This window comes from Rhizobium aureum, assembly GCF_030182495.1.
Taxonomy (GTDB): Bacteria; Pseudomonadota; Alphaproteobacteria; order Rhizobiales; family Rhizobiaceae; genus Rhizobium; species Rhizobium tropici_C.
In genome coordinates this window covers 168,841-225,763 of record NZ_JAQJCI010000009.1, presented here as the reverse complement: position 1 = coordinate 225,763, position 56,923 = coordinate 168,841, and the positions used below count along the sequence as shown (strand labels likewise).

55 protein-coding genes (2 of these 55 running past the window's edge) are annotated in these 56,923 nt (G+C 60.7%); 14 read left to right on the top strand and 41 right to left on the bottom strand.

All coding sequences use genetic code 11. The features are described 5' to 3' along the window. Positions 1-239: the start of a flagellin N-terminal helical domain-containing protein gene (locus PH552_RS21380; RefSeq protein WP_112344298.1), read on the bottom strand. 739 nt of this gene lie to the left of the window's left edge; 239 of the gene's 978 nt are visible here — the first part of the coding sequence; it begins with the start codon at positions 237-239; its stop codon lies beyond the left edge, outside the window. A gap of 257 nt (positions 240-496) precedes the next feature. Beyond that, complete coding sequence (locus tag PH552_RS21375) at positions 497-1,414, bottom strand: flagellin N-terminal helical domain-containing protein (RefSeq protein ID WP_112344297.1); 918 nt, start codon at positions 1,412-1,414, stop codon at positions 497-499. 340 nt (positions 1,415-1,754) lie between these two features. Between PH552_RS21375 and PH552_RS21370 the strand changes: the two genes are divergently transcribed. Both PH552_RS21370 and PH552_RS21365 read left to right on the top strand, forming a co-directional pair. Continuing rightward, positions 1,755-3,242, top strand: a complete 1,488-nt coding sequence (locus tag PH552_RS21370) for a pyridoxal phosphate-dependent decarboxylase family protein (RefSeq protein WP_183762712.1) — start codon at positions 1,755-1,757, stop codon at positions 3,240-3,242. After that, positions 3,236-4,498 carry a tetratricopeptide repeat-containing protein gene (locus PH552_RS21365; RefSeq protein WP_183762710.1) on the top strand — a complete coding sequence of 421 codons (1,263 nt, stop codon included), beginning with the start codon at positions 3,236-3,238 and terminating at the stop codon, positions 4,496-4,498. Before PH552_RS21370 ends, PH552_RS21365 begins: the two co-directional genes overlap by 7 nt. Before the next feature lie 110 nt (positions 4,499-4,608). Here the strand turns inward: PH552_RS21365 and PH552_RS21360 are convergent, their stop codons facing one another. Both PH552_RS21360 and PH552_RS21355 read right to left on the bottom strand, forming a co-directional pair. Continuing rightward, the gene (locus PH552_RS21360; RefSeq protein WP_145644331.1) at positions 4,609-5,520 is read right to left on the bottom strand and encodes a flagellin N-terminal helical domain-containing protein; all 912 of its coding nucleotides are present in this window, start codon (positions 5,518-5,520) and stop codon (positions 4,609-4,611) included. Positions 5,521-5,775: 255 nt separating this feature from the next. After that, entirely contained in the window at positions 5,776-6,687 is a 912-nt protein-coding gene (locus PH552_RS21355; protein WP_145644332.1) for a flagellin N-terminal helical domain-containing protein, read from the bottom strand. 334 nt (positions 6,688-7,021) lie between these two features. Between PH552_RS21355 and PH552_RS21350 the strand changes: the two genes are divergently transcribed. Next, entirely contained in the window at positions 7,022-8,965 is a 1,944-nt protein-coding gene (locus PH552_RS21350; protein WP_183762707.1) for an O-linked N-acetylglucosamine transferase, SPINDLY family protein, read from the top strand. 55 nt (positions 8,966-9,020) lie between these two features. Here PH552_RS21350 and fliP read toward each other — a convergent pair whose 3' ends face one another. The 13 genes from fliP to flgF all read right to left on the bottom strand — a co-directional run bounded on the left by fliP (position 9,021) and on the right by flgF (position 18,238). Further along, positions 9,021-9,779, bottom strand: a complete 759-nt coding sequence (gene fliP, locus PH552_RS21345) for a flagellar type III secretion system pore protein FliP (RefSeq protein WP_112343820.1) — start codon at positions 9,777-9,779, stop codon at positions 9,021-9,023. Next, positions 9,776-10,267: a flagellar basal body-associated FliL family protein gene (locus tag PH552_RS21340; protein WP_113249441.1), complete on the bottom strand. Its 492-nt coding sequence runs from the start codon at positions 10,265-10,267 to the stop codon at positions 9,776-9,778. Before PH552_RS21340 ends, fliP begins: the two co-directional genes overlap by 4 nt. Before the next feature lie 151 nt (positions 10,268-10,418). After that, on the bottom strand, positions 10,419-11,132 hold the full coding sequence (gene flgH, locus PH552_RS21335; RefSeq protein ID WP_112343818.1) for a flagellar basal body L-ring protein FlgH: 714 nt from the start codon (positions 11,130-11,132) through the stop codon (positions 10,419-10,421). Further along, positions 11,129-11,617 carry a MotE family protein gene (locus tag PH552_RS21330; protein ID WP_432422018.1) on the bottom strand — a complete coding sequence of 163 codons (489 nt, stop codon included), beginning with the start codon at positions 11,615-11,617 and terminating at the stop codon, positions 11,129-11,131. The genes flgH and PH552_RS21330 overlap by 4 nt, the downstream gene beginning before the upstream one ends. Before the next feature lie 47 nt (positions 11,618-11,664). Continuing rightward, positions 11,665-12,783 carry a flagellar basal body P-ring protein FlgI gene (locus tag PH552_RS21325; RefSeq protein ID WP_183762704.1) on the bottom strand — a complete coding sequence of 373 codons (1,119 nt, stop codon included), beginning with the start codon at positions 12,781-12,783 and terminating at the stop codon, positions 11,665-11,667. Beyond that, positions 12,780-13,265 carry a flagellar basal body P-ring formation chaperone FlgA gene (gene flgA / locus PH552_RS21320; protein ID WP_432422014.1) on the bottom strand — a complete coding sequence of 162 codons (486 nt, stop codon included), beginning with the start codon at positions 13,263-13,265 and terminating at the stop codon, positions 12,780-12,782. Before flgA ends, PH552_RS21325 begins: the two co-directional genes overlap by 4 nt. 34 nt (positions 13,266-13,299) lie before the next feature. Further along, positions 13,300-14,088, bottom strand: coding sequence for a flagellar basal-body rod protein FlgG (flgG, locus tag PH552_RS21315; RefSeq protein WP_112343814.1), 789 nt, complete (start codon positions 14,086-14,088; stop codon positions 13,300-13,302). A 97-nt stretch (positions 14,089-14,185) separates the two neighbouring features. Then, positions 14,186-14,536: a flagellar hook-basal body complex protein FliE gene (gene fliE / locus PH552_RS21310; RefSeq protein WP_112343813.1), complete on the bottom strand. Its 351-nt coding sequence runs from the start codon at positions 14,534-14,536 to the stop codon at positions 14,186-14,188. Further along, on the bottom strand, positions 14,533-14,949 hold the full coding sequence (flgC, locus tag PH552_RS21305; protein WP_112343812.1) for a flagellar basal body rod protein FlgC: 417 nt from the start codon (positions 14,947-14,949) through the stop codon (positions 14,533-14,535). Before flgC ends, fliE begins: the two co-directional genes overlap by 4 nt. Positions 14,950-14,965: 16 nt before the next feature. Continuing rightward, positions 14,966-15,358 carry a flagellar basal body rod protein FlgB gene (flgB, locus tag PH552_RS21300; RefSeq protein WP_112343811.1) on the bottom strand — a complete coding sequence of 131 codons (393 nt, stop codon included), beginning with the start codon at positions 15,356-15,358 and terminating at the stop codon, positions 14,966-14,968. Between the two features lie 117 nt (positions 15,359-15,475). Continuing rightward, complete coding sequence (locus PH552_RS21295) at positions 15,476-16,018, bottom strand: flagellar protein (RefSeq protein ID WP_210278844.1); 543 nt, start codon at positions 16,016-16,018, stop codon at positions 15,476-15,478. 88 nt (positions 16,019-16,106) lie between these two features. Further along, the gene (fliI, locus tag PH552_RS21290; RefSeq protein ID WP_112343853.1) at positions 16,107-17,492 is read right to left on the bottom strand and encodes a flagellar protein export ATPase FliI; all 1,386 of its coding nucleotides are present in this window, start codon (positions 17,490-17,492) and stop codon (positions 16,107-16,109) included. 11 nt (positions 17,493-17,503) lie between these two features. Then, positions 17,504-18,238 carry a flagellar basal-body rod protein FlgF gene (gene flgF / locus PH552_RS21285; RefSeq protein ID WP_112343809.1) on the bottom strand — a complete coding sequence of 245 codons (735 nt, stop codon included), beginning with the start codon at positions 18,236-18,238 and terminating at the stop codon, positions 17,504-17,506. Between the two features lie 223 nt (positions 18,239-18,461). Here flgF and motA point away from each other — a divergent pair, with 223 nt between their 5' ends. The 6 genes from motA (at position 18,462) to PH552_RS21255 (ending at position 23,597) form a co-directional block, all read left to right on the top strand. Beyond that, on the top strand, positions 18,462-19,334 hold the full coding sequence (motA, locus tag PH552_RS21280; RefSeq protein ID WP_112343808.1) for a flagellar motor stator protein MotA: 873 nt from the start codon (positions 18,462-18,464) through the stop codon (positions 19,332-19,334). Between the two features lie 5 nt (positions 19,335-19,339). Then, positions 19,340-20,287 carry a FliM/FliN family flagellar motor switch protein gene (locus PH552_RS21275; protein ID WP_246698530.1) on the top strand — a complete coding sequence of 316 codons (948 nt, stop codon included), beginning with the start codon at positions 19,340-19,342 and terminating at the stop codon, positions 20,285-20,287. A gap of 68 nt (positions 20,288-20,355) precedes the next feature. Beyond that, positions 20,356-20,886 (top strand): flagellar motor switch protein FliN, encoded by a 531-nt coding sequence (fliN, locus tag PH552_RS21270; RefSeq protein WP_183762698.1) that lies wholly within the window; start codon positions 20,356-20,358, stop codon positions 20,884-20,886. Between the two features lie 49 nt (positions 20,887-20,935). Next, positions 20,936-21,979: a flagellar motor switch protein FliG gene (gene fliG, locus PH552_RS21265; protein ID WP_112343852.1), complete on the top strand. Its 1,044-nt coding sequence runs from the start codon at positions 20,936-20,938 to the stop codon at positions 21,977-21,979. A gap of 92 nt (positions 21,980-22,071) precedes the next feature. Beyond that, complete coding sequence (gene flhB, locus PH552_RS21260; protein WP_183762695.1) at positions 22,072-23,151, top strand: flagellar biosynthesis protein FlhB; 1,080 nt, start codon at positions 22,072-22,074, stop codon at positions 23,149-23,151. A gap of 5 nt (positions 23,152-23,156) precedes the next feature. After that, positions 23,157-23,597: a hypothetical protein gene (locus tag PH552_RS21255; protein WP_112343804.1), complete on the top strand. Its 441-nt coding sequence runs from the start codon at positions 23,157-23,159 to the stop codon at positions 23,595-23,597. Positions 23,598-23,762: 165 nt separating this feature from the next. Here PH552_RS21255 and visR read toward each other — a convergent pair whose 3' ends face one another. The 13 genes from visR to PH552_RS21190 all read right to left on the bottom strand — a co-directional run bounded on the left by visR (position 23,763) and on the right by PH552_RS21190 (position 36,060). Continuing rightward, complete coding sequence (visR, locus tag PH552_RS21250; protein WP_112343803.1) at positions 23,763-24,509, bottom strand: transcriptional regulator VisR; 747 nt, start codon at positions 24,507-24,509, stop codon at positions 23,763-23,765. An 11-nt stretch (positions 24,510-24,520) separates the two neighbouring features. Continuing rightward, entirely contained in the window at positions 24,521-25,258 is a 738-nt protein-coding gene (visN, locus tag PH552_RS21245; protein WP_112343802.1) for a transcriptional regulator VisN, read from the bottom strand. Positions 25,259-25,781: 523 nt separating this feature from the next. After that, positions 25,782-27,458 carry a flagellar basal-body MS-ring/collar protein FliF gene (gene fliF, locus PH552_RS21240; protein WP_183762692.1) on the bottom strand — a complete coding sequence of 559 codons (1,677 nt, stop codon included), beginning with the start codon at positions 27,456-27,458 and terminating at the stop codon, positions 25,782-25,784. Positions 27,459-27,624: 166 nt separating this feature from the next. Beyond that, positions 27,625-28,014, bottom strand: coding sequence for a chemotaxis protein CheT (gene cheT, locus PH552_RS21235; protein ID WP_112343800.1), 390 nt, complete (start codon positions 28,012-28,014; stop codon positions 27,625-27,627). A gap of 16 nt (positions 28,015-28,030) precedes the next feature. Then, entirely contained in the window at positions 28,031-28,585 is a 555-nt protein-coding gene (gene cheD, locus PH552_RS21230; RefSeq protein ID WP_112343799.1) for a chemoreceptor glutamine deamidase CheD, read from the bottom strand. After that, a complete protein-coding gene (locus PH552_RS21225; RefSeq protein WP_004128537.1) occupies positions 28,582-28,971 on the bottom strand; it encodes a response regulator in 390 nt (129 codons plus the stop codon). Before PH552_RS21225 ends, cheD begins: the two co-directional genes overlap by 4 nt. Continuing rightward, a complete protein-coding gene (gene cheB / locus PH552_RS21220) occupies positions 28,971-30,014 on the bottom strand; it encodes a protein-glutamate O-methylesterase CheB (RefSeq protein WP_183762689.1) in 1,044 nt (347 codons plus the stop codon). The genes PH552_RS21225 and cheB overlap by 1 nt, the downstream gene beginning before the upstream one ends. Further along, entirely contained in the window at positions 30,011-30,919 is a 909-nt protein-coding gene (cheR, locus tag PH552_RS21215) for a protein-glutamate O-methyltransferase CheR (protein WP_183762687.1), read from the bottom strand. The genes cheB and cheR overlap by 4 nt, the downstream gene beginning before the upstream one ends. Continuing rightward, positions 30,916-31,383, bottom strand: coding sequence for a chemotaxis protein CheW (locus tag PH552_RS21210; RefSeq protein WP_112343796.1), 468 nt, complete (start codon positions 31,381-31,383; stop codon positions 30,916-30,918). Before PH552_RS21210 ends, cheR begins: the two co-directional genes overlap by 4 nt. Positions 31,384-31,387: 4 nt before the next feature. Continuing rightward, entirely contained in the window at positions 31,388-33,676 is a 2,289-nt protein-coding gene (locus PH552_RS21205; protein WP_183762684.1) for a chemotaxis protein CheA, read from the bottom strand. 16 nt (positions 33,677-33,692) lie between these two features. After that, positions 33,693-34,058: a chemotaxis response regulator CheY1 gene (gene cheY1 / locus PH552_RS21200; protein ID WP_004128526.1), complete on the bottom strand. Its 366-nt coding sequence runs from the start codon at positions 34,056-34,058 to the stop codon at positions 33,693-33,695. Next, positions 34,055-34,351 carry an STAS domain-containing protein gene (locus PH552_RS21195; RefSeq protein ID WP_112343794.1) on the bottom strand — a complete coding sequence of 99 codons (297 nt, stop codon included), beginning with the start codon at positions 34,349-34,351 and terminating at the stop codon, positions 34,055-34,057. Before PH552_RS21195 ends, cheY1 begins: the two co-directional genes overlap by 4 nt. A gap of 62 nt (positions 34,352-34,413) precedes the next feature. Continuing rightward, positions 34,414-36,060, bottom strand: a complete 1,647-nt coding sequence (locus tag PH552_RS21190; RefSeq protein WP_183762769.1) for a globin-coupled sensor protein — start codon at positions 36,058-36,060, stop codon at positions 34,414-34,416. A gap of 717 nt (positions 36,061-36,777) precedes the next feature. Between PH552_RS21190 and PH552_RS21185 the strand changes: the two genes are divergently transcribed. The 3 genes from PH552_RS21185 to secD all read left to right on the top strand — a co-directional run bounded on the left by PH552_RS21185 (position 36,778) and on the right by secD (position 41,615). Then, positions 36,778-38,307, top strand: a complete 1,530-nt coding sequence (locus tag PH552_RS21185; RefSeq protein WP_183762681.1) for an ArnT family glycosyltransferase — start codon at positions 36,778-36,780, stop codon at positions 38,305-38,307. A gap of 237 nt (positions 38,308-38,544) precedes the next feature. After that, complete coding sequence (locus tag PH552_RS21180) at positions 38,545-38,964, top strand: hypothetical protein (RefSeq protein ID WP_183762678.1); 420 nt, start codon at positions 38,545-38,547, stop codon at positions 38,962-38,964. 92 nt (positions 38,965-39,056) lie between these two features. Beyond that, positions 39,057-41,615, top strand: a complete 2,559-nt coding sequence (gene secD / locus PH552_RS21175; RefSeq protein WP_183762675.1) for a protein translocase subunit SecD — start codon at positions 39,057-39,059, stop codon at positions 41,613-41,615. 113 nt (positions 41,616-41,728) lie between these two features. Here secD and PH552_RS21170 read toward each other — a convergent pair whose 3' ends face one another. After that, the gene (locus PH552_RS21170; protein WP_183762672.1) at positions 41,729-42,604 is read right to left on the bottom strand and encodes an SMP-30/gluconolactonase/LRE family protein; all 876 of its coding nucleotides are present in this window, start codon (positions 42,602-42,604) and stop codon (positions 41,729-41,731) included. Between the two features lie 264 nt (positions 42,605-42,868). Between PH552_RS21170 and PH552_RS21165 the strand changes: the two genes are divergently transcribed. Continuing rightward, on the top strand, positions 42,869-44,938 hold the full coding sequence (locus PH552_RS21165) for an ATP-dependent helicase (RefSeq protein ID WP_285166274.1): 2,070 nt from the start codon (positions 42,869-42,871) through the stop codon (positions 44,936-44,938). 62 nt (positions 44,939-45,000) lie between these two features. Here the strand turns inward: PH552_RS21165 and mmsB are convergent, their stop codons facing one another. The 8 genes from mmsB to PH552_RS21125 form a co-directional block, all read right to left on the bottom strand. Continuing rightward, complete coding sequence (gene mmsB, locus PH552_RS21160; protein WP_183762666.1) at positions 45,001-45,882, bottom strand: 3-hydroxyisobutyrate dehydrogenase; 882 nt, start codon at positions 45,880-45,882, stop codon at positions 45,001-45,003. A gap of 22 nt (positions 45,883-45,904) precedes the next feature. Then, entirely contained in the window at positions 45,905-46,963 is a 1,059-nt protein-coding gene (locus tag PH552_RS21155; protein WP_183762663.1) for an enoyl-CoA hydratase/isomerase family protein, read from the bottom strand. Positions 46,964-47,002: 39 nt separating this feature from the next. Further along, positions 47,003-48,598, bottom strand: a complete 1,596-nt coding sequence (locus PH552_RS21150; protein ID WP_183762766.1) for a GMC family oxidoreductase — start codon at positions 48,596-48,598, stop codon at positions 47,003-47,005. A gap of 162 nt (positions 48,599-48,760) precedes the next feature. Next, positions 48,761-49,744 carry a branched-chain amino acid ABC transporter permease gene (locus PH552_RS21145; protein WP_183762660.1) on the bottom strand — a complete coding sequence of 328 codons (984 nt, stop codon included), beginning with the start codon at positions 49,742-49,744 and terminating at the stop codon, positions 48,761-48,763. Between the two features lies 1 nt (position 49,745). Continuing rightward, entirely contained in the window at positions 49,746-50,633 is an 888-nt protein-coding gene (locus PH552_RS21140; protein WP_183762657.1) for a branched-chain amino acid ABC transporter permease, read from the bottom strand. Between the two features lie 2 nt (positions 50,634-50,635). Continuing rightward, entirely contained in the window at positions 50,636-51,337 is a 702-nt protein-coding gene (locus tag PH552_RS21135; RefSeq protein ID WP_183762654.1) for an ABC transporter ATP-binding protein, read from the bottom strand. A 2-nt stretch (positions 51,338-51,339) separates the two neighbouring features. After that, entirely contained in the window at positions 51,340-52,122 is a 783-nt protein-coding gene (locus PH552_RS21130) for an ABC transporter ATP-binding protein (RefSeq protein WP_183762651.1), read from the bottom strand. 15 nt (positions 52,123-52,137) lie between these two features. Beyond that, entirely contained in the window at positions 52,138-53,346 is a 1,209-nt protein-coding gene (locus PH552_RS21125; protein WP_183762648.1) for an ABC transporter substrate-binding protein, read from the bottom strand. Between the two features lie 172 nt (positions 53,347-53,518). On the opposite strand from PH552_RS21125, the gene PH552_RS21120 reads away from it, so the two are divergent. After that, positions 53,519-54,445 carry a LysR family transcriptional regulator gene (locus tag PH552_RS21120; RefSeq protein ID WP_285166273.1) on the top strand — a complete coding sequence of 309 codons (927 nt, stop codon included), beginning with the start codon at positions 53,519-53,521 and terminating at the stop codon, positions 54,443-54,445. A gap of 12 nt (positions 54,446-54,457) precedes the next feature. On the opposite strand, the gene galE is transcribed toward PH552_RS21120, so the two are convergent. Further along, complete coding sequence (gene galE / locus PH552_RS21115; RefSeq protein ID WP_183762645.1) at positions 54,458-55,495, bottom strand: UDP-glucose 4-epimerase GalE; 1,038 nt, start codon at positions 55,493-55,495, stop codon at positions 54,458-54,460. Between the two features lie 418 nt (positions 55,496-55,913). After that, positions 55,914-56,923, bottom strand: partial view of a pyridoxal phosphate-dependent aminotransferase gene (locus PH552_RS21110; protein WP_183762642.1) — the 3' portion only. It continues 157 nt past the right edge of the window; the window shows 1,010 of its 1,167 coding nt (coding positions 158-1,167); its start codon lies off the right edge, out of view; it ends in the stop codon at positions 55,914-55,916.

The following is a 56,923-nucleotide window of genomic DNA, read 5'->3' as shown; positions in this document are numbered from 1 at the left end:
GCGGTGGACGCGGTGTCGACCTTGGAGGAGCCGAGGCCCAGCGCATCCGTGATCGTGGAGAGGCTGCTCCGATCCGAGCGCATGGTGGTCGCCATCGACCAGTAGGTCGGATCGTCGCTCGCCGTCTCGATGCGATAACCGGACGAGACCTGATGCTGCACGACACCGAGATCCTTGTTGATTCCGCGTAACACGGTCAGCGCCGCGGACGCAGCATGATTCGTCGTCACATTGCTCATCTGAGAATCCGTAATTCCATTGGGACTGGCAAACCGGGCCGATCCGGTAGCAACGATTGGCCTCATGCCCACCAGCGGGGAATATCCCAGCGCGGCCCGTCGCTAAAGCAAAGCCCGGCTCTCGTTCGGAAGGCGATCGAAGGCCGGACCCTGCACAAAGACTGCAAATCAATCAGCGACAACGTTATCAAAAGCTTATGTGCGGCGACAAGAGGGAAATGCCGCCGCGCCATCCTAACGCAAGCTCCAGTCAAGGCTCACTTGAAGAGGGAGAGAACGTTCTGCGCGCTGGTGTTGGCGATCTGGAGCGACTGGATGGCCAGCTGCTGCTGCGTCTGCAGGGCCGACAACCTGCTCGATTCCTCTTCCATATCCGCATCGACGAGCTTGCCGACGCCAGAATCGATCGTGTCGCGCAGCGTGGAAACGAAGCTCGTCTGCAGATCGATGCGCGTCGAAAGCGAACCGAGCTGCGAGGCCGTGCTCGTCATGGCGTTAAGGGCGCCCTGAATAAGGTTCATGGCCTTGCCGATGTCGCCACCCGTCATGTTGGTGATATCGAGACTGAAGACCGAATAGGACGTGCCGTTGATATTCTGCTGAGTACCGAGAATACCAGAGGTGGTATCGATCGTACCGCCGCTTGCGCCGAACAGCACGTTACCTTGCGAACCGGTGTCGAAGCTGTAGCTGGTGCTGTTGACGGAAACGGTGCCATTGTTGTTGCGAACAAAGGACGAGACGACGGAGGCCGATGCGCCGTTGACCGCATACATCCAGTTCTGCCCGGAAAAGGAAGCGGACTGTGCGATACTCTCCAGCTGCTGCTGAAGCTGCGTGATTTCCTCTTGGACATCAGCCTTCGAAACGCTGTTTTCGGTTGCTGCGACGAGCTTGTCCTTGATCTGCTCCACGACGTTGATGGAATTATCCATCGCCGTATAGGCCGTGTCGACCTTGGCAGCACCCAGGCCCAATGCATCCGAGACGGCGGAAAGCGCGCTGTTGTCGGAGCGCATGGTGGTCGCGATCGACCAGTAGGCGGCGTTATCGGCTGCCTTGGCGACGCGATAGCCGGAGGATACGCGGCTCTGCGTGTCCTGCAGGCTCGTGTTGATGCCGCGCAGGGTTTGAAGGGCGGACATTGCCGCGTCGTTGGTGAGAATGCTGGTCATCGAAGGTGCCCCTTTTGGCTGAATTTGGAAGGGACATTCCGGTCTGCGGCCGGGAACGGCAATCAGCCTCATGCTTGTTAACCGCTTTTTAAAAGGGGTTAACCAACCGTTGCGTTAGCTGCAACTGACAGCATTAGAGTTAATAAAAGGTTAACGCCACCAACAAAAGTTAACGAATTCATGCGGCTGGTAGCCTAGAGGCTCGCAAGTCAGCCTCGCGCCATCTTGGGCGTCGTAGCATGGAAGCGATCCGTCGGATGTCGGGCGGAAAGCGGCCGCCCTTCTTTACAAGGGCATTCCGACGGCAGCGTCGATAAGACCGGCCATAGACGAGGTTGAGATGTTCAGTTTGCAGGACGCCGGACAAGCGGCGGATGATCGCCGCGTGCGGACAAGCCTCGACCCGGACGACTGGCAGGCTCTGCGCAAACAGGGCCATCAGATGCTTGACGACATGTTCGATCATCTCCAGACGCTCGGCCCGAAGCCGGTTTGGCAACATGCTCCCGCCTCTGCCCGCGCCCTGTTCGATGCGCCGCTGCCCGTGGAGGCCGGTGATCTGGCCGAAGTCCACGCGATCTTCCGGGAAAACATCCTGCCCTACGGCAGCGGCAATATCCATCCCGGCTTCATGGGCTGGGTCCAGGGCGGCGGCACGGTCGCGGGCATGCTGGCCGAGATGCTGGCGGGCGGGCTGAACGCCAATCTCGGCGGACGAGACCATATGCCGATCGAGGTCGAGCGCCAGATCATCCGCTGGACGCGCCAGATCTTCTCCTTTCCGGAAACGACCGGCGGCATATTCCTGACCGGAGCATCGCAGGCCAATTTCGTTGCGGTGCAGATCGCCAGATGCCGCAAGCTCGGACGCAATGTGCGCGCAACCGGCCTGTCCGCCGAATCCCGGCTGGTTGCCTATGCGTCGAGCGAAGTGCATGGCTGCGTTCCGCGTGCCTTCGAAATGTCCGGCATCGGCAGCGATCAGCTGCGGCGCATTCCTGTCGATACCCTCGGCCGGATCGATCTCGATGCGCTGGAGCAGGCGATCCTGCGCGACAGACAGGAAGGCTTCACGCCCTTCCTCCTCATCGGCAGCGCGGGAACGGTCAACACTGGCGCCGTCGATGACCTCGCCGCCCTGCGCGGCATCGCCGACACCCATGATCTTCATTTTCACGTCGACGGCGCGCTCGGCGCTCTTGGCGTTCTCAGCGAGGAGCTTGCGCCTTTGTTCGCGGGAATAGAAACCTGCGATTCGCTTGCCTTCGATTTTCATAAGTGGGGTCAGGTACCCTATGATGCCGGCTTCCTCCTGGTGCGAGACAGCGAGTGGCAGCGGCAAGCCTTTGCTTCGGATGCCGCCTATCTCAGTCGCGCAGCGACCGGACTTGCCGCTGGCGACTGGTGGCCCTGCGACTACGGTCCGGATCTCTCCCGTGGCTTCAGGGCGCTGAAGACCTGGTTCACCCTGAAAACCTATGGCGTCAAGGCACTGGGGCAGGCAATGAACGCCAATTGCCTGCTGGCACGCGAGCTTGCATGGCGGATCGAGCAGGAGCCGGCGCTGAAACTGCTCGCGCCCGTCGCCCTCAACATCGTCTGCTTCGCCTATGTCGGAGCCGAAGGAACCGTGCCGGCATCGGTCAATTCCCACATCGTCGAGCGTCTCCACGCCGAAGGCCGCGTCGCTCCGTCCCTGACCCATCTGAACGGTCAGCCGGCAATTCGCGCGGCGATCGTAAACCACCGTACCCGACAGACGGATATCGACGCGCTCGTTCGGAGCGTTTTGATAATCGGCTCCCAACAGGATCTTCCGCAATGCTGATGACCAAAGCCCCCATCGCCGATCCGGCCCTACTGAACATGCCGGGCGATGCCCGAATTCTCGGCATGCGGAAAATAGTCTCTCTCGTCTATGCCGGTCACGACGTGACCCCACTCTGGAACGAGCTCATGCAACGTGTGACGGCGGATCCAACCGCTGCTGCCGCGCTGTTGGATATGGCGATCATCCTGCAAACCCTCGGCCGTGGCGACGAAGCCCGCCAGATCCTGAAGAGCGCCGTGCAGATGCGCCGCGACTATTGCGTCGTCCACGGCAACGGGACCGGTCCGCGGCTACTCGCTTTCGTGACCGAAGGCGATTTCATGGCCAATACGCCGCTCGATTTTCTGCTGGCCGGCAGCGACTGCATGCTATGGCTGCGCTATGTCGACCTTGAGACATCTGCTCTCGCCGATCTGCCGGAGCATGACGTCGCCTTCATGGCGATCGGGGAATCGACCGAAAACGCCCCTCTTCTTGCCCATATGCAGACGCTACTTGCCAAATTCGACGGTCCGGTGATGAACCGCAATCCGGAACTGATCGCAAGGCTGACGCGCGACGGCGTCAGCGGCATGCTGGCGAATGAGCCCTCCATTCTTTCGCCCTTTACCTATCGGGTATCGCACGCCGATCTTACGGCCGTCGCCATGGATGCGAAGCGACTGGACGATTGCGCTCCGGGCCTAGCCTACCCGCTCGTCGTGCGTCCGATCAGCACGCATGCCGGCAACGGCATGGAACGCATCACCGACTCCACCGAGCTTGCCGCCTTTCTGAAGGCCCAGCCCGCTCCGGAACTCTACGTCGCGCCCTTCATCGATTTTCGCGGTTCCGACGGCTATTATAACAAGCAGCGCATCGTGTTCATTAACGGCAAGGCGTTCGCGAGCCACATGGCGCTCTCGGACCATTGGATCGTGCATTATCTGAGTGCCGGCATGGAGCAGAGCGCGGCAAAACGCGCCGTCGAACAGGCATGGATGGAAAATTTCGATCAGGATTTCGCCGTGCGCCACAAGGAAAGCTTCGCCGCCCTTTGCCGCCGTATCCAGCTTGATTATTTCGGCATCGATTGCGCCGAACTTCCTGATGGACGCCTGCTGGTGTTCGAGCTCGATGTCGCCATGGTGGTCCACGACATGGATGATCCGATCGTCTACCCCTACAAGCAGGTGGCTATGCGGAGACTGTTCGATGGTTTCGTCGATGCCGTCAGGCAAAAGGCTGCCGTGGCCCTGGGAAAGGCGTCCTGAACCGGTTGGCGTCGATTCGCCTGGCCAAAATGAAAACCGCGCCTTCCGGAGAAGGCGCGGCGAAGGTTTGGCTCTTGCCATCGACCAACGCAGAGCGTTGGTTCTTCCTATTAACGGAAGAGCGACAGGATCGACTGGCTCGAAGAGTTGGCGATCGACAGGGACTGGACGGCGAGCTGCTGCTGCGTCTGCAGAGCGGACAGCTTGCTCGATTCCTGTTCCATGTCGGCATCAACCAGCTTGCCGACGCCGGATTCGATCGAGTCGGAGAGCGAGGAAGCGAAGCTCGTCTGCAGATCGATGCGAGCGGAGACGGAGCCCAGCTTCGAGCCGAGGCTGGTCATGGAGTTCAGAGCGGTCTGAACCATGTTCAGGGCGCTGGAGATCTGGCCGCTCGTCATGCTGGAGATGTCGAGGCTGAAGACCGAAGCGCCAACCGATGCATCCGACGTACCCAGGATGCCCGAGGTCGTGTCGATCGTGCCGCCGCTCGAGCCGAACAGAACGTTGCCGGTTGCGCCGGCGTCGAAGGCGTAGGAGGTCGTGCTGATCGAAACGGTGCCGTTGGTGCCGCGGATGAAGGACGAGACGACCGAAGCGGAGCCACCGCTCGAAGCCACGACCCAGTTTTCGCCGTTGAACGAAGCCGACTGGGCGACGCTCTGCAGCTGCTGCTGCAGCTGGCCGATTTCTTCCTGAACAGACTTCTTGTCAACCGACTCTTCCATGGCGGTAGCAAGCTTGCTCTTGATCTTGCTGACGATGTCGATGGCGCTGGTGACGGCGGTGGTTGCAGTATCAACCTTGGCGGCGCCGAGGCCGAGAGCGTCGGAAACTGCGCCGATGGCGCTGTTGTCAGACTTCATGCTGGTGGCGATCGACCAATAAGCGGCGTTGTCGGAAGCCTTGGAGATGCGCAGGCCGGAAGACACGGCGTTCTGCGTGTCCTGAAGGTTTGAGCCGATGGTGCGCAGCGTCTGGAGAGCAGCCATTGCGGCGTTGTTGGTAAGAATGCTCGTCATGATATTTGCCCCTTTGGCAGTGGTTGAATAAGGGACATTCCGGACCTAAAACCGGTAACGGCATTCAGCATCATGCCTGTTAACCAAAACCGTTAAGGTTAACTCGCCGCTTCGATGGTCCTAAGAAACAGCAATATAGTTAAGAAAAGCTGAACTCACTCGAGCCGGAAAATATAAAAAAAACCGCACCTTAGACAGGTGCGGTTAACTTGTTGTTTAGGATTTTCGACCAACGCGTTGCGTTGGCGCTTCCTATTAACGGAAGAGCGACAGGATCGACTGGTTCGAAGAGTTGGCGATCGACAGGGACTGGATAGCCAGCTGCTGCTGCGTCTGCAGAGCGGACAGCTTGCTCGATTCCTGTTCCATGTCGGCGTCAACCAGCTTGCCGACGCCCGACTGGATCGAGTCGGAGAGCGAGGAAGCGAAGCTCGTCTGCAGATCGATACGGCTGGAGACAGAGCCCAGCTTCGAGCCGAGGCTGGTCATGGAGTTCAGAGCGGTCTGAACCATGTTCAGGGCGCTGGAGATCTGGCCGCTCGTCATGCTGGAAATGTCGAGGCTGAAGACCGAAGCGCCAACCGACGCATCCGACGTACCCAGGATGCCCGAGGTCGTGTCGATCGTGCCGCCGCTCGAGCCGAACAGAACGTTGCCGGTTGCGCCGGCGTTGAAGGCGTAGGAGGTCGTGCTGACCGAAACGGTGCCGTTGGTGCCGCGGATGAAGGACGAGACGACCGAAGCGGAGCCACCGCTCGCAGCCATGACCCAGTTTTCGCCGTTGAACGAAGCCGACTGAGCGACGCTCTGCAGCTGCTGCTGCAGCTGGCCGATTTCTTCCTGAACAGCCTTCTTGTCAACCGAGCCTTCCATGGCGGTGGCAAGCTTGTCCTTGATCTGGCCGACGATGTCGATGGCGCTGGTGACGGCCGTCGAAGCGGTGTCAACCTTGGCGGCGCCGAGGCCGAGAGCGTCGGAAACTGCGCCGATGGCGCCGTTGTCGGACTTCATGCTGGTGGCGATCGACCAATAAGCGGCGTTGTCGGAAGCCTTGGAGATGCGCAGGCCGGAAGACACGGCGTTCTGCGTGTCCTGCAGGTTACCGCTGATGCTCTTCAACGTCTGGAGAGCGGCCATTGCGGAATTGTTGGTGATAATGCTGGTCATTGAGTGTGTCCCCTGGAAACTGGATACGAAAGGAGGACATACCGGACTGGAAATACCGGCGATGACGGAGCAGCTTCATGCCCCTCGATCCATTTTCCTGGAGGACCAAACCCGTCATGTTGCGAGGAAGGTCGCACCCATTGCTTGCCAATTTCTTAAACGCGGGGCCACCGGAAACCGCCTGTCCTGAACGTGGCTAACAATGCGTAAAGGCGCTTTCAACCGTTGCTTCGGTTTCAGGCAAGCTACGTAAGGGATCATCAGGCGAATCCATGATGCCGGGGCCTCGACCTTGACCGAGAGCCGGCCAACATATCGCTTGGAGTTCTCGCTCGTGAATACGAAAAATGCCTTTGTGACAGCGTCGGGCTTCTATCAAAAGGGGCAATATACGCGCGCACTCGAAACGCTGAACGAGTTGCTCAACGTCGACAGATCGCCCAAGACTTATGCGTTGCTGGCAAAAACACTGCTCAAACTCGGGTTCAGATCGGATGCGGCGAGCGCCTATGAGCTGGCGGGCCGGCAGAAGCCGCAGCGCGACGACTATCTTCGCGAGGCGCTACTGCTTCACAGCGATTGCGGTAATGACGATCAGGCTCTCGCGGTCGGCAACCTGATCCTTCCAATGGCGTTCAAGGACCCGGAGCTTGCCTTCATCCTCGCCCGCATTTTCCTGAGCCGAGAGCAGAAAGAACTCGTGAGCGGCTTCAAGACGATACTGGTCGAGGGACCGGAGCTCAAGCATCGGCTCATGGCAGCAAAACTCCTCACCGACGATCTCTACGACGAAAGCAACCGGCACCTTGTTGCGACACTATTCAAAAAACATCCCGACAGCAGCATCGCTCGCATACTCCATCTGATCTTCGCCCGAGAAATATCCGATCTCGCGGTTGTCGACAGATACATGCCGCCGATCACAGCCGCACTGGCAGAGGGCAATCTCTCCTACGTGATCCCGGACAATCCCTTCTTCCACCTGCATTGGTGTGGCGATGAAGCAATTAACAAGCATGCGATCCACGACACAAAACCCTTGCCCCCCGGCCTTGCCGAGGCTCGTCGCAAGTTGCCACACACATGGAGCAACAAGATCCGCGTCGGCTATCTCTCGTCCGATTTCTGGCCTGGCCACGCGACGATGAAGCTGATGCAGCGGACCCTGGAGCTGCACGACAGGGATCGGTTCGAGATCACCCTTTTCGACCATTCCGATCTCGCTTCCCAGAAGGAACAAGGGTTCGATCATCAGAAGTGGGGAACGATGGTCGACGTTCGCGGTCTGTCCGACCAGGGCGCGGCAGCGGAGATCCGATCCCGGAACATCGACATTCTCGTCGATCTCAAGGGACACACCAAAGGAAGCCGCGCGGTTATCCTCAACCATATGGCAGCTCCGATCCATGTTTCCTGGCTCGGTTTTCCGGGCTCTGTGATCAACATCGACCTCGATTACATCGTCGGCGACCATTATGTCCTTCCAGATCATTCGAAGCCGCATTTCCACGAGAAGTTCTGCCGCCTGCCCGAATGCTACCAGCCGAACGATCCGCTCAACCGCCCGAAGCCGCGGCCGACGACCCGCGCGCAGCACAAGCTTCCCGAAGACGCCTTCGTCTTCGCCTCCTTCAACGGCAACCGCAAGATCACCTCACAGATGGTCGACGTGTGGTGCAATATCCTCAAGCGCACCAAGAACAGCGTGCTTTGGCTGCTCTGTAACGGCCCGCGCGCAGAGGCCAATCTCTGGGCACGTCTGGAAGCGCGTGGCATCAGCCGCAAGCGGGTCGTCTTTACCACACGCATTCGCTACGAGGATCACATCGATCGCCAGCAGCTTGCCGATCTCGGCCTGGATACTTTCCCCGTCAACGGCCATACGACCACGTCCGAGCAGCTATGGGGCGGTTTGCCGGTTCTCACCATGAAGGGCACCAACTTTGCCTCGCGCGTCAGCGAAAGCCTGCTGAACGCCATCGGTGTGCCGGAGCTGGTCGCCGAGGACCTTCAAGCCTACGAAGATATGGCGGTGCAGCTCGCCAGCCAGCCGGAACGCATTGCGCAGTTCAAGGAGACGCTGGCCGCCAACCGCTACATCAAACCGCTCTTCGACGCCGAGCGCTTCACACGCCATCTGGAGGCGGCCTTCGAGATGATGGTGGACCGGGCCAAGCAGGGTCTCGCACCCGACCATATGGACGTCCCAGCGCTGCCCATGCGCGCGCAAGCATTTATGGAAGAAGACCAGAGCTCGGCGGCGATCGCGGCCGAATAAAGCCCAGCGATCGGCGGAGCCGCAAACCTCCGGCGATCGCTTCGTTCCTGTCTTTTCAGTGGAAAGAGCGGACCAGGCTGCCGACCAAAAGGTTCCAGCCGTCGATCAGCACGAAGAAGAGAATCTTGAATGGCAGCGAGATCGAGGTCGGCGGCAGCATCATCATGCCCATGGCCATCACGATGGTCGACACGATCAGATCGATGACCAGAAACGGCAGGACCACAAGGAAGCCGATTTCGAAGCCGCGCCGAATCTCCGAGATCATGAAGGCCGGAATCAGGACGCGATAATCGATCTTGTTGTCGACTACGGTCGTCTGGCCGCGCTCCTGCGCCAGGTCGACGAAAAGCTTCAGATCCTTGTCGCGCGTATTGTTCGACATGAAGGTGCGGAACGGCTCGGCGATGCGCTGCACGGCGTCGGCCTCCGAAATCTGATTGGCAAGCAACGGCTGCACGCCATCCTTCCACGCCTGATCGAAGGTCGGCGACATGACATAGAAGGTCATGAACAGGGCGAGACTCAGAAGGATCATGTTCGACGGCGTCGACGATAGGCCCATGCCGGTGCGCAGGATCGAAAACGCGATGATGAAGCGCGGAAAGCTCGTCACCATGATCAGGATGCCCGGCGCGATCGAAAGGATCGTCAGGAGCCCGAACGTGCGGATGATCCAGGCGGCGACAGAGCCGTTGACCGGAGCATTCAGAAGATCGGTGGGAAGCTGTTGCGACAATTGCTGCGCCATCGCCAGTTCAGGCGACAATACAGAAATCACTAATATAGATAGGGCAAGTATTAATCGAATCATTCGATCACGAAAGTTCTGAACATAACTTTCGATACTCGTCCTTCCGAGCGCAGGTCAACACGCTCCTGAATGTCATCCCGAAGATATTGCAGTCCCCGCGCGCCCTCGATCTGCTGCAGGGAAACCGTGCGGATATAGGCAAGAATATCCTGATGGATCGCCTGGGCGAGCTGAGCATCCGCAGGCCCCTTGAAGACCAGGGCGAGTTCCAGTCTTACCCAGCTCTGCGACGGGTAGGCAAGATTGGTGGTGATCGGGTCGAGCGCTACGATACCGTTCGCTTGTGCTGCGGCGGCCGCCTGCTTGCTGTCACCGGCGGCCAGGATCGTCTTCTGTACGGCAGCGGTAGCGGCCTTGATCCTCGGCGCGACGACGGTTCCAAGCACCCAGCCGCCACCGCCGCCAAGAACGGTCAGCAGCAGAAGTCCGACGATCGTCATGATCAGCGGCGATCCCTTGCCCTTTGCCGATTCGTCTGTGGCTGCCATGTCCCTATCCGTCCGTTGTCTGGCAGAGCACGATGCCGAAAAATGTCGGCAATCCTCGGCATCATGCTCTCGCTATTTTATACTGGCGCGGATTCAGATTGCAGGCCGAGTCGACCTGAGATCATCCGGCACCAGCCGATATCGTCAGCCGTCAGAGCGGCGACAGCAGATCCACGGCCTGCTGGCCTCGCGGCGGCTGCTGTATTTCCGTCAAACGACCGCGTCCGCCATAGGAGATGCGGGCCTCGGCGATCTTGTCGTAGGAAATCGTGTTATCCGCGGTGACGTCCTGAGGCCGCACGATGCCGGCAACGTTCAGAATGCGGATTTCCTGGTTCATGCGGACTTCCTGCGAGCCGCTGATCATCAGGTTGCCGTTTTCGAGAATGCCGGTCACGACGGCGGCGACCAGGAGGTTGATCTGCTCGGAGCGCTGCATCTTGCCCTTGGCGTCGGTGCTGGTGTCGGAGCCCGAGGTCGCGTCAGCGTTGGTGGCGGGTCTCCAGCCGAAGATCTTGGCCGAGATATCCCAGTTCATATCGCTCTTGTTCGTGCGGCTGCGATTGGTCTCATTGTCCCAGTTCGCCTTGTCGTTGATCTGGATCGTGACGGTCAGGATGTCGCCGACATTAAGCGCGCGCGCGTCCTTGAAGAGGGCCGCCTGCGAATCATTCCAGAGCGAATAGCCTTGCGCAACCTGATGCGGCCGCTTCGGATATTGCAGCATCTGCGGCGTCTGCGCATATTGCAGGCCGCTGCCGATCGGACTCATGGCAGGCGCCCTGCCGATTTCCCTGAGGGCCTGCGACTGGCAACCGGCTAGAAAGACGACGATTGCGCAGGCGGCCGTAAGACGCGTGTTCATGAGGGGTCCTTCGACTTCGATGTATTCGGGTCGGATGCGCTGGCGATGATATTGGTGATGACGGCCGCCTTCTTCGCATCCATCTCCGCAAGAATCAGGCTCGATTGGCGCGACGAAAGCTTCATGATGATCGCAGCGGCAATCGTGGTCTTGACGTCGTTGAGGCTCGCCGCCGCCGCATCCGGCTTCATGTTCTTATAGATATCGACCAGGCCGAGATCGGCGGTCTTGAGGAAATCGTCGCGGCGTTTCAGCCAGTCCTCGTATTCGGCCTTGCGCTTGTCCATGGTGGCGATGCGCTGGTCGATGTCGGTCCGAAGCTGTTCCAGCTCCTGCTTTTGCAGCAGATAGCGCTGATCGCGGGCCGGATCGGCAATATTGGTGCAGAACTGCCGGATCTCATCCTGGCTGGAAGCGGGATCGGCGGGTTTCGGCGCTTCCTGCGCCGAAGCCACGTCTAGCGGCACCAGCATCATGGCGCCCATTGCGAGACTGCAGGCTACCAGTATTCTTCTGGCGATGACGGTCAGGATCATTGCAGCACGAGCTCCGCTTGCAGGGCGCCGGCCGACTTGATGCCTTGCAGGATGGCGATGATGCCGTCCGGCTTGACGCCGATGTTGTTGAGGCCGGAGACCAGCGTCTTCAGGTCAGGCCCTTCCAGTACTGCGACACGGCCGCCGCTCTTGGTGGCGGTGATATCGGTCTGATCCTGGATGGCGGTCTGTCCGTCGGAGAAAGGTTCCGGCTGGATCACCTGCGGATTCTCGCTCACCTGCACGGTCAGCGTTCCATAGCTGACGGCGACCGGCGAGACGCGGACATCGGCGCCGATGACGATCGTTCCGGTGCGTTCGTTGATGACAACCTTGGCCGGCGTATCGGTCTGGACATTGAGGTTTTCGATATCGGCCATCAGCCGCGTCAGATCCGCCATCTTCGGCTTGGCGACCGTCACCTCCTGCGAATCCTTGGCCTCCGCGATCGGCGCGCCGAAACGCGAGGTCGCCCAGGTATTGACCGTGTCGGCAATACGGATCGAGGTGGAGAAGTCGGGATTGCGCAGCTGCAGGACCAGGTTGACGGAATCCTTGAAGCGAGACGGCAGCTCCCGCTCGATGATCGCGCCGCCGGGCACGCGGCCGGCCGTCGTGACGCCCTCGGTCACCGTTGCGGCGGCGCCTTGCGCCTGGAAGCCGGAGACGATGACCGAGCCCTGCGCGACGGCATAGATCTGCCCGTCCGCACCGCTCAGCGAGGTCATGATCAGCGTGCCGCCACGCAGCGACGACGCGTCACCGAGCGAGCTCACCGTCACATCGATGCGGCTGCCGGGGCTTGCAAAGGGCGGCAGGTTCGCCGTTACCATGACGGCGGCCGTATTCTTCGCGGCGGATTGACCGCCCTGGGTCGAGATGCCGAGGTTCTGCAGCATCGCGCGCATGGATTGCTCGGTAAATGGCGAGGAACGCAGGCCGTCGCCCGTTCCCTGGAGGCCGACGATCAGACCATAGCCGATCAGCTGGTTGTCGCGGCCGGATTGCAGCGACGCGATATCCTTGATGCGCGATTGCATCGCGAGGGCCGGATCGGCCACGATCAGGCTCGGCAATGCGAAGAGGACTGCGAGAAGTTGACGAAGCCGTTTCATTTCGCGACCACGCGGATCGTGCCGTTTTGAAGGACGGTGCCGTTGACGATGATGCCCGAATCCATGTTGCGGGCGCGCACACTGTCGCCGACGGCGCCATCATCCAGCGGCGTGCCTGCCGCCGTGATCGTCATGCTGCCCATGCTCATCACCAGGCGGACATTGGAACCGCGCGTCACAGCATAGGGCTGGCGCAGGGCGGAAACCGAAATCGTGCGGCCGGGAAGAAGCGTCCGCTTCGATACCAATCCCGTTACGTCGCGAAGCCGCTTGGCGTAATCACCGCTCAGATTGGGATTGGTGACCTCGACCTCTTCGAGCTGACCGCTGCTGATGATATCGCCCGGATAGATCGTCTCGGTCGGCACCACGGCGGTACCGAGCGCGGAACCATCGGCGCTGACAGCCCGGGCGGGCATGGCCGAAGCGAATACGACGGAAAGGCTCGCCGCGGCGAACCATGCCATTGCTAAGCTTTTCATCCGGCGAAACCTCATGTTCGGCCCGTCCCTCTTGCTACTTCAGGTTCTTGCTGACGATCTGCGCCATTTCGTCGGCCGTCGTGATGACCTTGGAATTCATCTCATAGGCGCGCTGCGCCGTGATCAGATCGGTGATTTCCTTGACCGGATCGACGTTCGACGATTCCAGATAGTATTGCTTCATGTAGGCAAAGCCGTTCTCGTTCGGATCGGAAACGACCGGATCGCCGGAAGCCGGCGTCTGAACGAAGAGATTGCTTCCCATCGGCTGCAGGCCGGCTTCATTGACGAAATTGGCGATCTGCAGCTGGCCAAGCACGGTCGGCGTCGTCGCGGTGCCGATGATCGCGGAGATCTCGCCGGACTGGCTGATGGTGAGCTTGCTGGCATTGTTCGGGACAGTGATGCCCGGCTCCAGCACATTGCCATCCGGCGTGACGATCTGACCGGTATCGCTCTTGTTGAAGGAGCCGGCGCGGGTGTAGGCGGTCGTGCCGTCGGGCATCTTGATCTGGAACCAGCCACGGCCGACGAGCGCGACGTCGAGATCGTTCTGCGTCTGCGACAGCTCGCCCTGGATCTGGATGTTGCGCACCGCGGTCGTCTGCACGCCGAGACCGATATTGGCGCCTTCCGGCACCACCGCCTGGTTCGGCCTGTTGGCGATCCCCTTGGCACGCTCCGTCTGATAGAGAAGGTCGGAGAACTCGGCGCGCGAGCGCTTGTAACCCGTCGTATTGATATTCGCGATGTTGTTCGCGATTACTTCGAGATTGGTCTGCTGGGCATCCATGCCCGTCGCGGCGATTGCGAGCGCTCTCATGCTTTCGTCCTTGGATCTAGGGCGGAACCTTCGAAGCCATGGAAGGGCTTGTGAAAGACTCTCGCCAAATCAGGTAATTAGAACGGGGAAGCCCGCTCTATATCTGCATCTTCGTGATATCGAGAAAGGCTGAGACGACCTTGTCGCGCAGAGCGATTGCAGTCTGCAGGGTCTGGTCGGCCTGCATGACCTTGTCGACCACCTCGCGGGTGCTCATCGTGCCCTTGATACCGGCAAAGGAGGCGCCTTCCGCTTCCTTCAGCGAATTGATGGAATCCTTCGCAACGTTCGACATGACCGACGCGAAGCTCATTCCGGCATCCGCTCCCATGGCGACGGCCGGCGAGGCATTCATCGCGCTGGAGGCGGCGGAGGTCAGATCCGTGGCGATGCTGCCGAGGCCGCGGGTCGCCGAGATGGAGGCTACATTCTTAATCGTGTCGATCATTGGTTCTTCAGCAGATCAATAGTGGAGGAGATGAGATCACGGGCCTGCCGGACCGTCTGCAGATTGGCTTCGTAGGAGCGATTGGCTTCGCGCATATCGGCCATTTCGACGAGAATATTGACGTTGGGCATCTTGACGTAGCCCTTCTGATCCGCCGCCGGATTGTCGGGATCGTATTCTTCGACGAACTTGCCCGTGTCTTCACCAAGCTTCTTGACACCGACAGTGGTGAGGCCGTTGGCGCGATCCAGTTCGGCGCCGAAGGTCACCGTCTTGCGCCTGTAGGGATCGGCGCCGGGCGTATCGCCCGTCGATCGGGCGTTGGCGATATTTTCGGAGACGATTCGCAGACGAGTCGATTGAGCCTCCAGGCCGGAGCCTGCAATTTTCAATGCGGCTGATAAGGGGTCCATGGCATCTTCACTTCATCTATTGTTTTACGGTCATCAACATCATGCGATGAAAGGAGCCTATGAGCGCGGTGTTCAAGCTGTATTGGCGCTTGATGTCACCGGCCTTGGCAAGCTCGTCTTCCAGGCCGACGGTGTTACCCGATTCCTGGACGCCGATTTCCTGGGCGAGCGGAGCTTCCTCGACGTTGACGTTGCCGCTCGTGCTGAATTCGTTTCCCGAAAGATGCGCCGGATTGGTCCGGACCATGTTGACGTTCTGATTATCCAGAACGGCCTGGAACGGCGTCACGTCCTTGGCGCGATATTTCGGCGTATTGGCATTGGCGATATTGCCGGCAACAACCTCCTGGCGCACCTGAAGCCACTCGGCTTGCCGCGAGGCCAGGTCAAAGAGCTGTATGGGTTGCATGGCCTTCTCTCCGTTCTTACACTAGAAACCTAGCGGGATAATCTTGCGTGGGACTTGCGGGAAATGCGTTCCTGTAAAGGTCTTCGAAATGCCTGAAACTTCGGCGTTTTCGGCTTTTCAATTGTTGCCGTAGACATCGCCCGCCGACGTGACGATGACCCATTTTCCGTCTCGTTGTTCGATCGAAGCCAGCCGGCTGCTGTCGGGCAGAACCGAACCGACCCGCACGACATACATGCCGGTATCGTCCTCGATGAGCGCTCGGCCATTTGCGACGTGCAGCAGGTGGAACGGGGACTTGCCGGGGAGCGGCTGCTGGTCGGCCGGCTCCCCCCGGTCGTCCTCGCGTCCGGCATTGCTGACCGTCGCCGTCGTCAGCGGATCGGGAATAAGATCCTTCGGCGCGCTCGGGTTCTTGTTGGTTATAGCGAGCGGCGAGACGCTGACGATCTCGCGGCTGGGCCAATTCGGCAGATCGCGGGTGCGCTCGCCTTCGGCGACGTGAATGCCGAACTTGTCCGGATTGAGAAAGACGTACCAGGGAAAGAAGGCCGAGGCGCCGGCAAGCGCCAGCCCCGTAAAGGCCAGCGCCCTATCCGCAACGGTTCGCCTTCTCGCCTGCTTCGGCGGGGCGACCGGATCGTCTGCGTCGGATTCCATCACTTCTGGCACCTCTTTCGGCACGAAATTCGGCGATACCCGGCTGGATGCAGGCAAGGAAAAATCGCGCTAAGCTTGCTGATGATCATCACTTGCCCCTGACCGGAACGCCGCTCGAGGCATTCCTGAGAGCGGTGGCAAGATCGGTGAAGGCATCCGCCGATGGCTCTTCGCCCGGGGTCTGTTTCAGGATGTCGTAGATGATCGGCACCTGACGCACCGCGATATCGAGATCGGGGTCGCTGCCCTGGCGATAGCCGCCGATCAGGCGCAGATCGCGCGTTTCCTCGTAGCGATGCACAAGCGCCTTCAGCCGGGACACCAGTTTTTCCTGATCGGATGACCAGGCCTTGCGGGCGAGACGCGATACGGATGCGAGCGGATCGATCGGCGGGTAGCGGCCTTCCTCGGCAAGGCTACGCTGAAGAACGATATGGCCGTCGAGAATGCCGCGGGTGGAATCGGCGATCGGATCGTTGTGATTGTCGCCATCGACCAGGATCGAAATGATGGCTGTGATCGTGCCGGTGCCCTCCGGTCCCGGGCCGGCGCGCTCGAGAAGGCGCGGCAGCTCGGTGAAGACCGAGGCCGGATAGCCGCGCGCGATCGGCGGCTCGCCGGATGCGGTCGCCACCTCGCGAATGGCATGGGCGAAACGTGTGACGCTATCGACGATCAGCAGCACATTGTCGCCCTGATCGCGGAAATGCTCGGCGATGGTGATCGCCGAAAGCGGCGCCATCTTGCGCAGCATCGGGCTTTCATCGCTCGTCGCGACGACCGCCACCGATTTCTGCATATGCGAACCCAGCGTATCCTCGATGAATTCGCGTACCTCGCGGCCGCGCTCGCCGACGAGCGCGATCACCACCTTGTCGAAGGCTTCCGCTCTCGCCAGCATCGACAGCAGCGTCGATTTGCCGACGCCGGAGCCGGCAAAGATACCCAGGCGCTGGCCAAGGCAGAGCGGCGAGAAGATATCGATGGCGCGCACGCCGGTCTTGAAGCCGGTTTCGACACGCTTGCGCGTCATGGACGGCGGGGCAGTATTGGAGATCGAGCGCGATTCAAGACCCGCCGTCAGCGGCCCGAGCCCGTCGATCGGCTCGCCCAGCGAATTGATCGTGCGGCCGCACCAGCTATTGTCGGGCGCGATGCGGAAGGCACCCTTGCGGATGATGGTATCCTGGATACCGATCGGCTCGCCCGGCTCGATCGGACAGACATAGGTGAGCTCCGGCTCCACACGGACGACTTCGCCGAGATGGATGCCGGTCTGGGAACGGTGCGCGACGAAATCGCCGAGACGCACCTGCCTGGAGAGGCCCGCGACGGTATAGTGCCCGGCAGCGATGGTGCGCACATGGCCGCCATGGGCCACGGCATTCTCCGCCATCGCATATTGGCCCGCCAGAGCGGCCATATGCGAAAGCTTCGGCGACATCGCGCCCTCCGGCAACCGATCCTCGACCATCATCCGCCTCTTTACTGGCTGCCGCCGAGGGTCTTGATGGCGTCGGTAAGCGTGCCTTCACTGCTGCTGGTAAGCGTGCTGATATTGTCGAAGGCGCGGCTGACCTCGATCAGGTTGGTCATTTCCCGCATGCCGTTGACGTTGGAGTTTTCCAGATAACCCTGAGCGATGCCGATATTCGAACGATCGATAACAGGCTGAGGCGTATCGGTCGGCAGGATGCCGCTGTTTTCGTAGCGCAGGAAGCCCTTGCCGACATCGGCGCTGTAGAGGCCGATCTGACCCATGGTCCGGCCATTCTGTGTGATCACGCCGTTCGATGCAACGGCCGGAGCGCCCCCCGCCGGATCGAGCTGGATCGGGGCGCCGCCGGGATCCAGCACGGGGAAGCCGCGCGTGGAGACCAGCGCACCGCTGTCGGTCATGGTGAAACGGCCGTCGCGCGTGATTACCAGGCCCGCCGGCGTGTTGAGGCCGAAATAGGCATCGCCCTTGACCGAAAAATCGAAGAGATTGCCGGTATTCTGAAGTTCGCCATTGTCGGTGGAGAGATAATCATTGCCTTGCGAGACGAAGGCGACCTTGGCGTTGAGCTTGTTTTGGGTATTGCTGAGGACCTGATCGAACTTGACCTCGGTGCCACGAAAGCCCGTCGTGTTCACGTTGGCCAAATTATCGGCGATCGTGGTCAAGCGCCGCTCGAGCGCCATCTGGGACGATAGCGCGACATAGATACCAGACTGCATTTTCAACGCCCTCCGGACATTGGAGAATAACGGGAAAGGAAACGCCACCGGCGCTCCTACATTTCGTTAGCGGGGCATGGATGCCCTTACCCATCATCCTGCAGGGCTTGGCTTGTGCGAAGCTGACAAGGCAAAAAGCGCGTCAACGGTCCCATCGAACAGCCTCACGCAAGGCAGCTCCCCTAGTTCATCATATGAAGCAACGTTCAGGTGTGGACCGACGATGAATATTATTATCGGATTTGTAGTGACCTGCGGCTGCATCATAGGCAGCTTCATGGCTATGGGCGGAGACGTAGGAGCGCTGTTCCAGCCCTTCGAATTTGTCATTATCGCAGGCGCCGGCCTCGGCGGCTTCATCATGGCCAATCCGATGAAAGTGGTGAAGGATTCGGGCAGAGCGCTCGGGGAAGCCTTCCGGCATGCGGTTCCGAAGGAGCGCGATTATCTCGACACGCTCGGCGTGCTCTATGCCCTGATGCGCGACCTGCGCACCAAGTCGCGCAACGAGATCGAAGCCCATATCGACAATCCCGATGAATCGACGATCTTCAAGGCCGCGCCGACGGTCCTGAAGAACAAGGACCTGACAGCCTTCATCTGCGACTATGTCCGTCTCATCATCATCGGCAACGCCCGCTCGCACGAGATCGAGGCGCTGATGGATGAAGAACTCGACACCATGATGCACGACAAGATGAAGCCCTATCACTCGATCACGATCATGGGCGATTCCTTTCCGGCGATCGGTATCGTCGCCGCCGTTCTCGGCGTCATCAAGGCGATGAGCCACATCAACGAATCACCCGAAGTGCTCGGCCATCTCATCGGCTCGGCACTGGTCGGCACCTTCCTCGGCATCATCCTGTCCTATTCGGTCTGCGCGCCGCTGGTTTCGCAGATCAAGGTGGTACGCAACAAACAGCATCGCCTCTACGTGATCGTGAAGCAGACGCTGCTCGCCTACATGAACGGATCGGTGCCGCAGGTTGCGCTCGAATATGGCCGCAAGACCATCTCCTCCTACGAACGTCCCTCGATCGATGCCGTCGAGCAGGAGATGATGAACCCCGGCGGCGAAAGCAAGGCAGCCTGACGATCATGAGCCCGCAATCCGCTTCCAAGGCACAGACGATGGACCTCACCCTCTTTGCCAGACTTACCGGCAATCTCGGCGACCAGGCAACGCTTGCCAAGCTCGGCGCAGCCTTCACCCAGGTCTATGCCGAATTCCTGCCCGACATCATCAAGAGCGAGACCGGCCTGGATATCACCATCGCCTATGCCGGCTGCCAGTCCGGCCCGATGAACGACCTGATCGCCGGGCTGGGCGGCAACCATGCCCTCATCAACGGCTCGCTGCGCAATTGGGCGCCGAAATTCGTCCTCGGCTGCGGTGCCGGCTTCATCATGACGCTGATGGAACACATGCTCGGTGCGCGCCCGGAAGACATGGAAGCAGCGGTGGCCCGGCCGCTTTCCGCCATCGAGCTCGACCTTTCCGTCATGGTGTTCGACAAGATCGCCAATGTGCTGCGCTCGGCCGTCAATGCGCCCGGCGGCTTCGAGCCCTATCTCGACCCGCCCTACAATATCGAGGATCGCCCGAAGTCCGCCGGCGACGAGGGGAATGATTTTGCGGCCGCGATCACCATGACGATCTCGCTCGGCAAATCGATGTCCCAGATCGTCATCATCGTGCCGCAACGCGATCTGCTGCGCACTGTCGTGAGCGCTCCGCGCGCCAAGAACCCGACGGCCGCCTCCCAGGCATGGTCGGATCAGCTCGGCGAGCAGGTGCGCCGCTCGCAGGTGACGCTTGAGGCACGCATCCGGCTGCAATCGCTGACGCTCGACACCATTTCCAAGCTCGCGGTCGGCGATGTCATCCCCTTCATGGATAATACCGGCGACGTCCGGGTCGAAGTCAGCGCCAACAGCAAAGACCTTTACATCTGCGAATTCGGCCGTTCTGGCGAAAATTATACGGTGCGTGTCAAGGATAACGTCAATTCCGACGACGAGCTTCTTCGACACCTGATGAATTGACTAGCTGAAGGTGGTCGGTCGCCCACCCACGGCAGCTTGAGGCAAGTTTCAACTGGAATAGTGATTTCATGGCTACGAAGAAGACAAAGCAAAGCAGCGAGGAATCGCTGGACATTTCAAGCAGCGACGCCGCCCTGGACGAGGCCATCGACGGTCTGCGCGGCGTTCTGAAGAAGGATAGCGACGGCGATCTGCCTGACTTCGGCGCCGATACGTTCGGGGCGGAAACAAGCACCGACCTTTCTACCTTCGGCGATTTCGGCGACGACAATTCCGAGCCCGCCTTCGACGGTGGTGACTTCGCGGACGTTTCCGCGGCGCCTGCTGCTCCCGGCAGCGCACTGGCCGCCAATATGGACCTGATCATGGACATCCCGATCGACGTCCAGATCGTTCTCGGCAGCAGCCGCATGCCCGTATCCGGCCTGATGAGCCTGGCCGAGGGCGCCATCATCGCGCTCGACAAGAAGATCGGCGAGCCGGTCGAGATTACCGTGAACGGCCGCAAAATCGGCCGGGGCGAGATTACCGTTCTGGACCATGACGACACCAGATTCGGCATCAAGCTCACTGAAATTTATAACGCGAAGAAAAGCTGAACCCGGCTCAGGATGAGCCCACTCCCCCTGCGGGATGGAGACGAAGACCATGATGGACTTTGACGATTTCAGCGGCGCAATTGCCGAGAAACCGTTGACTCAGACTGAAAAAGCAGCGGCCGTGCTTCTCGCTATGGGAAAGCAGGTGGCAGGACGGTTGTTGAAATACTTCACGCAGAACGAGCTGCAGATGATCATCGCCTCGGCGCAATCACTGCGGCTCATTCCGCCGGACGAACTGGCGCAGCTCGTGGCGGAATTCGAAGACCTCTTCACCGAGGGCGCCGGCCTCATGGATAACGCCAAGGCCATCGAAAGCATTCTCGAAGAGGGTCTGACGCCGGATGAGGTCGATAGCCTGCTTGGCCGCCGCACCGCGTTCCAGGCCTACGAGACGTCCATCTGGGATCGTCTGGGCGAAGCCGATCCGGTCTTCGTCGCCAAGTTCTTCCTGCGGGAACATCCGCAGACCATCGCCTACGTACTGTCCATGATGCCTTCGGCCTTCGGCGCGAAGATCCTGCTGCAGCTTCCCGAAGCCCAGCGTGCAGACGTCATGAACCGCACCGTCAATATCAAGGACGTCAGTCCCAAGGCGGCCCAGATCATTGACAACCGCGTGCTCGCGCTGATGGCCGAGATCGATGCCGAACGCAACACTTCCGGCTCCACGAAGGTCGCCGACCTGATGAACGAGCTCGACAAGCCGCAGGTCGATACCCTGCTGAGCTCGCTGGAATCGATCAACAAGGAATCGGTCGAGAAGGTCCGTCCGAAGATCTTCCTCTTCGACGATCTCACGCGTATGCCGCAGCCGAGCCGCGTGCTGCTGCTCAACGACATCGCCTCCGACATCCTGACGATGGCGCTGCGGGGATCCGGCAACGAGATTCGCGAGATCGTCCTGTCCTCGATCAGCCCGCGTCAGCGCCGCATGATCGAATCAGACCTGCAGATGGGCAATACGGGCATCAATCCGCGAGAAATCGCCATCGCCCGGCGCGCTATCGCCCAGGAAGCCATCCGGCTTGCCAATTCCGGCCAGATCGAGCTCAAGCCCCGAGAAAATACGCCTGTGGAAGAAGCGGCGTAAACGCGGCGCGGCCAGCGAAAACGTCATAGACTGACAAGCTATGGGCCGCGCATGAAGCGCGGCCTCTTTCCGTTGCGCAAAGGGCGGCTGCTTTGGCTGACGAAGACAAGGACAGTAAAACAGAACGACCGACGGAGAAAAAACTCCGCGATACCATCGAGAAGGGCAATGTGCCCCACTCCAGGGAGGCCACGCTCTTTGCCTCCATGCTGGCAACGGTCATCTACGTCACCTTCTTCCTGCCGACGCGCATGGGCCGCGTGGGCGAGATATTGCGGGATCTCTTCGAAAAGCCGGATCAATGGCGGCTCGATACGGGTCCCGATGCGATCTCGCTATTCATCCGCATAGGCTGGGAAGCCGGAAACATGGTGTTGCCGGCCGTGGTGCTTTTCTTCGTCTTCGGCATCGGCGCCTCGATATTCCAGAATCTGCCAACCCCTGTCCTGGAGCGAATCCGGCCGCAGTTTTCGCGCATATCGCCCACGTCGGGTTTCAAGCGTATCTTCAGCACGACCGGCCTGGTTGAATTCGGCAAATCGCTCGCAAAGATCGTGCTCGTCAGCATCGTCATGTTTTTCGTGCTGCGCGGCCAGTTCTTCCACGCGATCGATTCGATGGTTTCCGATCCGCAGACCATCTTCGTGCGCCTGTCGACGGTGGTTCAGCGAATCCTCGTCATCGTGTTGATGGCAACCGCGATCGTCGGCATCGCCGACCTGCTCTGGAGCCGCTATCACTGGTTCGACCAGCTGAAAATGACCAAGCAGGAGGTCAAGGACGAACACAAGCAGTCCCAGGGCGACCCCATCGTCAAGTCGCGCCAGCGCTCGGTCGCACGCGACCGGGCCCGCCGGCGCATGATGAAGCAGGTGCCCCGCGCCACTCTTGTCATCGCCAACCCGACTCACTTCGCCGTTGCGCTGCGCTATGTGCAAGCGGAAAACGATGCGCCTGTCGTCGTCGCCAAGGGCCAGGACCTGATCGCCTTGAAGATCAGGGAGATAGCCGAGGCAAACAATATTCCCGTTTTCGAAGATCCGCCGCTCGCGCGCTCCATGTTTGCGCAAGTCTCGGTTGATAGCGTCATACCGTCAGTATTTTACAAGGCTGTCGCCGAGCTCATCCATCGGGTCTACGCCGCGCAGCCGAATAGAAAACGGGTACGATAAACCGAATGAAAAAATGCCCCTACTCTGCCCAACGCGAACAAATACTAGCCGAAGCCATCAGCCCCGTCGCCAGCGAGCTGCGCCTCCTCGATGCAGCCGACCTGATTTCCCTGCTGCGCTTCGAACGATACGGCAATCTTGGTGACCTCGTGGCCTCGGCCGCCGAACTCTATTTCCTTCCAGGCATTGTCAATTTCGGTCTTGGCGGGGATTACAAGCTCGATTGGGGCGGGCCGGCGGAGGTCACGCTCGACCTGGAAATCAAGCCGCAGGGCGTCACCATCTATGCCAAGCTGGCGCTGACGGAACACCTTGCCGGCATCGAGATCAATCATATCGCCTTCGACAAGGCATCGTCCGACCCGGACGAAAACACGGCGCTGCTCGCACGCAGCCTCAGAGACGCTCGCTACGTCATTCGCGGCGAAGCCGCGCACGCAGTCTGAAAAGATTCATCATTTCGAAATCTGCAAAGGTGATTCGCTGGAGCCGGATGATTTTAGGTCGTTTCGACCTAAAATCTGAATCCGCTCTGGAATCAAAGAAGCAGAGCATGATGTCGTCCGAAAACCGCTCACATTTCTCGGCATCATGCCTAAGGCGCCGCTGTCTCAGCTTATGTAGCCGAAGCGGATCGCCTTCGCGATCGCCTGGATACGGTTGACGCTGTCGAGCTTGATGGTCGCCGATCCGAGATAGGCGTTGACGGTGTGGACCGACAATCCCAGTTTCTCGGCAATCTCCTCGCTGATGCGCCCGTCGCCGGCAAGCTGCAGGCAGGCAATCTCACGCTCGCTCAACGCCTCGGCGGCCTGCGAGCGCCGTTCATCCAGCGACAGGAGCTCCATCATGATCTGGCAGCTGCGGCCATGCAGCTCGACGATCATCTCGCTCGCGAGATCCATGAACTTGGCCGTAAAGACGATATAGCCGTTGCCGACCGCGCCGAGCCGCACCGGAAACGCCACGCCGGCGAAGGGCAGAAGATGCGGCTTCAGGCGCTGCGTGAAAACGGCAAAGTCCGGCGTTTCAGCCGTGCTGTCGCTATCGCGGCCATTCCACATCAGCGGAAGCAGGGATTTGTCGATATGCTCGATCATTGCTTCGCCATAGGCTTCCACGAAGGATTTGCCGACGACGGAATTGGCCGAGCCCCAATTGTCGAGTTCGCAGACCAGCCGCTGCTTGTGCGGCAGGCCCGAGCCATGAAGGCGATAGACGGCGAAATGCTGCGCATCGATCAGCTTCAGCATCGACACCAGTTTCGGAAAGAGATCGGAGCGGCCGGAAATCCTGCCGGAACGGGTAAGCCGCGATTCGGCGGGCCTATCCGTCATCCTGTCTGGCTGATAGCGCATCCGGTAAGCCCTTAAACGAGATTGTTTCGCACCGCGAAGGCTATAGCCTCCGAGCGGGTCTTGGTGGCGGTCTTGCGCATGACGCTGGTGATATAGTTGTTGATGGTATTGCGTGAGATTCCGAGAATCATGGCAATCTCGTCGCTCGTCTTGCCCTCGGCGATCCAGAACAGGCATTCCAGCTCACGCTCGGTCAGGTCGAAATCGCGCTCCAGCTTGCCTTCGACGCATCGGGTTGAGCTCGCGAGATAGCCGGACAGCAGGCCGACGTCGCGCAGCCGCTCCGATGAAAGCATCATCGATTCACCTGCCAGCAGCAGCAGCGAGAAACGCGTGCGCCCGACATTGAAGCTCAGGACATGATATTGCCGACCAATTCCGTCAGGCAGGGTGACATCATCAGGCAAGAGAGCCACGCTCGGCTGAAACAGCGACATGCATTTTTCCAGCTCGCCGATGCGGCCATAACTGCCGGTCAGTTCCACCGCCAGGCGTCTGACGAGATCGAAGGGCCAATCAGAGGAAATGACGAAATCGAGACCACTTTCCTGGATAAGATCGGAGCGTACGAGGAGATAATGGGAAGCGCCGGCGTAGCTGGTCAATGCCTGCAGGCCGGCTTGCAGATAGCCCTGGCCCGAAACGGCATTCAGCTGCAGAATGAGCTGCTCGCGCGACATGGAACCGGCAGGCACGACTGATCGCGCATCCCTATCGCTTCTGCTCACCTGCGATATCTGCATGTCCATACTTGCATTTCCTGCCGCTGTTGGGCGATGGCCGTCAACGAGAGCATTGTTTCGCCAGAACCCGGCACATCGCCCCAGGAAATCGATGGATTTTCCGCAAGGCATCAAAACTGGGTCTTCTCTACCGCGACACAAACACATCCCGGCGGAAGCGGGTAGATGAGCGTACCCATCCTTGAATTCCACGTCGGCAATCGTGCCGGCCTATACCGTCGCCACCACGATCTACGAACCATGAACTGATTTTCCGCGCTCCGGAATCTGCAGACGCTTTAAACATGCGAAACGCGGAAACGAGGACCGATTGGCTCCGAATACACGGCTATTACGCAAAAGGCATACTATTTGTATGTCGATTCTTTTTACCCAGCAACCGGATATCCCGGGAAATTCCAGCTTACGAGAACGTCAATTTACTTGGCAGCGGCTAATTGATCACAGTTGAAATGACAAATATCGGCAAGCTTGACGTGCCAGCCTTCCCGTAACGAAAAAGGACCGGGAGCGTATCCCGGTCCTTTGCTTAGGCCGCCTGGTCGACAGCCCATTTTCTGAGGATCTTTGCGGCACGCTCCTCGCTGATTTCCACCATGCGGGACAGGCGGCGTTCCGGCCCTTCCTTGACGCGGCGGTTGAAGGTGCCGCCATCGTCGCCCATCGTCAGCAGATCGTCGGTGCTGTCGAAGCCGAAGTCCGAGCCGAAGCCGTCCATCAGCGCGGCACCAGGACCGCCCACGGCAGGTGCGAAGTCCGGCAGCTCCAGCCCGGCCGCTTCCGGAAGTGCCGTGCTGTTTGCGGAGCCGCCGAGCGAGCGGATCAGCGGACGGAAGCCCATCCAGACGATCAGAAAGGCGACGGCGACAAAGGCCAGCGAATTGATGATGCCGGCCATGTTGCGGCTCAGCATGTCCGTGATGCTGAAGCTGGAGGACGCCTCCTCAAGCAGCTGGTTGTCGAGGAAATCCATCGCATTGACGGTGATGATGTCGCCGCGCTTCGTATCGACGCCAGCGGCCGTCGCGACGATCTTCTGCATCTCGGCGATATAGGCATCGATCTTGGCCTGATCCGCGCCTTCGCCGACCATCTGCGCGATGCGGCCCTTGTTGACCACCACTGCGACGGACAGCTTTTCGATCTTGTAGCTGTTACGCGTCGTGGCCGTGGTCTTGCTGTTGATCTCGTAATTGGTCTGCTCTTCGCGCTTGTCCGACTGATCGTTCGACGTCGGCGTGTTGCCGCCGGACTGCGGGGCCGCCTGCGGAATATTCTGTTCCACGGTTGCAGCGCTGTCGGGCTGGCTCTGCTGCGACTTCTGGGCTTCCTTCACCGTGCGGACCGAGCGTTCGACCTTCGAGTCCGGATCGTAGGTGGTTTCCTGCACCTGCTGACTGTCGGTGTTGAGCTGCGCCGTGACGCTCGAGCGGAAGTTGTCCGTGCCCAGGAAGGGTGCGAGCGCCTTGTTGATGTTGGATTCGACTTCGCTCTGTACATTCTGCACGATGCCGAGATTGCGGTTCAGAACGCCATTGCTCGGGTCATCGCCCGATGCGAGCAGCTGACCCGTCGAGTCGAGGATCGTGACGTCGTCGACCTCCAGGCCTGGAACGGCGGAGGCGACAAGGTGACGGATCGCCGATGCGGATTTGCGGGCCGCTTCCGCACTGGCGCGGATCATGACGGATGCCGTCGGCTTCTGATCCGCCTTCCGGAAATTGCCGACGTCCTGCATGACGATATGGACGCGCGCGGCACTGATGCCGGCGATGGAAGTAATTGTGCGGCCGATTTCACCTTCGAGTGCGCGCACGCGGGTGACTTCCTGCATGAAGGAGGTCAGGCCGAGCGAACCGACATTATCGAACAGTTCGTAACCGGCATTGCCGCTATTGGGCAGACCGCGTTCGGCGAGCAGCGCGCGGGCCTTGCCGGTCATGCCGGCCGGAACGGTCAGGCTCGTGCCGTCGGAGCCGACCTGAAAATTGATCTTTGCCTCTGCGAGAGCGATGCTGATCTGGTTGAGATCGGTCGTATCCAGGCCGACATAAAGCGTCTCCTGCGCGGGCTTATTGACGTAAAGGGCGGCAAAAAGGATCAGCAGCATGGAGACAGCACCGACGCCCCCAAGGATCATCAGCCGCGTTCTCCCCAGATTCTGAATATTCCGGAGCAGGGGAACTAATTGATTTAACAGATTCATTCTGTTCTCGCACGATTCGTCAAAGACCTGATGGCTTTGTACCCTGCGGAGAAAATAGAAATCGAAACTTGTGCGAACGTTTCGTCCGGCTGGAAAAACAGGAAAAAGTCAGGAAGAAACGATGAGGATTATATAAGAAAAACAGTATCTACTGCCGGCCGCCGGATCAGAAGAAATCGAAATCGCCGGCAGCCTTCGCCATGGGCTGGGAATGCGCATGAGATCCACCGCCGCCAAGCGCCTTCTGCATCTCCGTCAGCTTGACCAGGCTCAACGCCGTTGCCAGATCGACCGTCCAGCCCTCGGGCATGGTCCCGGCGATCGTATCGATGAATTCGGCGATGCCGCGGGTCTTCTGCACGGCAAGGTCGATGCCCTGAACGACCTTCATCGCTTCCGGCGAGGCCATTATATCGGCACCGCTGATATCGAGCAGCTGCGGTTCGATGCGCTCGATCAGATAGGCGACGTCATGCAATTCGGAAACGACCCGCAGGAGGATGGCGGGAAGCGTCTCCTCGATGGCGGGCGTTTCAATGTGCTGGAAGGGGGTCATGCGGTAGCCTCGCTGATCAGAAAAATTCGATCGTATTGTCGACCGGCTTGGGAGCCACGACCGGACGCTGTTCCAGCGCGACGGTCTTCTGCGTCTCCGCACCGGTCAGCGGGTATTGCCTGGCTCTTCCGGAGATCGGCCAATATTCGATCTTGCGTCCATGCTCGCCGCCCGTGCTGGAGCTGACGACCGGTATGCCTTCGTCTTTCAGGAACTGCATGGCGAAAACGGCATTCTGCTCGCCGACATTGGAGAAAGTGGCGATCGTCTTGGCACCGCCGAAGACTTTTGCTTCCAGCCGGTCGCGTCGCGCTCCCTTCTTCAGGAGACCGTTGATCAGAAGTTCCATCAGGTGCACGCCGTAGCGCGTCGCGTCGCCGCCGCTCATCGGCGAGGTGGCCATTCCCGGGAGGAGGAAATGGTTCATCCCGCCGACGCCGGCGATGGGATCGCGCAGGCAAGCCGCCACGCAAGAGCCGAGGATGGTCGTCAGCACTACGTCGGGATCGCTGATGACCTTGTACTCGCCCTGAATAATATGCACGCGACGGGCAGCACCCTCGACGATCATTTCAGTGCTCCGAAGACAGCCTCGATGGCAGCTTTCATCTTTTCGATGGTGAAGGGTTTGGCGAGCACGTTGTTGGCCCCGAGCTGCGCCGCCTTCTGGACCAGCGCGCGGTCACCCTGCGCCGTCAGGATGATGAAGGCCGCCTTCTTCGTCGTCGGGTTTGTCCGGACTGCCTGCAGCAGACCGAGCCCGTCCATTTTCGGCATGTTGAAATCGGAGATGACGAGATGGTGCGGCTGTTGCTCCATGATCTTCATCCCCTGCTCGCCGTCGCCGGCGGCGGTGATCTGCTTGAAGCCGAGCTGCGTCAGAGCATCGCTCAGCAACAGACGGCTGGTGACCTGATCGTCGACGATCAGAACTTTGATTTTCTCCGCTAGAGACATTATTCGCTCCCTTCCTTTCGGGCGGCTGTTATTTTCAAAATTTCCTCGCCAATGGCGTTCAGCGGAAACTGCTGTTCGACGGCGCCGAGCTCGTGCGCGACCCTCGGCATGCCGTAGACCACACAGGTCTTTTCGTTCTGGCCGATGGTGCGCGCACCGGCGTGGCGCATCTTGAGGAGACCGGCGGCGCCGTCACGCCCCATCCCGGTCAGGATCACGCCGACGGCATTGCGGCCTGCCAATTCGGCAACCGAATCAAAGAGTACGTCGACCGAAGGCCGATGACCGTTCACCGGCCCGCCGTCCACCAGACGGCAATGAGGCGCCGAGGCATTGGCAACCCGCAGATGCCTTTCGCCGCCCGGCGCCAGATAGATCTTGCCGATTTCCAGCCTTGCTCCATCGGTCGCCTCCTGGACGACCGGCGCGCAGAGCCGGTTCAGCCGTTCCGCGAAGCTGCGCGTGAAGGTCGGCGGCATATGCTGCGTGATGACAGTCGGCGGGCAGTTGGCCGGGAATTTCTGCAGGACATTGATCAGCGCCTCGACACCGCCGGTGGAGGAGCCGATGGCGACGATCTTGCGTCCCACGCGGAAATCCGAAACGGCCGGCGGCGGCACACGCTGGGCGGCGGGCTTCACATATTGCCGCTGGGAACGGGCGGCCGCCTTCACCTTATCCGCAAGGTCGCCGAAAGGATGCGGTTCGCCCGGCGACGGCTTTCCGACACAGTCGAACGCGCCGATCTCGAGGGCTGCAAGCGTCGCATCGGCACCGCGGTGCGTCATCGTGGAAACCATGATGACGGGCATGGGCCTCAGCGTCATGATCTTTTCCAGGAATTCGAGGCCGTTCATGTTCGGCATCTCGATGTCCAGCGTGACGACATCGGGATTGAGAGCCTTGATGGCGGCGCGCGCCTCGAGCGCGTCACCGGCCTGGCCGACGACGTCGACGTCCGGATCAGCGCGCAATACGGCCGCGATCAGGCCGCGCATGGTCGGGGAATCGTCGACCACGAGAACACGGGCTGCTGCGTTCATGGTTTCCTCCCCGCGTTCTTGCCGAGATAGCGATAGGTCGTGATGCCGATATTGTCGAAGACGTGCTTCGCCTCGCCAGAGACCCGCTCGGAATGGCCGATATAAAGGTGGCCGTTGTCATGCAGCTGGCCGGCAAAGCGAGACCAGATCTTCATCTGCGTCGGTTCGTCGAAATAAATGACGACGTTGCGGCAGAAGATGACGTCGAACATGCCCTTGAAGGGCCATTGCGCCAGCAGGTTCAGCTCGTTGAAGGTGATCAGCCGCTTGACGCGGTCGTCGATCTGGAATTTGCGCCTGCCCTGGAGATTGACCTCCTGAAACCATTGCTTGCGCATGGCGGGCGAGATCGTTTCGAGCGCCGTTTCATCATAGGCGCCGGCGCGGGCAAGCCCGAGGATCTTCGGATCGATATCCGTCGCAAGGATCTTGAAATCGAAGTCCGCAACATTCGGCATCAAGGCAAGCACGGTCAGCGCGATGGAATAGGGCTCCTGCCCGTCGGAACAGGCGGCCGACCAGATGCGCACCCGGCCACCGGCCTTGGCGCGCGCCAGGAGGCCCGGCAGAACTTCGTCGCGCAGATGATCGAAATGATGGTTTTCGCGGAAGAAGCGTGTGAAATTGGTCGTCAGATGCGACAGCATCTCACGGCGCGCGGCACTTCCTGCCGGGGAGGAAACCAGCTGACAGTAGTCGCGGAAACCGGAGAGGCCCAGCGCGCGGATATGCTTCGACAGCCGCGAATAGACCAGCGACGCCTTGCTCTCGTTGAGCGAAATGCCGGCATCCGCATAGATCATGGCGGCGATCTCCATCAGGTCGCGCCGTGTCAGCGGATATTCGCCGCTCGCCAGCACCTCGTCCGGAGACGCCTTGAAATCCATGGCTCCCATCGCGCTCATGCAGCCTCGCTTTCGCTTTCAGGGAACAGGGCTTCCAGCTCGATCAGGCAGATCATGCGGCGATCGATCGCCACGATGCCGCGCGCAAACTGCCGCTCGTGATCGGAGGAGACTTCCGGTGTCGGCTGGATGCTGTCGTCGGTGATGGTCAGGATGTCCGACACCGCATCGACGAGAAGACCGACCACCTTGCGCTTGACCTGCGCGACGATGATGACATGCCGTGCCGTCGGCTCCGCGCGCTTCATGCCGAGCCGGCAGGAGAGATCGATGATCGGCAGGACCGCGCCACGCAGATTGATGACCCCTAGCATATAGCCCGGCGCATGCGGCATGGCCGTTGCGGGCGTCCAGCCACGAATTTCGCGGACCGACATGATATCGACGCAGAACTCCTGGTCGCCGATGCGGAAGGCGATCAGTTCGCGGGCTCCCTGGGTCAGGTTCTTGACGGCATAGGACATGAACTCACCCCACCGCTGCATAAGACATTTCAGGCTTCAGCGATTGGCCGCGCGAAGCGCCGACCACGGCATCGACATCAAGGATCAGGGCCACGCGGCCATCGCCGAGGATGGTCGCGGCCGCGATGCCCGGCACATGCGTGTAGTTGGCCTCGAGGCTCTTGATGACGACCTGGCGCTGGCCCTGGATGGCATCGACCATGAGGGCCCGCTGCCCGCCGCCTTCCGATTCCACCAGCAGCGCAACACCTTCGACCGGATTGGCCTGCGTGGCGCGGAAGTTCAGGATACGGCCGACATCGACCAGCGGGCAGAAGCTGTTGCGGATCGAGATCAGGCGGTGGTTGGCGCCGAATGAATGGATGGCGGAAGCCTCCGGCTGCAGCGTTTCGACGATCGCCGTCAGCGGCACGACGAGCGTCTGGCCGGCAACCGTCACCACCATGCCGTCGAGGACGGCGAGCGTCAGCGGCAGGCTCATGGTGAAGACGGAACCCTGCCCCGGCTTGGAGCTGATGTTGATGCGGCCGCCGAGCGCCTGAATCGAGCGCTTGACCACGTCCATGCCGACACCACGGCCGGAGATGTCGGAAATCTTGTCGGCGGTCGAGAAGCCCGGCAGGAAGATCAGGTTATCGACTTCCTCATCCGAAAGATTGGCATCCGCCGCGATCAAGTCGTTGTCGATGGCCTTCTGGCGCACCTTTTCGCGGTTGATGCCGGCACCATCGTCGGCAAGCTCGATCAGGATGCGGCCGGAGCGATGCTTTGCCGTCAGGCGAACGGTGCCTTCCGGATTCTTGCCGAGAGCAGCGCGCTTTTCCGGCGTTTCGACGCCGTGGTCGACGGCATTGCGGATCATGTGCGTCAGCGGTTCGGCCAGCTTGTCGATGACGGTCTTGTCGACTTCGGTGTTCTCGCCCTCGGTGATCAGGCGGATCGACTTGCCGGTCATGTCGGCGATTTCGCGAACGATGCGCGACATGCGCTGGAAGACGGGCTTCACCGGCTGCGCGCGGATCGCCATGACGCTGTCCTGGATCTCGCGGGTGAGCTGCTGCAGCTCTTCGAGACCCATGTTGATGGAGGACGCGCCGTTGTTGTCGTTCTCGATGACGCTCTGGGAGAGCATCGCCTGATTGATGACAAGCTCGCCGACAAGGTTGATGAGGCGGTCGACACGGTCGAGATCGACACGGATGGTTTGTCCGGCGGCGGCAGCGGCTGCGCTATTCTGTGCGGCCGCCGCATTCGAAGCGGCAGCAGCGGCAAGGGCGGCTTCCTTCTTTTCGACGCGCGCGGCAGCGGAGGCCAGCTGCGTGACGTTGCTTGCGATTTCCGCGGCGGCAACGGCGGCAGCAGCATCATTCTTCGGAGCCGCTGCCGGCTCGACGTGTTCGGCAGCGGGCGCGGCACCGTCATCATCGAGAGCGGAGAGGTCGAAGGGGACAGGCACCATCGGCAATTCGTCGCTGGCCGAGGCGCAGGCACCACTTTCGACCTGCCTGATATCGAGATCGCAATCCCATTCGGCAAATTCGAAAACAGTGCGAATGGCGTCTTCGCCCTTGTCCGTCTTGATCGAGATCGCCCATTTGAAATAGGCACCTTCGGGATCAAGGTCGATGAGACCCGGCAGCGCATCCATGTCGCAGAAGATATTCATTTCGCCGAGCCGCGCGAGGTCGCGCAACAGCAGCGTCGCGTCGTTGCCCTTGGCGTAGAGATCCGAGCGCGGCCTGAAATCGACCTCATACTCCGGCACGCCGTCGCCGGCCGGCTCGTCGCTGCCGAAATCGTCATCGAAGCTGAAGGGGATCGGCTGGAAACCGCTATCATCGGTCGGAGCCGGCGCCGCAGCCTTGGGAGCGGCCTCGACGACGACTGCTGCCGCAGACGGTGAGGGCAGATCGCCATTTGCCAGCGCTTCCAGTTCCTTGACCAGGCCGCGGCTGCGAGCCTGATCGACACTCCCGCCGTCACGCGCGGCATTGGTGAGATCCGCCAGGACGTCTGCGGCCTTGAGCATGACCTTCAGGACATCCTGGGTCGGCTCCAGCTTGTTGGATCGAACGCAATCAAGCGTGGTCTCGAAGACGTGGGCGAATGCGACCAGGTCGTCGAGACCGAAGGCACCTGCCCCACCCTTGATGGAATGAACGGCGCGGAACACGGCATTGACGGTTTCCGGATCGCGGTCGCCGTCATTCATTTTCAGGAGACCGGATTCCAGTTCGGCGAGCTGCTCTTCGCACTCCTGGAAGAAAATCTCTTTGATTTCGTTCATATCCATGAGGGGTGGATCCTGTTTAGGCGGTTACGCGCTCGATGGCATCGATCAGCTTGGCGGGGTCGAACGGCTTGACGATCCAGCCGGTCGCGCCGGCCTGGCGGGCACGGTTCTTCTTCTCCGCATCGCTTTCGGTCGTCAGCACGAGGATCGGAACGGCACGGTATCTGTCGTTGCGGCGAACGCCCTCGATGAAGCCGAAACCGTCAAGGCGCGGCATGTTGATGTCGGTAACGATGACATCGGGATTGGCTTCTTCCAGAATTTCCAGGCCTTCGACGCCGTCTTCGGCCTGAATGGTCTCGAAACCCGCATTGTTGAGGGTGACGAGAAGCATGTTTCGAATGGTCCGTGAATCATCCACGGTCAGCACTTTTTTCTTCATTGCCGGATCTCCTTGGCAAGCAGATGGGAGATATCCACCCCGATCACCTGCATTGTTTTTTGAAATGCATCCGACACCTTGGAGAAGGTGAAGGAGAGCTTGTCCTCATCCCACGTCTTGGCGGCGGCCATGATGACCTGAACGCACAAGGCCCCGATCCTTTCGACGCCGGACGCATCGATCGCGACATTGCTGCCGCGCATTCCCATCAGCGTGCCGCGAAGGGCGGAGGCCTCGTTGAGGTCCAGCACCGCGGCCAGACTGATTGTCTTTTCGCCTTTCTTGCTCGGCATCGCTTCATTCCCCGTTGTTTGAAATCGGGCCGCCCGGCCCGCATGTGCATGAAACTGAAAGATCAATAGGCATTGCGTGTGCCTCCCATTGCGGTCCTGCGAAGCGGGAAGCCGAAATCGGCCATCTCTTCTTCGTCCCGCCCGATGTTGAATTCATCGCGGGCGGAGAGCTGGCGTTGCTGAGCGGTTTTCACCGGCACGGCAGGCGTTGCCTGGCGCCGCTCGCGCTCGATGCGGAACTCGCGAATGGTCCGGCCGAGCTCGACGACGACGCTATGCAGGTGATCGGCGCCTTCCTCGGAGCGGCTCGCCTCGCTCCCGGCAGCCGCCGCGCGCTCGCTATAGCCGCCAATATCTGATGTCAGCGCCTTGAGTCCCACGACCTGCTCGTCGCTGGCCGCAGCAATCCCGGAGATCGCCTCGTTGATATCGCTCACCTGACGGACGATGCTGCCGATCGCATCCTGGGTGCGACCAACCATCTGGACGCCCGCATCCACCTGGGCTTTGGTGCCCGTCACCAGAACCTTGATCTCGCGTGCGGCATCGGCGGAACGCTGGGCGAGCGCGCGAACTTCCTGCGCGACGACGGCAAAGCCGCGGCCGCTGTCGCCGGCGCGGGCGGCTTCGATGCCGGCATTCAGCGCAAGAAGATTGGTCTGGAAGGCAATCTCATCGATGACGCCGATGATCTGACCGATCTTTTCGGCCGAGGTCTCGATATCCGACATCGCCGATATCGCCTGACCGACGATCCGGCCGCTGTCTTCTGCCGCCGCGCGCGTCGATACCGCGACACGCTCAGCCGAACGCGTATTGGCGGCATTGCCGCGCACCTGTTCGGCGAGTTCGGCGAGCTGCCGCGCCGAGACCGCGAGCGCACGCGACTGTTCGGACGATGTTTCCGCGAGGGATTTCGAGGCATGGGAAATGGCACCGCTTGCCGCCTCCGCCGCCTGGACGCCGCCGGACAGAGCCGAAAACTGCTGCTGAATGTCCTCCAGCGCCGCATTCAAGGCGTCCGCGACCTCGGCATAGGCTTCGGGACAATCCATCGGCAGCCGGGTCGTCAGATCGCGATCGGCAAGACCGTTGGCAAGCTCAGCGAGGAAGGCCGCAGCCTCGGCGCGATCGGCAGTCCGCTGTTCGGCCAGCGCCCGCTGGTGGCCGACCCGCAATTCGTTGAAGCGAAGCGATACGGCAATCTCGACATCGACCATCACGAGCCGCACGACTGATGTCACGAGTTCGCTCAGTTCACGGGCGCGGCGCTTGGCTCCAGGCAGGATGGCACGGCTGCCCATGTCTTCGAGAAGGCCGGAAAGAAGATGCTCCAGCATCACGCCATGACCCGCGACATGCCAGCGCGGGTCGAGACCCATCTTGCTTTCGCTGTCGGACAGAACCTTCACGCGCTCGGCATAAAGACTGTCGAAGCGTGCATCCGTCAGCACATCCCAATGCGAGGACTGCAGATCCTGAAGGCGCTCGAGCTGGTTTTCACTGGAAAAATTGCGGGAAGCATCCGGAAAGGTCTGGAAGCGGTGGAAGAGATCGCGCAGGCCTGCTTTCAGATGCGTCTCGAGCATCGGCCGGTGGCGGCGCAAGATTTCACATTGCCCGGCATCGAGACCAGCAAAACGCAAGCGGTCGCGAAGGCTGCCAGCCTGCGCCTTACCTGCCTGATCTGACGGCGAATCCTGCGCCAAAATCGTCCCTGCCGAACTGCCGCGCATTCAAGCGCCGGCGAAACCGCTGATGATCCGCGCCAGGCGCAATGAGGAGGCGAGAAAAGGCAGCCGTCGCCGTCGATCAGCTGATCGAGGCACCGAAGCTCGCTCGTTCATCAAAGTCTGTTGCGGACCTGTTTGATGACATGGATACCGGATCGGACCCGGTACGACGGGGCGGCTTCATGCCTGGTGAGAACGAGTCACAATTTTCCCATTCCGACGTTCAAGCTCAATATTTATGGTTAATTCCTTGCCCGAAGGTTAATGACGGAAGAAGGCGTATTCTGCGCCATTCCCTCCTAAATTAGGCATTACTTTCAGATATACTTTATCGACCGGTAAAAACTGGGATCGCAAGTCACGAGCAAGCTTCGTATCTTACTGTTCAAGGGATAGACAGCTTCGATGTCGATACGGAGAGAGCAATGATTGTTCTTGGTTTGACCGCCTCGCTGATGGCCAGCCTGACGCTTGCGGCCTTCATGCTTCTGTGCCGCATAGAGGGGACACGCGGTAAAGCCGCTTCGCGCGTCCTTTAGATAAAGCTGTCACGGCGTCTCAGATCCATAATCGAAATACGGCATTCGTGGTTGCGACGGCGACCGCTGCCGTCTTACAGATGGCAGGGAGCTAGCTTTGGTCTCAATAGTTCCGTATTAAGCCTCACGATCAGGCACCGAGACCCATCCATTAATGCTCGACACGACCCATTCCCGCACGACTGCACAGAAACTCTCTCTGCAGGTGGCTCTCGCAATCATCTTCGGAGTGACGCTCTGGCGCGTCCTCATGCTGCTGGTCAACAGGACCGACCTCTTCGTCGACGAGGCGCAATATTGGTTCTGGGGCCAGAATCTCGATTTCGGCTACTACTCCAAACCGCCGATGATCGCCTGGGTCATCCGCTTCTTCAATGTGATCTCCGGCTCGGATTCGACCTTCTGGATCCGCATATCGGCGCCGCTCTTCCATCTCGCCACCGCACTGATGCTGATGCGCACGACGCGGCGGCTGATCGGGAGCGAGGAAGGACGCGAGATTGCACCCTGGGTCGGCGTCATCTTCATCACGCTGCCAGCCGCCTCGCTTTCCGCCGTGCTGGTATCGACCGACACGATCCAGATCCTGTTCGTGACGATCGCCATATGGGCTTTTATCGGCCTGACCAGGCGTTCCTCGGTGCTGGAAGCTGTCATCCTCGGCGCCAGTCTCGGTTTCGCCTTCCTAACGAAATATTCGGTGCTTTTCCTTCTGCCCGGTGTCGGCATTGCCATGCTGACGATGCGTTCGGCGCGCATCGCCTGGCGGGATGTTGTGATTGCCGCCATCGTCGGCGCCATCGTCGTTTCACCCAATCTCTGGTGGAACTTCGCCCATGATGCAGCGACCATAAAGCACACAGAAAATATTGCCCAATGGAGCAAAGACGGTGGCAGCAACAGTCTGCTGAAGCACATACTCAACGGGCTCAGCTTCTTCGGCGCCCAGTTCGGCGTGATCGGCCCGGTCGTCTTCTATGCGCTTTTGTGGACGACGTGGCGATTGATCCGCGGGCGGAGCGACGATCGGGAAAAGCTGCTGTTCTGGCTATCGGTGCCTGTCGTGGCGCTGATCACGCTGCAGGCCCTCCTCGCTAAGGCCTATGCCAATTGGGCCGTCTCGGCCTATGCCGCCGGCACCATTCTCGCCGTCTGGTTGCTCTATCGCCTGACGAAAAAGGGGCTGAGCACCTCGCTGATCGTCGGCGCCGTCGTCGCCTTCGTGATCCCGGTGCTGACCGTCTTTGCCTATGACATCAAGCTGCCGAATGGCGATCTCATCATGAAGCGCTATGTCGGACGCGCCGTCATCAGCCGGGAAATCGCCGACATAGCGACGGACGCGAAGACACCGGTCATCGTCGCCGAGGATCGCGATATCCTCGCCGATCTTTATTATACGTTGAAGGGTAAGCCTTTCCGGATCTATGCCCGCAATTTCGGCGGCTTTCCCAATAATTATTACGAGCAGAATTTCTCTTTGCCGGCCGACGTGACCGGGCCGGTGCTGTATATCGACAACGGCCCCTTCGAATGCGCGGGGAGCCAGGTGGACCTCATCAAGAGCTGGTCGCCGCCCTATGGCGAGATGAAAGGCAAAACGCTTCATGCCTATCGCGTTTCGGCATCCTGCCTGGCACCCAAACCGTCAGCAGCCGCCGGAACGGGAGCAGCGGGAAATTAAGAAACCGAGCCCGGACTGTTGACCGGCTCGCGCAAGTGCATCATGACAGGCCGCGCTAAAGCGCCGTGCGTCACATGTGACCCACAAAGGTCGCTGTAGCGCTTTTAATCTGTTGCATAATTCCTTAAAGCGATGCCGATTTAAGGAATTATGCAGTGGGAAGACGCCAGGCGTCCTGATATCATGACTGAACCGCCGGTGTTCGCGCCGGCAAAGGAACAAAGGCATTTCTGACTGTTGAGCCCACTCGAATTCGGCATTGCCGACAGCGAAGATAAAGACGACAGGACACACCGCGCAGGCGCGCGCGTGATCGCCTCGCTGTTCGTCGCGTTCTTCGCCTATATCGGACTGGCGCTCGGTGGCGGCATCAATCTGGCCGCGCGCGCCGATGCAGATGCTCTTTCTTCCGGCAAGGATAGCCAACCGCTCTACCTGTCCCTGCGGGATCCGGTGCGCGGCATCGTCGTTGCCGACCGCCTGGTAACGCCGAAAGCGACCTGGCACGATATCGGACCGGCGATACTCGCCTCCCTCCCCTCTCTCGGCTATCTGGCCACGCCGTGGCAGCCACGCCATCCCGGCGATGCTGCTCGGCTCGAATCTCTGGCATTTAGCGCCTATTTCGCGCGCGGCCCTCCGGGCGATTTCGCGTAAGCGATCGGCGCCGATGCGCCGCATCTCCGACATGACCTTAAGTCCGCCAGCGGTCAACCGCCGGCATAAGCGTATTTTCAAGGATAATACCCATGCGCACCTCACCATGGCTCGTGGCACTCTATACAGTGATCATCGTCATTGGCTTTCTGATAGCCCTGCCGAACGCGCTGCCGCCGTCGGTTCTCAGCAAGATCCCATCCTGGCTGCCGCATAGCCAGGTGTCCCTCGGCCTCGACCTTCGCGGCGGCTCCTACCTCGTTCTCGAAGTCGACGAGAAGGATCTGACGAACGGCCGGCTGCAATCGCTGCAGCAGGACGCACGCCGCGTGCTGCGCGACAAGAACATCCAGGTCCGTTCGGTCGTCCGCAGCGGCGACCAGATCGTCGTGACGCTCAACGATCCCTCGCAGAGCGGTGACGCGGTGACGCAGTTGCAGACGCTGGCCAATACGATCACGTCGGGCCTCTCGGCCGGCCAGTCCGATCTCACCATCAAGCCGAACGGCGCAACGATCGCCATGTCCTTCTCGCAGGCCGGCATTTCGGCCAACGTCGACTCCGCCGTCCAGCAGAGCCTTGAAGTCATCCGCAAGCGCGTCGACCAGGTGGGCGTTGCCGAGCCGACCATCCAGCGCGTCGGCCCGAACCGGGTTCTCGTCCAGCTTCCGGGCGCGCAGGATCCGTCCCATCTACGCGAGCTTCTCGGTTCGACCGCGAAGATGTCCTTCCATCTGCTGGCCGACAATGCCGATCCGAACAATCCGCCTCCCGGCGTCACCATCATGAAGGACGAGCAGGGCAACAGCTATCCGGTTCTCGATCGCATCGAACTGTCCGGCGACCGTCTGACGGACGCCCGCGTGAGCTTCGATCCGAACACGCATGAGCCGCTCGTCACCTTCCGCTTCGACAGCGCCGGTGCCAACCGCTTTGCCGAAATCACCCGCGAAAACGTCGGAAAGCCCTTTGCCATCGTCCTCGACAACAAGGTGCTGAGCGCGCCTAATATCCGCGAGCCGATCACCGGTGGTTCGGGCCAGATCTCCGGCAACTTCACCGCCGACAGCGCCACCACGCTTGCAGCCCTGCTGCGTGCCGGTGCTCTGCCGGCCAAGCTCACCGTCATCGAAGAGCGTACCGTCGGCGCCGACCTTGGTAGCGACGCGATCCAGAAGGGCATCTATAGCGGCTTGGTCGGCTTCGTTCTGGTTGCCGCCTTCATCTTCGTGCTCTATGGCACCTGGGGGATTCTGGCGAATGTTGCCCTGCTCATCCACACGGTCCTGACCTTCTCGGCCCTGACGCTTGTCGGCGCCACGCTGACGCTGCCGGGTATTGCCGGTATCGTTCTCGGTATCGGCCTTGCGGTCGATGCCAACGTTCTCATCAACGAGCGCATCCGCGAAGAAACCCGCAAGGGTCGCGGCGCCTTCGCCGCCATCGATAACGGCTTCAAGAAGGCCTATTCGACGATCATTGACGGCAACATGACGGCGCTGATCGCTGCCGCCATCCTGTTCTACTTCGGCTCCGGCCCCGTCCGCGGCTTTGCCGTGACCATGGGTCTCGGCCTCATCATCTCGATGTTCACCTCCGTCGCCTTCGTGCGCGTAGTGATGATCGCCATCACCCGTCGCCGTAAGCTGAAGGTGATCAACATCAGGCCGCTGATCCCCTTCAGCCCCTATGACAAGCACATCCAGTTCATGAAGGCCCGCTTCTTCGGCGTCACCGTCTCGGCGATCCTGTCGCTCGCCTCGGTGGTCCTGTTCATCCATCCGGGCCTCAACTACGGCGTCGATTTCCGCGGCGGTATCCAGATGTCGGTCAAGACCAAGGACGCGGCCGATCTGGCGACGTTCCGCGAGGGCCTGAACACGCTCGGCCTCGGCGAAATCGCACTGCAGTCCTTCGGCGACAACAACAGCCTTCTTGTCCGCGCCCAGCGCCAGGACGGCGGTGAAGAGGCGCAGACCGCCGCAGTGACCAAGCTCAAGGCAGAAATCGTCAAGATCGATCCAAGCGCGACCATCGAAGGCACCGATGTCATCGGTCCGAAGGTCTCGGGCGAGCTTGCCTGGGCCGGCATCCTGTCGGTCGTGATCGCCAGCCTGGCGATGCTGTTCTACATCTGGTATCGCTTCGAATGGCCGTTCGCAGTCGGCGCCATCGTCACGCTGATCCTCGACGTCACCAAGGCGATCGGTTTCTTCGCGATCACCGGACTCGATTTCAACCTGACGGCCATCGCCGCAATCCTGACGCTTGTGGGATATTCGGTGAACGACAAGGTCGTGGTCTATGACCGCATGCGTGAAAACATGCGGCTCTACAAGTCGATGCCGCTGCGCGATATCATCGACAGGTCGATCAACGAGACGCTGGCGCGAAGCCTCTATACCAACGCCACCGCCTTCCTGGCGCTGGTGCCGATGGCGATCTGGGGTGGCAGCGCCGTCTCCAGCTTCGCGATCCCGATGGTGTTCGGCATCCTCGTCGCCGGTGCCTCGTCGGTCTTCATTGCCGCGCCGATCCTGCTCTTCCTCGGCGACTGGCGTCGCCGCCATGCCAAGCCGGTCGCCAACGATGCGAAGCCGGCGGACGACAAGTCCGGCAAGGACAACAAGCAGATCCCCGCGTTAGAATAAGCAGCCAATATCTGAGAACAGGACATGCCCGAGCTTCGGGCATGTCCATCAGCCGGACGAAAGCATCTCAGGCGAAATGCGCGGCGAGCGCCATTAGAAAATCGCAAAGCGCCTCAGGAAATGGACGGCATATGCAACGGCAGGCCGAGACGGGGCGCCGTTATCTTTTCTATGACGCCCTTCTCCTGTTCGCCGACGAGCAGGTGCTTGCCGTCGACGGTGAAGGCGATGCCGCTCGGCCGCGTGCCATTGGTGCGGATATGGCCGGACATCATCCCCTCTCTATCGATCAGACAAATTTCGCCAAGGCCGGACATGGCACAATAGAGCGTGCCGCTGCGATCGAAGGCAAGGCCCGATGGCCCGCGCAGTACGTTTACCGCGGGCGACCTCATCGATTGCGCAAACATCTCCTGCCGCCCGCCGACGATCTGCCGATGGATTTTTCCAGTCAGCGTCTCGCTATAGTAAAGCAGCCCATCAGGTCCGAAGGCGATGCCGCTGGCAAGCAGCAGGCCGGCGGCCAGGACGCGGATCACCCGGCCTTCGGAAGGATCGATCTGATAGACGCAGCCATTATAGGCGGCCTTGAAGAAATCCGGATGGATATGCCCTCTTTCCAGCAGGTCGGTGAGGCGAATGCCGGAATCGGTCATGTAGAGCAGGCCGTCGGGCCCGAAGGCGAGCGCGTTCGGATGAAGAAACGGGCCGTCGGCACTCCCCTCTATCACCTGGCGGATCCGCCCTTGCGGCGAGAGCTTGATGAGCGAATTCTCCGGGCCGCCGGCCACCCAGAAGCAGCCGTCACCGTCGATCGCGATTCCGGTCGGGCTGCCGCCGATCCGACACAGTTCCTCACAGGCGCCGCTCGTATCGAAAAGCTTTAGATAACGGCGACTTGGGTCCGTCTCAACAAGCGCGATGCGCCCGTCCGGCAGAGCCACCAGTCCGCCAGGCAGGCGCAGCCCAGTGGCGATCGTTTCGTTCATATTCGGAAACCTTCACTCAACGCACTGCGAAACCCATACTCAAAAGTGCCGCGCCATGATCATACATAAGAACAAACAAAGTTCTTTTCGAGCCGCCTCCACCAAATCCGAATGAAATTCTTGCGCAAACTTCGCACCGACGAGGGAATTTCCTCCAACTTGACAGGTTCGGCCGATTCGGAACATCCATAGAACGCTGAGATATTTTCACATCTGCGATTCGTCGCAGGTCGCGCCCGGCTTCCTCGCCATCCAGGAGAATTGATGACTGCCGCCTACCTGGAAAAATTGAACCCGGAGCAGCGGCTGGCGGTGGAACACGGCACGACAGCGGATACGGGCCACATCGCCGGACCGCTGCTCGTCATCGCGGGCGCCGGCTCCGGCAAGACGAATACGCTTGCCCATCGGGTGGCGCATCTGATCGTCAAGGGCGCCGACCCGCGCCGTATCCTGCTGATGACGTTCTCGCGCCGCGCCGCCGCCGAAATGGGCCGCCGCGTCGAGCGCATCTGCCGCGAGGTGCTGGGGGCCAATGCCGGCATCACCGCCGATGCGCTGGCCTGGAGCGGTACGTTCCACGGCATCGGCGCGCGCCTGCTGCGGGATTATGCCGAGCAGATCGGCATCGATCCGGCCTTCACGATCCACGATCGGGAAGACAGCGCCGACCTCATGAACCTTGCGCGCCATGATCTCGGCTTTTCCAAAACGGAGAACCGTTTCCCGACCAAGGCGACATGCCTTGCGATCTATTCGCGCTCCGTCAATGCGGAAGCGCCGCTCGACGGCGTACTGCGCGACTTCTTTCCATGGTGCGCCATGTGGGAGCAGCAGCTGCGCGATCTTTTCGCCTCTTATGTCGAAGCGAAGCAGGCGCAGAACGTGCTCGATTACGACGACCTGCTGCTCTACTGGGCGCATATGCTGCAGGAGCCGCTGATCGCCGAGGATATCGGCAGCCGTTTCGACCATGTGCTCGTCGACGAATATCAGGACACCAACCGGCTACAGTCCTCCATCCTGCTCGCCCTGAAGCCGGATGGCCGGGGATTGACCGTCGTCGGTGATGACGCGCAGTCGATCTATTCCTTCCGTGCCGCGACCGTGCGCAACATTCTCGACTTTCCGAAAGCCTTCACGCCCTCGGCCGATATCGTGACGCTCGACCGCAATTACCGCTCGACGCAGCCGATCCTGGCCGCCGCCAATGCCGTGATCGATCTCGCTTCGGAGCGCTTCACGAAGAACCTGCGTACCGAGCGGCAGAGCACGGAACGGCCGCGGCTGGTGACGGTGCGTGACGAGTCCGATCAGGCGCGCTACATCGCGGACCAGATATTGGAAAATCGCGAGGGCGGCACGCGGCTCAAGCAGCAGGCCGTGCTCTTTCGCACGTCGAGCCATAGCGGCCCGCTGGAAGTGGAACTCGCCCGGCGCAACATCCCCTTCGTCAAATTCGGCGGGCTGAAGTTTCTCGACAGCGCCCATGTGAAGGACATGCTGGCGGCGTTGCGCTTTGCCCAGAACCCGCGCGATCGCGTGGCGGGCTTCCGCTTGATGCAGCTCCTGCCCGGCGTCGGCCCTTCGACAGCACAGCGCGTGCTCGACCAGATCGGCGAAGAAGCGAGTCCGATTGCGGCGCTCAGCGAACTGCCGCCACCGCCGCGCACGGGAGACGACTGGACCGCCTTTGTCGAGACGATGCGAGAAGTTAAAAGCGGCAAGGCCGGCTGGCCGGGGGAAATTGGCCTTGTCCGCCAATGGTACGAACCGCATCTGGAACGCGCGCATGAGGATGCCGCGACACGCCAGGCGGATCTCGTCCAGCTCGAACAGATTGCCGCGGGCTACGGCTCGCGCGAGCGCTTCCTCACCGAACTGACGCTCGATCCGCCTGACGCGACCAGCGATCAGGCCGGTACGCCACTGCTGGATGAGGACTATCTGATCCTCTCAACCATTCATTCCGCCAAGGGGCAGGAGTGGACGAAGGTCTTCATCCTCAACGCAGTCGACGGCTGCATCCCCGCCGATCTCGCCGTCGGATCATCGGCCGAGATCGAGGAGGAACGGCGGCTGCTCTATGTTGCGATGACGCGGGCGAAGGACAATCTCGATCTCGTCATTCCGCAGCGTTTCTTCGTGCATGGTCAACATGCGCAGGGCGACAAGCATGTCTTTGCCTCGCGCACACGTTTCATCCCGGCGACGTTGCTGCAGTTCTTCGAGGTTTGCGGCTGGCCGCAGGCACGCGCCGAAAGCGCCGCCGCGATCCGGGCGAGAGAAGTGCGCGTCGATGTGGGGGCGCGGATGCGGGGCATGTGGCGGTGAGTTGAGACTCGGTCGCTGGGACGAGGCAATCTGAAGTGCCCCGTCTGACCATCCGGCAATCCTCACTTCGCCTCGCGAAACATCTCGATGATCGCCGAAAAATCGCGGCCGCCATTGCCGAGCTTTTCGAAGAGGGCATACAGCTGCGCCGCTTCCGCACCCAGAGGCGTCGATGCGCCGCTCGACAAGGCCGCCTCCTGAGATAGCCGTAGATCCTTGAGCATCAGCGCTGCCGCGAAGCCGGGTTTGTAGTCGTTGTTGGCCGGCGATGTCGGCACGGGTCCGGGGACAGGGCAATAGGTATTGATCGACCAGCATTGACCGGAGGACGTCGAGGCGACATCGAAGAGAGCCTGATGAGAGAGGCCGAGCTTTTCACCGAGCACGAAGGCTTCGCAGACACCGATCATCGAGATACCGAGGATCATGTTGTTGCAGATCTTCGCGGCCTGGCCGGCACCGGCATCGCCGCAATGGACGATCTTCTTGCCCATCACCTCGAGCAGTGGCTTGGCGGCAGCAAAGCTTTCCGCCGAGCCGCCGGCCATGAAGGTCAGCGTGCCGGCCGCAGCACCGCCCGTGCCGCCGGAAACCGGTGCATCGAGCGAAAGGCAACCGACTTCGCCGGCCATCGCATGCGCCTTGCGGGCGCTGTCGACATCGATGGTGGAGCTGTCGATCAGCAGCGTTCCCTTCGGAACTGACCGCAGCACATCGGTCCAGACTGTGAGGACATGCTGGCTTTTCGGCAGCATGGTCACGACCACTTCGGCATCGGCCAAAGCCTCGGTCAGTACGCTGGCGGCCTTCACGCCAGACGCTTCGGCTGCCTTCAGCACATCATGCGAGAGGTCGAACCCGATCACGGCATGGCCGGCCTTGACGAGATTGGCGGCCATCGGACCACCCATATTGCCGAGGCCGATGAAAGCGATCCGTGTCATGATGTTTTCCTCCCACGATCGGTTATCTTGTGAAAAGCGGCGGCTGCGCCGGCACGAAGAAGCGGTCGATATCGGCAACGGTCACTTCGGCAAGGCTCGCCGGAGACCATTTCGGATTGCGGTCCTTGTCGATGACGGCAGCTCGCACGCCTTCGTAGAAATCGTGATTATACAATATGCCCTTGCAGGCGCCGAGTTCGCGATTGAGGCATTCGGCAAGATCGGCGCTCGCTCGCCCCGCCCTGAGCAGCCGCAAGGTCAGCTTGAGGCTGGTCGGCGAGCGGCTGGCGATCACACTTGCGGCTTCCGCGGCGAACTCTCCGGGCTCACCAGTCAATGCCGCTAGTATCCCCTCCACCGTATCTGCCGAAAACGCCCGATCGATAACATCCCGATTTGCCGCGAGCCGGCTTTCGCCGGCGTCTACCGCCATCGTCCGGATCAGCGCATGCACGTCTGCTGCAGTGGCCGAGGTAGCCAGTGCGGCAATCGCATCGACCAGCGCCGGCAGTTCCGAGGATGCGACACAATGATCGGCAAAACCGGCATGAATCGCATCGGCGGCGGCGATCGTAAGGCCGGTCAGCCCCATCCAGGTTCCGGCTTCGCCAGGCGCACGCGGCAGCAGCCAGGTGGCGCCGACATCCGGGAAATAGCCGATGCCGGTCTCGGGCATGGCAAGGCGCGTGCGTTCAGTGACGATGCGATGGCTGCCGTGGGCCGAGAGACCAACGCCGCCGCCCATGGTGATGCCATCCATCAGCACCACATAGGGCTTGGCGTAGCGCGATATGGCATGGTTAAGCAGAAACTCCTCGCGCCAGAAGGTTTCCGCTCTGCCGGAACCCTCCTTGCCGCTCTGGTGCAGCAGGCGGATATCACCGCCGGCACAGAAGCCGCGCTCCCCCTCACCCAGGACGATGACGCTTCCGACCAGCGGATCGGCAGCGAAATCCTCCAACGCCGAAGCGATGGCCCGTACCATCGGCAGCGTCAGGCTGTTCAGCGCCTTCGGTCGATTGAGCCTGATGATGCCGGCCGATCCGCGCCGCTCGATGATGACCTCGTCGGTGCTGTCCATGCAAATCTCCTGTCTCCGCTTCCGTCCATCAATAGGCCTTCATCGGTTATCGGCAAGGATCATCTCGGCGGCCTTTTCGGCGATCATGATGGTTGGCGAATTGGTATTGCCCGATGTGATCGACGGCATGATGGAGGCGTCGGCGATGCGCAGCCTTGCCAATGCCCTGAGCCGCAGGCGGGGATCCACGACACTTTGGGCGTCGCTGCCCATGCGGCAAGTGCCGACCGGATGAAAAATCGTCGTGCCGATATCGCCGGCGGCACGTTCCAGATCGGCATCCGTCTCATAGGCCGGACCGGGCTTGAATTCCTCCGGACGAAACCGGGCGAAGGACGGCTGCGCGACGATGCGCCGCGTCAGGCGAATCGAACGAACGGCGATCTCCCGGTCGCGTGCCGCCGAAAGATAATTCGGGCTGATGGCCGGCTGTAGGGCGAAATCGGGGCTGCGAACATGCACGGAGCCGCGGCTTTCGGGCCGGAGGTTGCAGACGCTGGCGGTGATGGCCGGAAAGGGGTGAACGGGATCGCCGAACTTGTCGAGCGAGACCGGCTGCACGTGATATTGCAGGTCCGGCGTTTCCTTGTCCGGTCCGGAGCGGGTGAAGATGCCGAGCTGGCTCGGCGCCATCGCCATCGGGCCTGAGCGGCGAACCAGATATTCGAGCCCGATCGCCGCCTTGCCGATCAGCTTCGTCGCCTTCTCGTTCAACGTGGGTACGCCGGTCACCTTGTAGGCAAGGCGAAGCTGCAGATGATCCTGCAGGTTTTCGCCGACGGACCGGACCTCGCGCACGACGTCGATGCCGGCCTTGCTCAACACCTCGCCATGACCGATGCCCGAGAGCTCGAGAATGTGCGGCGAGCCGATGGAGCCGGCGGATAATACGGTTTCCTTATTCGCATAGGCGCGCTTCGCCACGCCATCATGCTGGAACTCGACACCGGTCACGGCATCGCCCTCGACGATCAGGCGGCGGACCTGTGCCTTGGTATAGACGGTGAGATTGCCGCGCTTCATCGCCGGGCGCAGGAAGGCCTTCGTCGTGTTCCAGCGAATGCCGGAGCGCTGGTTGACGTCGAAATAGCCGGAGCCTTCATTGTTGCCGCGATTGAAATCCGCCGTCTCGGGGATGCCGGCCTCCTTGGCCGCGGCCTGGAAGGCATCAAGCACGGCCCAGCGCACGCGGGCCTTCTCGACCCGCCACTCGCCGCCGGCGCCATGCATCTCATCCTCGCCGCGATAATGATCCTCTGACCTGATGAAATAGGGCAGCACATCGTCCCAGCCCCAACCGGCGCAGCCCAGCTGGCGCCAGAGATCGTAATCACGCGCCTGGCCGCGCATATAGATCATGCCGTTGATGGAGGAGCAGCCGCCCAGCACCTTGCCGCGCGGGTAGTTCAGCGACCGGCCGTTCAATCCCGCTTCCGGCGACGTGGTGAAGCACCAGTCCGTGCGCGGGTTGTTGATGCAATAGAGATAGCCGACCGGAATGTGGATCCAGTGGTAATTGTCATTGCCGCCGGCTTCCAGCAGCAGCACCCTGTTGTTGCCGTCGGCCGAAAGCCGGTTGGCCAGCACGCATCCGGCACTGCCGGCACCGATGATGATGTAGTCGAAGCGATCCATTGGCATGCCCCCCATCCTAACCCTCTCCCCGAGGGGAGAGGGGACTATTTCGGCATTTGCCTAGGCCCCGTATCCGGTGATCGTCAAAGACAGTTTCCCCTCTCCCCTTGGGGAGAGGGCTGGGGTGAGGGGGTGCACAACAAGAACGCATAGGTTTGATCATTACCGCCGATATTCAAACCCCAGCTTCCGTCCTAACCGCGAGGCATAGAATTCGCCGACGACACCGCGGCGGAAGAGCAGGACGCAGACCATGAAGACGATGCCGGTGATGATGGTGACGGGGAATTCCGATGTGGCGAGATAGTTTTCCAGCGTCGCCACGAACCCCGCGCCAAAAATCGGGCCGATCAGCGTGCCTATGCCGCCAAGCAAGGTCATGAGAATGACTTCGCCGGACATCTGCCAGGCGACGTCCGTCAGCGTCGCGAACTGGAAGACCAGCGCCTTGACCGCACCGGCGAGCCCCGCCAGCGCCGCAGACATGACGAAGGCGCCGAGCTTGTAATGCGCGACGGAATAGCCGAGCGAAATCGCCCGTTGCTCGTTCTCGCGGATCGATTTCAGGATCATGCCGAAGGGCGAATTGATGAAACGCCAGATGATCAGCACGCCGATCAGGAAGATCGCGAGGACGAAGTAATACATGTTGAAGGAGTTGTTGAGATCGAGCACGCCGAAGAGATAGCCGCGCGGCACCGACTGAATGCCATCCTCGCCATGGGTAAATGCCGCCTGCAGGCAGAAGAAATAGAACATGTAGGAGAGCGCCAGCGTGATCATGGCGAAATAGATGCCCTGCCTGCGAATGGCGACGAAACCCATGACGAGGCCGAGCAGCGAGGCACCAGCAACGCCGATCAGGATGCCGAGTTCGGGCGGCACGCCCCATTCCTTCACGGCGTAGGCGGTGAAATAGGCCGCGCCGCCGAAGAAGGTGGCATGGCCGAAGGAGAGCAGACCCGCATAGCCGAGCAGCAGATTGAAGGCGCAGGCAAACAGCGCGAAGCAGAGCACCTTCATGACGAAGATCGGGTAGATGAAGAAGGGTGCCCAGATCAGACCGACAAGGCCGAGGATCAGCAACAGCTTCTGCACGGAAAGCTTCGGACGCTCCTTGGAGCTCAAGCTGATTAATCCAGCCATATCACGCCTCCCGACCGAAGAGGCCTGCAGGCCTCAGAAGCAGCACGATTGCCATGATCACGAAGATGACGATGTTGGAGGCTTCCGGATAGAAAACCTTGGTGAGGCCCTCGGCAATCCCGAGCATATAGCCCGTCACGATCGCTCCCATGATCGAGCCCATGCCGCCGACGACGACCACGGCGAAGACGATGATGATCATGTTCGACCCCATCAGCGGCGAGACCTGATAGATCGGTGCGGCGAGCACCCCGGCAAAGGCGGCAAGCGCGACGCCGAAACCATAGGTCAGCGTCAGAAGCACCGGCACGTTGACGCCGAAAACCTGCACAAGCGTGGAATTCTCGGTCGCGGCGCGCAGATAAGCGCCAAGCTTGGTCTTTTCGATCAGCAGCCAGGTGCCGATGCAGACGACCAGCGAGGCAATGACCACCCAGCCGCGATAGACGGGCAGGAACATGAAGCCGATATTCTTCGCGCCCGCCAATTCCGTCGGCACGGCATAGGGCTGGCCCGAGGAGCCGTAGAGATAGCGGAAGGTTCCTTCTATGGTCAGCGCCATGCCGAAGGTGAAGAGCAAGCCATAGAGCGGATCGACCCTGTAGAGCCGGCGTAGGCAGAACCGCTCGACCAGCGCGCCGAACAGGCCGACGATCAGCGGTGCCAGAACCAGTGCCGGCCAATAGCCGATGCCTGTATAGGCAAGCAGCAGATAGGCGGTGAAGGCGCCGAGCATATAGAGCGCGCCATGGGCGAAATTGATCACTCGCAGCATGCCGAAGATGATCGCAAGGCCAAGGCTCAGCAATGCATAGAAGGAGCCATTGATCAGCCCGATCAGCAATTGACCGAGAAGCGCCTGGGCGGGGATGCCGAATATCGTCGTCATGCTCAGACCCCCAGAACCTTGTGGAGCATATCCATGCGCTCGGAGAGTTCGCCAACCGGGAATTCCGAGACCATCTGGCCGTGGTCCATCACATAGAAGCGATCGGCGATGCGGCTGGCGAAGCGGAAATTCTGCTCGACGAGCAAGATGGTCATGCCGCGGCTTTTCAACTTCTGCAGGACTTCACCGATGCGCTGGACGATGACGGGCGCAAGACCTTCCGTCGGCTCATCGAGCAGCAGCATGCGGACGCCGGTGCGCAGGATGCGGGCCATGGCGAGCATCTGCTGTTCGCCGCCCGAAAGCCTGGTGCCGACGCTGTTGCGCCGCTCATGCAGGTTGGGAAACAGCTCGAAGATCTCATCGAGTGTCATGCCTCCTGCTGCCACGACCGGCGGCAACATCAGGTTTTCATAGACGCTGAGCGTCGAGAAGATGCCGCGCTCTTCCGGCACGAAACCGATGCCCTGATGTGCCGTCTTGTGCAGTGGCACTTGCATCATGTCCTTGCCGGCGAAAGCGATCCTGCCCTTGCGGGCACGGACGATGCCGACGATGGTGCGCAGCGTCGTCGTCTTGCCGACGCCGTTGCGGCCGAGGATGGTGACGGTTTCCCCCTCGCCCACATGCATATCGACGCCATGCAGAATGTGACTTTCACCATACCAGGCATTAAGTCCCTGAACGTCCAGAAGCGACGCCATCGTCAAGCCTCCTCCGTGCCCATATAGGCTTCGCGGACACGCGGGTCCCGGCTGACCGTCGCATAATCGCCCTGGGCCAGGATCTCGCCGCGCTGCAGCACCGTGACATGATGGCAGATATCGGCAACGACCGAGAGATTGTGCTCGACCATGAGCACAGCCCTGTCGCGCGCAACATCGCGGATGATGGCGGAGACGGTGTTCACGTCCTCCAGCCCCATGCCGGCCATCGGCTCGTCGAGCAGCAGCACCTTCGGATCGAGCGCGAGCGTCGTTGCGATCTCCAGCACGCGCTTGCGGCCGTACGAAAGATCGGCAGCGATGGCATCGCGCTCCTTCGAGAGACCGACTGACGCGATGAGCTGTTCGGCACGGGCATTGAGGCTGTCGAGAGCGGATAGCGGCCGCCAGAACTGGTGGGCGAGATTGTTTGGCCGCTGCAGGGCGACGCGAACATTGTCAAGCACCGTCAGATGCGGGAAAACAGCGGAAATCTGAAAGGAGCGCACGAGCCCCATACGCGCGACCTTGTCAGGTTTCGTCTTGGTAATATCGGTGCCGAGCAGCGTGATGGTCCCATGCGTCGGCTGCAGGAACTTGGTGAGCAGATTGAACACCGTCGTCTTGCCGGCGCCGTTCGGACCGATCAGAGCGTGGACCTGGGCGTGATGTACGTCGAGATCCACATTCTTGACGGCGGTGAAGCCGCCGAAATCGCGGCGCAGTCCCCGGGCGGATAACACCACCCGGGGCTCTTCATGCTGATGTGTCGAGGACATCGCCATCGGCTGTTCCAAGCCCTATTGCTTGACGAGATCGCAGCCGCTCTTGGCCGGATCGATATAGGCTTCCTTGCCGGGGATCGTCGCCAGCACGTTAAAGTAATCCCACGGCTCCTTGCTCTCTTCCGGCTTCTTGACCTGAAGAAGATACATGTCGTGGATCATGCGGCCGTTGGCACCGACCGTGCCGCCGCGGCCAAAGAAATCATCAACTGGCATTTCATGCAGCTGCTTGGCAACAGCCTCGGTATCGTCTGTGCCGGCCTTCTGCACGGCCTTCAGGTATTGCATGACAGCGGAATAGGTGCCGGCATGGATCATGTTCGGCATTTTGCCGGTGCGGGCAAAGAAGCGCTTACCGAATTCGCGGCTCTTGTCGTCGAGATTCCAGTAATAGCCTTCCGTCAGCGTCAGGCCTTGCGCCGCCTGCAGGCCGAGGCCGTGGACTTCGGCGAGCGTGAAGAGCAGTGCCGCCAGATGCTGGCCACCCTGGGTGATGCCGAATTCGGAGGCCTGCTTGATGGCATTCGAGGTGTCGAGGCCGGCATTGGCAAGGCCGATGACCTTGGCGCCCGACGACTGCGCCTGCAGCAGGAAGGACGAGAAGTCATTGGTCGACAGCGGATGGCGGACCGAGCCGAGCACCTTACCGCCGCTTGCCTTGACGAAATCGCTGGTCTGCTGCTCGAGCGAATAGCCGAAGGCATAGTCCGCGGTCAGGAAGAACCAGGTGTCGCCACCCTGCTTGACGAGCGCGCCGCCGGTGTCGACGGCCAGGGCATGCGTGTCATAGGCCCAATGGAAGCCGTAGGGCGAGCATTGCTTGCCGGTGAGATCGGTGGTCGCGGCGCCCGTGACGATATCGATCTTCTTCTTTTCCTTGCCAACCGCCTGCACGGCGAGCGCGACCGAAGAGGTCGTCAGCTCCATGATGGCGTCGACCTTGTCCTGATCATACCACTGACGGGCGATGTTGGAGGCGATATCGGGCTTGTTCTGGTGATCGGCATCGACGATCTCGATCGGCACGCCGAGAACCTTGCCGCCGAAATCCTCGGCGGCCATCTTGGCGGCCGCTACCGACGACTTGCCGCCGAAATCCGCATAGACGCCGGACTGGTCGTTGAGAATGCCGATCTTGACGACACCATCGGACGGGCCAGCGGCGAAAGCCGCGGTGCTGGCTGCAAGCAGAAATGCAAGGGACGCAATAAGACTCTTTCGCATATCCTCTCCTCCCAGAGATTTGGCAAAAACGAATCTGTTCAAAATTGGCCAGCCGCTTTCCTCAAAACGGCTTTTCCCGACCGCCAAGATCACGGAATTCGCGCGTTGACGCAAGTCGCGATTGCAATTAATTCCAAACAAGGTCTGTTCATTTTTGAACAGAGGAGGATGCATGAAGCGCACGCCGCACTTTACCTGGGACGATCTGCAGTTCTTCCTCGCCGTTGCGCGAACGGGGCAGCTTTCGACAGCCGCACGACAATTGCGCAGCAGCCACGCCACGGTTTCACGCCGTATCGACCGGCTGGAATTCGCCCTGAAGGTCAAGCTTTTCGAGCGCAATCCGCGCGGCTACATGCTGACCAGTATGGGCCAGCGCTTCGTCGATACCGCCGAGCATATGGAGCAGGAGACGGAACGTCTGCGCTCTGATCTTTCTGCGGGATCGGCAGCACAACGGGGTGTTGTGCGCATCAGCGCGCCGGAGGGTTTTTCAAACTTCTTCTTCACCGGCGTGCTGCCGGAATTCACCGCCAGGCATCCGAATATTTCACTTGAGTTGATCACCATTCAGCAGATCATGTCGCTCTCGCGCAAGGAGGCCGATATCGTCGTGGTGCTCGACCCGCCGAAGGCCGGACCCTACTTCACCGAAAAGCTCACCGACTATCATCTGCAGGTCTACGGATCGCGCGATTACCTCGCCCGCCATCCGCCGATCGAAAGCCGCGACGATCTGCCTGACTTCGCCTTCATCGGCTATATCGAGGATATGATCTTCGCGCCGGGCCTGGATTATCTCGACGACGTCCATCCGCGTATCAGGCCGCAATTCCAGAGCTCGAGCATCTTTGCGCAGCTGACGGCGACGAAGAACGGCCAGGGGCTGTGCGTGCTGCCGTTTTTCATCGCCGGCAAGCATCCCGATCTGCAGGTCGTTCTGCCGCATGAGGTGGATCTCAGGCGCCACTACTGGATCACCTGCCACCGCGACCTGCGCCAGTCGCCACGCGTGCGCACTGTCATCGATTTTCTGGCGGAAGCCGTGCGCAAGAATGCGCCGGCCTTTCTGGGGCCTTGGAGAAACACCGAGAGCTGAGATCGCTTCAGGCTATAGCATGCTCGGAGCAGCATAGATCTTGCCGAGCCCGGCGGCATCGAAGCTCGCCCGCTCGGCGAGGCGAAGTTCCCAATCCAGCGACGAACGCACGATCGTTTCAAGGCTGTCGTGTTTTGGAACCCAGCCCAGCTCGCGGCGAGCGAGCGTCGCGTCCGCGACAATGCTCGCCATATCGCCGGGCCGGCGCGGGGCGATATGGATGCGGAAGGAACGACCGTGGATGCGCATGACCATGTTGAGCACGTCAAGCACGGAGTAACCGTGGCCATAGCCGCAATTGGCGACCAGCGAGCGGCCGCCATCGCGCAGATGGCGCAAGGCCACGAGATGCGCCTCGACGAGATCGCTCACGTGGATGTAGTCGCGCACGCCGGTGCCGTCATGTGTCGCATAATCGGTGCCGTAGATATCGACCTGACGGCGGCGGCCAAGAGCCGCCTCGCAGGCGACCTTGATGAGATGAGTGGCACCGTCGGTCGACTGGCCGGCCCTTCCCTCGGGATCGGCGCCGGCGACATTGAAATAACGCAAAGCCACATAGTGGAAATCATAGGCCGCCGCGGCATCGCGCAGCATCAGTTCGGACATCAGCTTGGATTGGCCATAGGGCGATTCCGGCCGCAACGGCACGTCTTCGCTGACCGGTCTGTTCGCCGGCTGCTGGCCATAAACAGCGGCGGTGGACGAGAAGACGAAATGGCGAATGCCGGCCCTAACGGCGGCACTCATGAGGATGCGGGTCTTGCCCGTGTTGTTTTCGTAATAGGCAAGTGGGTCCTCGATCGATGCAGGGACAACGGCCGAGCCGGCGAAATGAATGATGGCCTCTATATGGTTTTCAGCGAAAATCGTCTGCAGGAGCGCTTCATCGGCGATATCGCCGAGATAGAAGCGAGCGGCCGCCGGAACGGCCCAGCGGAAACCCGTCGACAGGCGGTCGAGAACCACCACGTCCTCTCCCGCATCCAGCAATCTCCAGACCATGTGGCTGCCGATATAACCGGCCCCGCCCGTCACCAAAACAGTCATTCTTCGCGTCCCCGCCAAGTCTTACCGACCCCATATGAGGCCGCTCCTCCTGCGAAATTGATTAAAAGCGGGAGGCCCGGCGGGAAAGATTGCGGGGATGGTTAGAGGGGGCTTTCGCAGTTTGATTGGATTTTATGGATTGGGTGTGTGACGGCAGGCCTCGCATATATCGGAGAGTGCATACCCCCCTCTGTCACTTCGTGACATCTCCCCCACAAGGGGGGAGATTGTTGGGAGGTTGCTGCTCCTCCGCCAAAACAATGAAGTTTCAGATTCAGCAGATATGATGTTCATTGGGTGTGAGAAGCTGCCGCGAGTTTCCAATCTCCCCCTTGTGGGGGAGATGTCGCGAAAGCGGCAGAGGGGGTATCGGGACCAGCCAAATCAAACGCTGTCAGCCGCAGCACACAGATCGTACCTACAAACTCAAAATATACCGGCTCAACCTCTCCGCGGCATCCGCGACCTGCACCGGATCGCGCAGGAAGCAGGCGCGCATGAACAGCTCTCCGCCCAAACCGAAGGCCGTTCCGGGTGCCAGGCCGACGCCGGTCTTGTCGACGATGTCGATGGCGGTCTTGCGGCTATCGGTGACACCGTCGATCTTCAGGAAGGAATAGAGTGCGCCATCCGGCTTCAACGTCTGCACGCGATTGGTGGCGATCAGCGCCTCGCAGAGAATATCACGCGAGCGGGCTGCCTTCTCGATATTGGAGCTGACGAAATCGTCGCCTTCGTTCAGCGCCGCAACCGCGCCCTTCTGCATGAATTGCGCCACACCCGAGGTCGAATATTGCACGAGGTTTTCGATCACCTGTCCGAGTTCGGCCGGCGCGACGATCCAGCCCACGCGCCAGCCGGTCATCGACCAGTTCTTCGAGAAGGAATTGACGAAGAGAATCTTGTCATCGGCTTCCTTGACGTCCAGGAAGCTCGGCGCACGGCCGCCGGCATAATAGTAAAGCGCATAGATTTCGTCGGCCATGATCCAGAGATCATGCTTGCGCGCCAGGGCGAGAATATCGCGGAGGTCCTGATGGGTTGCCGTCCAGCCTGTGGGGTTGGACGGGGTATTGATGAATAGGCCCTTGGTCTTCGGCGTGATCGCCGCTTCCAATCGATTGAGATCGAGCGACCATTTGCCGTGCTCGAATTGTAAGGGTACGGCGACGGAACGGGCGCCCGCGATCTCCAGCGCTGCGGCAATATTCGGCCAGGCCGGGGAGAGATAGACCATCTCGTCGCCGGGAGAGGTGATCGCCTGCACGGAAAGCTGGATCGCCTGCATACCGGAGCCGACGACATAGAAATTCTCCATCGGCAGCGACGTGCCGAAATGCCGGCCGTAGTAATCGGCGAGCGCCTGGCGCAGCTCCGGAATGCCGCGCTGCCAGGTGTAGAAGGTTTCGCCGGCATTGAGCGAGGCCA

What these genes read in the sequence shown, in the direction of transcription:
- PH552_RS21275 (WP_246698530.1), top strand. Translation starts at nt 19,340, where the DNA reads ATGAGCCCGCAATCCGCTTCCAAGGCACAGACGATGGACCTCACCCTC.
- PH552_RS21120 (WP_285166273.1), top strand. Translation starts at nt 53,519, where the DNA reads ATGAAGCGCACGCCGCACTTTACCTGGGACGATCTGCAGTTCTTCCTC.
- PH552_RS21130 (WP_183762651.1), bottom strand. Translation starts at nt 52,122, where the DNA reads ATGGCGATGTCCTCGACACATCAGCATGAAGAGCCCCGGGTGGTGTTA.
- visR (WP_112343803.1), bottom strand. Translation starts at nt 24,509, where the DNA reads ATGCGCTATCAGCCAGACAGGATGACGGATAGGCCCGCCGAATCGCGG.
- fliE (WP_112343813.1), bottom strand. Translation starts at nt 14,536, where the DNA reads ATGATCGACACGATTAAGAATGTAGCCTCCATCTCGGCGACCCGCGGC.
- PH552_RS21375 (WP_112344297.1), bottom strand. Translation starts at nt 1,414, where the DNA reads ATGACCAGCATTCTCACCAACGACGCGGCAATGTCCGCCCTTCAAACC.
- PH552_RS21225 (WP_004128537.1), bottom strand. Translation starts at nt 28,971, where the DNA reads ATGTCTCTAGCGGAGAAAATCAAAGTTCTGATCGTCGACGATCAGGTC.
- secD (WP_183762675.1), top strand. Translation starts at nt 39,057, where the DNA reads ATGCGCACCTCACCATGGCTCGTGGCACTCTATACAGTGATCATCGTC.
- PH552_RS21205 (WP_183762684.1), bottom strand. Translation starts at nt 33,676, where the DNA reads ATGGATATGAACGAAATCAAAGAGATTTTCTTCCAGGAGTGCGAAGAG.
- PH552_RS21155 (WP_183762663.1), bottom strand. Translation starts at nt 46,963, where the DNA reads ATGGACAGCACCGACGAGGTCATCATCGAGCGGCGCGGATCGGCCGGC.
- PH552_RS21365 (WP_183762710.1), top strand. Translation starts at nt 3,236, where the DNA reads ATGCTGATGACCAAAGCCCCCATCGCCGATCCGGCCCTACTGAACATG.
- cheD (WP_112343799.1), bottom strand. Translation starts at nt 28,585, where the DNA reads ATGATCGTCGAGGGTGCTGCCCGTCGCGTGCATATTATTCAGGGCGAG.
- flgB (WP_112343811.1), bottom strand. Translation starts at nt 15,358, where the DNA reads ATGCAACCCATACAGCTCTTTGACCTGGCCTCGCGGCAAGCCGAGTGG.
- PH552_RS21145 (WP_183762660.1), bottom strand. Translation starts at nt 49,744, where the DNA reads ATGGCTGGATTAATCAGCTTGAGCTCCAAGGAGCGTCCGAAGCTTTCC.
- mmsB (WP_183762666.1), bottom strand. Translation starts at nt 45,882, where the DNA reads ATGACACGGATCGCTTTCATCGGCCTCGGCAATATGGGTGGTCCGATG.
- fliG (WP_112343852.1), top strand. Translation starts at nt 20,936, where the DNA reads ATGATGGACTTTGACGATTTCAGCGGCGCAATTGCCGAGAAACCGTTG.
- PH552_RS21150 (WP_183762766.1), bottom strand. Translation starts at nt 48,598, where the DNA reads ATGGATCGCTTCGACTACATCATCATCGGTGCCGGCAGTGCCGGATGC.
- flgF (WP_112343809.1), bottom strand. Translation starts at nt 18,238, where the DNA reads ATGCAGTCTGGTATCTATGTCGCGCTATCGTCCCAGATGGCGCTCGAG.
- PH552_RS21185 (WP_183762681.1), top strand. Translation starts at nt 36,778, where the DNA reads ATGCTCGACACGACCCATTCCCGCACGACTGCACAGAAACTCTCTCTG.
- fliF (WP_183762692.1), bottom strand. Translation starts at nt 27,458, where the DNA reads ATGAATCTGTTAAATCAATTAGTTCCCCTGCTCCGGAATATTCAGAAT.
- cheT (WP_112343800.1), bottom strand. Translation starts at nt 28,014, where the DNA reads ATGACCCCCTTCCAGCACATTGAAACGCCCGCCATCGAGGAGACGCTT.
- PH552_RS21170 (WP_183762672.1), bottom strand. Translation starts at nt 42,604, where the DNA reads ATGAACGAAACGATCGCCACTGGGCTGCGCCTGCCTGGCGGACTGGTG.
- PH552_RS21140 (WP_183762657.1), bottom strand. Translation starts at nt 50,633, where the DNA reads ATGACGACGATATTCGGCATCCCCGCCCAGGCGCTTCTCGGTCAATTG.
- cheY1 (WP_004128526.1), bottom strand. Translation starts at nt 34,058, where the DNA reads ATGAAGAAAAAAGTGCTGACCGTGGATGATTCACGGACCATTCGAAAC.
- motA (WP_112343808.1), top strand. Translation starts at nt 18,462, where the DNA reads ATGAATATTATTATCGGATTTGTAGTGACCTGCGGCTGCATCATAGGC.
- PH552_RS21370 (WP_183762712.1), top strand. Translation starts at nt 1,755, where the DNA reads ATGTTCAGTTTGCAGGACGCCGGACAAGCGGCGGATGATCGCCGCGTG.
- fliP (WP_112343820.1), bottom strand. Translation starts at nt 9,779, where the DNA reads ATGATTCGATTAATACTTGCCCTATCTATATTAGTGATTTCTGTATTG.
- PH552_RS21330 (WP_432422018.1), bottom strand. Translation starts at nt 11,617, where the DNA reads ATGGGCGCCATGATGCTGGTGCCGCTAGACGTGGCTTCGGCGCAGGAA.
- visN (WP_112343802.1), bottom strand. Translation starts at nt 25,258, where the DNA reads ATGGACATGCAGATATCGCAGGTGAGCAGAAGCGATAGGGATGCGCGA.
- fliI (WP_112343853.1), bottom strand. Translation starts at nt 17,492, where the DNA reads ATGGTCGAGGATCGGTTGCCGGAGGGCGCGATGTCGCCGAAGCTTTCG.
- PH552_RS21325 (WP_183762704.1), bottom strand. Translation starts at nt 12,783, where the DNA reads ATGAAACGGCTTCGTCAACTTCTCGCAGTCCTCTTCGCATTGCCGAGC.
- PH552_RS21135 (WP_183762654.1), bottom strand. Translation starts at nt 51,337, where the DNA reads ATGGCGTCGCTTCTGGACGTTCAGGGACTTAATGCCTGGTATGGTGAA.
- PH552_RS21255 (WP_112343804.1), top strand. Translation starts at nt 23,157, where the DNA reads ATGAAAAAATGCCCCTACTCTGCCCAACGCGAACAAATACTAGCCGAA.
- flgA (WP_432422014.1), bottom strand. Translation starts at nt 13,265, where the DNA reads ATGAAAAGCTTAGCAATGGCATGGTTCGCCGCGGCGAGCCTTTCCGTC.
- PH552_RS21165 (WP_285166274.1), top strand. Translation starts at nt 42,869, where the DNA reads ATGACTGCCGCCTACCTGGAAAAATTGAACCCGGAGCAGCGGCTGGCG.
- PH552_RS21355 (WP_145644332.1), bottom strand. Translation starts at nt 6,687, where the DNA reads ATGACCAGCATTATCACCAACAATTCCGCAATGGCCGCTCTCCAGACG.
- PH552_RS21125 (WP_183762648.1), bottom strand. Translation starts at nt 53,346, where the DNA reads ATGCGAAAGAGTCTTATTGCGTCCCTTGCATTTCTGCTTGCAGCCAGC.
- cheR (WP_183762687.1), bottom strand. Translation starts at nt 30,919, where the DNA reads ATGAGCGCGATGGGAGCCATGGATTTCAAGGCGTCTCCGGACGAGGTG.
- cheB (WP_183762689.1), bottom strand. Translation starts at nt 30,014, where the DNA reads ATGAACGCAGCAGCCCGTGTTCTCGTGGTCGACGATTCCCCGACCATG.
- PH552_RS21360 (WP_145644331.1), bottom strand. Translation starts at nt 5,520, where the DNA reads ATGACGAGCATTCTTACCAACAACGCCGCAATGGCTGCTCTCCAGACG.
- PH552_RS21210 (WP_112343796.1), bottom strand. Translation starts at nt 31,383, where the DNA reads ATGTCCTATGCCGTCAAGAACCTGACCCAGGGAGCCCGCGAACTGATC.
- flgG (WP_112343814.1), bottom strand. Translation starts at nt 14,088, where the DNA reads ATGAGAGCGCTCGCAATCGCCGCGACGGGCATGGATGCCCAGCAGACC.
- PH552_RS21195 (WP_112343794.1), bottom strand. Translation starts at nt 34,351, where the DNA reads ATGCCGAGCAAGAAAGGCGAAAAGACAATCAGTCTGGCCGCGGTGCTG.
- fliN (WP_183762698.1), top strand. Translation starts at nt 20,356, where the DNA reads ATGGCTACGAAGAAGACAAAGCAAAGCAGCGAGGAATCGCTGGACATT.
- PH552_RS21295 (WP_210278844.1), bottom strand. Translation starts at nt 16,018, where the DNA reads ATGGAATCCGACGCAGACGATCCGGTCGCCCCGCCGAAGCAGGCGAGA.
- flgC (WP_112343812.1), bottom strand. Translation starts at nt 14,949, where the DNA reads ATGGACCCCTTATCAGCCGCATTGAAAATTGCAGGCTCCGGCCTGGAG.
- PH552_RS21340 (WP_113249441.1), bottom strand. Translation starts at nt 10,267, where the DNA reads ATGGCAGCCACAGACGAATCGGCAAAGGGCAAGGGATCGCCGCTGATC.
- galE (WP_183762645.1), bottom strand. Translation starts at nt 55,495, where the DNA reads ATGACTGTTTTGGTGACGGGCGGGGCCGGTTATATCGGCAGCCACATG.
- flgH (WP_112343818.1), bottom strand. Translation starts at nt 11,132, where the DNA reads ATGAACACGCGTCTTACGGCCGCCTGCGCAATCGTCGTCTTTCTAGCC.